The organism is Thiosulfatihalobacter marinus (genome assembly GCF_016019955.1).
Classification (GTDB): domain Bacteria; phylum Pseudomonadota; class Alphaproteobacteria; order Rhodobacterales; family Rhodobacteraceae; genus Shimia; species Shimia marinus_A.
Genome location: NZ_JAECRZ010000014.1, coordinates 1 through 57671, shown reverse-complemented (window position 1 = coordinate 57671; position 57671 = coordinate 1). Strand labels below are relative to the sequence as shown.

The window sequence follows — 57671 nt, the reverse complement described above, 5'->3', positions numbered from 1 at the left end:
AGCGGCATCTTCGATGTCATCCAGCGATATGTTCGGCATCAAGGTTCATCCTTCCTGTGGGGCGGGCGGGCGCGGCAGGTTCATGGCCGTTGCGGCACCCCGGCCCTCAATCATTGTCGCTCAGCCCGGCACCGGCGCCCTTGAGGCGTGATTCTTCGGTTTCGGGGGCATAGGTGCGCTGCGCGAAGCGGTTGAGAAGCGCCCAATCGGCCTGGCTTGGCGCCGCGCGCGCCTTGGTCGGCAAGGGGGGCTCCACCGCGCCCGATATGTGAACGCGCAGCTCGCCCGCCGTCGCCATTGTCATCGCGCGATCATCGCTCACAAGGCCGGTGCTGTGACCGCTGGTCACGGCCCGCACCCCGTCCCATTCCACGCAAACAGGGGTGCCAAGCCGGCGGGCGGCGCTGGCCGCGAAGGGCAGGAGCAGAAGGGGCAGGATGACACCGGCCATGCGTTTTCCGTCATCGGCCCAGAACGGAGCACTGTCGGACAAAGCGGTGCCCGCCGCGATCGGACACAGCGCACCGGACAGTCCCCGCCAGTCGCCCCCAAGGGTGGCGGGCGCCAGCGCTGCGCGGTCCTGCCCGTCCACCCGGGAAAGCAACGCGGCCACAGCGCCAACACCGTCCAGCCCGGCGGCGCACAGCCAGCGCGTGGCCCGGGCGGCGTCATCCGCCATGCCCCAGTGGTATCCCGCGCCACGGGCGGCTTTTCTGACGGCGGTTTCTACCTCGGTCAGGGCATATGTCATGGCCGCACCTCCGGATAGACCCAGAAATCGGCATTCTCCGGTGCCAAATCCTCGGGATAGGGTGCATTGCCGAACATGCAGATGCGCACCCACCGGTCCGAGCGCGGGTCAAAATGCGTGGCACCAAAAAAGGCAAGCTTGACCCGCAAGAGATCTACCGGAAACATATCGGCGGCGATCGTATTGTCCTGGATTTCGCAATAGGGCGCCGTGGCGCTGATCTGGGCGCGCCGGATGGACTGGCGATGTTCGGGGTGGCGCAGCAGGAAAGCGGCAACCGGCTTGCCATCCGCCCAGTCACGCAGGGCAACATGGGCCGCGACCGCATCGCGCGCAGGTGCCAGAGGCGTTTCGTAGGGGGCGATCGGCTCTTCGAAACGCTCGCCGACCCGTGGCTCCAGCTTGGCTTCGGACACATACCAAGCGCGTGCACAGTTTTCCCGCGCGCTCCAGTCAAGCGCCAGCGCCCAGCCAAAGCGCGCCTCGATCAGCGCGCGCACGCGGGACACCGGCATCGCGCCGTCAATGAAGGTCACGTCGAAATCGGTATCGGCCATGGATTGGGCAAGATCGTCCACCAGCGCGGCATGAGGCTCCAGGATCAGCGAGGCCAGCAATTCCTGCCCCTCCTGGCTGAGCGCGGGTTCGCTCCAGCGTATCAGATGGTCCCAGGGGAAAGCCGCACTCAGCCCGTCGCCCGCCAGATGCGCCTGCAAGACATCAAGATCGGCGCGCAGCCGGGCCAGCCTGGCCACCTGGACCGGGTGTTGGGACCGCCAGGTCTCTACCAGGGCGCGGCTGCGGTGCAGGATGTCATTGAAATCCGCGATCTGCCGGGCGGTCGCGGTCTCGATGGCGCGGACGCGCTGAATCGCGGTTTCGCGTGCCATGATCCAGTTGTTGAACAGCCGGGGGTGATTGATGATGAACGGCCCCAGGCCCAGCCCGGTTGAATTGCCGATGCCAAGCCGCCGGGCGATTTCGGGGGCCATGTCCACGGCCATGTTACCGCCACGCGCGCGCGCCATGTGGTTGACCAGATCGCGCACGAAGGTGCGGGTCAGGTATACCGACAGCATTTCGGCCTGAAACGGCACCCGCAGTTCGGGCCGCTCGGAGACCGCCTCGTAATCGGATGCCCCCAGTTTGCCGGATCCATAAACAGCGGTGGTGCGCATCAGATAACCGACAGCGTCGATCATTCCGGGATCCGGCTGGCGGCCCTGTGACAGGGTGTCGACAACATGCTCCCACAGGCGCACGGAACGGTTGGCCCGGCTGACGCTCAGGCTTTTCTCGTTGACGCGGCCCGCCTCCTGAAGGGGGATGTTCTGTGACAGGCGGTCGATGTCGGCCTGTGTGGGGATGCCATCGAACAGGGTGAATGTTGCATCCCATGCGGTGGCAATCACCCGGTCCGAGCGTTGCCCGGGCGGCAGATCATGCGCAAAGGCCACAAGCGAATAGGCCCGCTCCGGCCCCGTGGCGACATAGACAGCATGGCCGACACCCTTGTCGTCGATGTCAAAGACCGGGCGCGAAAACGCCCAGCCTTCGGCGGCCATGCGCCGGGTCAGCACCCGCATGAAACTCAGGCGGCACTGATGCATGGACCCCAGCCGCGACAGCCGCATGACCTGGGATGGCGGGCGCAACGGGGGGACGGTTTGCGGGGAAGTTTTCATCGGTGTTACTCTTCGGGTCCAAAGTTTTCGGCAAAGAACCGGTACCAGTTCTCGCCCATGATGCCGGCAACCTCGTCATCGCTCAGCCCCGTCGCGCGCAATCCGGCTTCGATATTGCCAAAGTCCCGATTGTCCTGAAACCACGGTGGCATCGGCGGAAATCCGGGGGCTGCCGACGACCCCTCGCCATAGTCGATCTCCTTGGTCCAGCGGCCCACGCGCATCCATTCCACGACACTGTCGGGCTGATCCTGGCACAGGTCGGTGCCGATCCCAAGATGGCGCGCGCCATAGGTTTCGGCGGCGCGGGCGATCATGTCGCAGAATTCGGTCAGCGCGCAGTCTGACTTGTTCTTCAGATGGTGAGGATAAACCGAAAACCCCAGCATCCCGCCATTCTCCGTCACCGCGCGGATCACGGGCGCGCGCTTGTTGCGCAATGCCGGGTGCCAGTCATGCGGGTTGGCATGGGTGATCGCAATGGGGCGGTCGGAGAATTCAGCCGCCTCGATTGTCGACCGATCGCCGGAATGGCTCATATCCACCACCAGCCCGACGCGGTTCATTTCCCGGATCACCTGTCGGCCCATGCGGGTCAGGCCGCTGTCGTAATCCTCGTAGCACCCTGTCGCCAGCAGGGACTGGTTGTTGTAGGTCAGCTGCATGAACCGCGCGCCAAGCGTGTGCAGGATTTCGATCAATCCGATATCGTCTTCCATCGGGCTGGGATTCTGGAACCCGAAAAACACCGCCGTCCGCCCGGTTTGGCGGGCGAGGTCGATATCATCTGCGCGAAGCCCTTTGATGATCAGATCCGGGTATTGTTCGAACCACCGGTTCCAGCGTTCGAAATTCAGGACCGTTTCGCGAAATCCCTCGTGATAGGCAATCGTGACGTGAATCGCGTCCACCTGTCCTTCGCGCAATTGCCGGAAAATCTTTTCGGACCAGTTCGCATATTGCAGGCAATCTATGCGCATCACACCGGGCCCGCGCTGATATAGGCGGTCTTGACCGTCGTATAGAACTCGGCCGCGGCCCGGCCCTGTTCGCGCGGTCCGTAAGAGCTTTCGCCGCGTCCGCCGAACGGAACGTGGTAATCCGTGCCCGCTGTCGGCAGGTTCACCGTGACAACGCCGGTGCGTGCATTGCGTCGGAAATGGGTGGCGCGGGCCAGGCTGCGCGTAACGATGCCCGAGGTCAGGCCAAACCTGGTGTCGTTCACCACGCTCAGGGCCTCGTCATAGCTGCCAACCCTGATGACGCCGGTCAGCGGGGCGAACATTTCTTCACGGTTGATACGCATGTCATTCGTGGTGTTCACGAAAACACCCGGCGACATGTAATACCCTTTGTGCGGCATCTCCAGCCGCGCACCGCCACAGGCCAGTTCGGCCCCTTCGGACGTGCCCAGCGTGACATAGGCCAGGTTCTCGTCCAGCTGCTGCTGGCTGACGACCGGCCCCATTTCGGTCCCCTCCGCCAGCGCGTGGCCCACTTTCATCAACCGCGCCCCGGCCACCAGTTTTTCGACAAACGCATCATGCACCGCCTCGTGGACCACAAGCCGCGAGGACGCCGTGCATTTCTGGCCAGAGCCGCCAAAAGCGCCGCCCAGCGCCAGCGTGACCGCCAGATCAAGATCGCAATCCTCCATCACCGCCAGCGCATTCTTGGATCCCATCTCCATCTGCACCTTTGTCAGGTTCGCGATGGCGGCCACGGCAATGGCCTTGCCCACCGGAACAGACCCGGTAAAGGAGATCGCATTCACCTTGGGGCTTTCCACCAGATGCTGGCCGATGCCGCCGCCCGATCCCATCACCAGGCTGAACAACCCTTTTGGAATATCCTGCCGGTTGATAATCTCGGCCAGCGCCACGGCAGAGGCGGGTGTGATATTGGCAGGCTTCCAGACCACCGCGTTGCCATAGCAAAGCGCGGGCGCGATTTTCCAGGACGCGGTGGCGGTGGGGAAGTTCCAGGGCGATATGATCGCAACCGTTCCCACCGGTTCGCGGCGCATGTCGATCTCCACACCGTCACGCACGGAATCGGCATTCTCGCCCAACTGGCGGAGGCACTCTGCCGCGTAGTAGGTAAAGAACTGCCCGGCCCGGTACACTTCGCCCTTGCCTTCGGCCAGCGGCTTGCCTTCTTCGCGGCTCAGAAGCGTGCCCAGCTCTTCGGCGCGGGCCATGAGTTCGGTGCCGATCGCCATCAGAACCGTCTGTTTGCGTTCAACCCCATAGCCGGCCCATGCCCTTTGCGCCCGCTGCGCCATGTCCAGCGTTGCATCCACCTGATCGGCGCCGGCCTGTGCAAACATGCCGATCATGTCGTTCAAATCGGATGGGTTGCGGTTTTCGATCTCCGCAACACCGCCTGCCCACTCTCCTGCGATCAGGTTGCGTCCAAGGTCAGGCATGATGGCTCCTGTGAATACACAATGTCACCAACAGGATAGGTGATCCCGAGGCTTCAAGCACTCGCAATTATCTGACAGTAGTTTCAGAATTTCTGAATTTTAATCGGTCAGCAGCCTGTGGTCCCGTTGCAGCTCCGCAACCGTATCCACAAAAGCCCGCGCGGCGGGCATCAGCAAATGCCGGGGCGCAAACACCATTTCCACCTTCCGGCGCGCGGACAGGTCCGCCAGCGGCAGGAACGCCAGTTCGCGCCGGTGATCTTCGACCGCCATGCGCGGCAGAACCGTGATGCCGACACCCTGCCGCACAAGCGACAACAGCGACGTGGTGTTCGCCACCCGAAGCCGCGACCCGGCAAGGATCGGGGCAAAATCGGGATCGGTGATCATATCGCACAGCCCGTTGGCGATCAGGATGACATCGCCCATATTGCGCCAGGTCAGTTGATCCCAGTTTTCGACCAGCGGATCATCCTTGCGGCACACAACCCCGAACGCATCGCTGAACAGGTTTTGCCGTACCGTCCCTTCGATCTGCGGCACCGACCCGATGCCGATATCGGCCCGTTCCCGGATCAGTTCGTGGGCAATGGCCGTGGACTCCATGTCGCGGATGTCCACCTGAACCCTGGGATGCGCCGCGATAAAGCTGCGGATGACCGTTGGCAGGATCGTGGCGGCGACAGAGGGCGTGACGGCCAGCCGCAGATACCCCAGATCCGCCCGCGCGATGCCCCCGATCACCTGTACGGTGTTTTCGAAATGGCCCACGCCACGTCGCGCCTCTTCGAAAATCAATTCGCCCACCGCCGTCAGCCGGGACTTGCGCGCTGTCTCGAACAGGGGCGATCCAACATGGTCTTCGAACTGTTTGAGCATCATGGATACCGCCGATGGCGTGCGGCCCAGTTCCTCGGCCGCGGCGGACAGGCTTCCCTGTTGCGCCACCGTGGCAAAGCATTTCAGCATTTCAAGCTTGATCGCCAACTTCAGCCCCCCTGAAACCTGCCGCCACGTCTTGAGCCTGCCTTAACCTTGGATCGGAGTCCACAACCCCTCGCACAGCCCGATGCAACCGCGCGCGCCAAAATGCGCCAAATCAAACCATCGCTTCGAAAGATCGCCCCGGCAGCGTTTGAAATTGGCCCCGCCACCACTTAGGTTCGGTATCGCGGTCGCCATTTCGGTCGCTCCCAAACCCACACTCCGAAAACCGACGGTGTCGCGGACGGACAACGTAGCATCAAAAGCCATTCAGGGACCGTCATGAGCCGGAGCACCAGCACCTTTTTATTCATTGTCATCGCCGGGGCGGTCCTGGGGGCGTTCTATGGCGTGATGCTCGACCAGATGGGGGTGCGGATGCGCGCGCATGGAGGCACCCTTGCACAGGCGCTTGTGCGCGGGGGGGCCCGTGGCGTGGCGGTTGCCTCGGTGGCGGGCGTGCTGGAAATCTGGGTCAGTACAGGACCGGTCGGTCAGTGGTTGCGCCGCCTGCCGTTTGCGCCTTCATTGATTGCACGCGTGTTGCTGACCACGGGCATTCTTTTCGTGGCGCTGTCCAGCTCTCACCTGATCCTCATCCTGATTCAAGACCGCCAGCTTTACGAGGACTGGCTGAAATTCGGGATGCCGCGCGACTTTCTGTTTGTGGTCGTCACGGCCATGCTCATTCAGGTTCTGATGACCGCGCGGCGCCTGATCGGCGGGCGCACATTGCGCAATTTCGTCCTCGGTCGCTACAAGCGCCCCACCCATGAAGAACGGATATTCGTGCTGGCCGATATGGTCGGCTCGACCGCGATGGCCGAAAAGCTGGGCGACGAAACCGCGCTAAGCATGATTGCCGAATTCTTTCTGGATATCGACCCGGCAATCCAGCACCATGGTGGGGAAATTCATGCCTATGTGGGCGACGAGGTGGTGATCAGCTGGCCCCGCGAAAGAGCGGCACGAAACGGACGCGCCCTGGCCTGTGTCGCGGAAATACTGGATATCGCACAGTCCAGACGCGCGCATTATCTGGAACAGTATGGGGTCGTGCCCGAGTTGCGCATTGGCATTTCGGGCGGGCATGTAGCGGTAGGCGAATGCGGTTGGGAGAAACCTCAGGTGATCTATATCGGCGATACGATCAACCGCGCCAAGCGGCTACAGGACGCGTGCCGGGGCATGGGAACTCCGGCGCTGATTGACGCGGAAACAGCCGCCATGATGGCCATACCGGACCGTTTGATCGCAACCGCAAGGGGCCGGGTTTTGTTGCGTGGCAGGACCGGAGAAACAGACGTTCTGGCCCTGGAACCACGCGCCGACGCAGCGTGATCTGCAACAGCCCGTGTAATCCGCCGCGACAATGTCTAAGCTGTCCGCGACGCAAACAATATCGACAGGGCGCAACACATGAGTGACACCTACACCCCCCCGCAAGTCTGGACATGGGACCGCGAAAGCGGCGGGCAGTTTGCCAGTATCAACCGGCCCATTGCCGGCCCGACCCATGACAAGGATCTGCCTGTGGGCCAACACCCCTACCAGCTTTATTCACTGGCCACGCCCAACGGCGTCAAGGTGACGGTCCTGTTCGAGGAATTGCTGGCCGCCGGGCATAAGGGGGCCGAATATGACGCATGGCTGATCAATATCGGCGACGGCGATCAGTTTGGCTCGGGCTTTGTGGACGTGAACCCGAATTCCAAGATCCCGGCCCTGATGGACCGGTCCGGCGACGCGCCGGTGCGGGTGTTTGAAAGCGGTGCCATCCTGCTGCACCTGGCCGAAACCTTTGACGCATTCCTTGGCCCCAAAGAGCGCCGGGCCGAAATGCTCAGCTGGCTGTTCTGGCAGATGGGCAGCGCACCCTATCTGGGCGGCGGGTTCGGCCATTTCTATGCCTATGCACCCGAGAAATGGGAATACCCGATCAACCGCTTTGCCATGGAAGCCAAGCGCCAGCTGGATGTGCTGAACCGGCAACTGGCCGATACGCGCTATATCGCGGGCGAGGACTATACCATCGCGGATATGGCGATCTGGGCCTGGTACGGGCAACTGGTTCTGGGCCGGCTTTACAGCGCCGGAGAGTTCCTGGACGTGCAGAGCTATGACCATGTGCTGCGCTGGGCAAATGAGATCGACGCGCGCCCGGCGGTGCAACGTGGCCGCATGGTGAACCGCGCCTTTGGCGAGCCGTCCAGCCAGCTGCGCGAACGCCATGATGCGGCGGATTTCGACACCCGGACCTGGGACAAGATCGGCCCAACGGACGAAGACAACGCCTGAAACCCGCGCCCGGGCCGGTTCCGGGACCGGAAAACATACCCTGTCGCCCCGGATCAGTTTTCGGGGCGCGCTTACTCTTCCAGCATCATTTGCGCGGCTTTTTCGCCGATCATGATGACGGGCGAGTTGGTGTTGCCGCTGGTGATTGCCGGCATGATCGAGGCATCCGCCACGCGCAGCCCGCCCAACCCCTTCATCCGCAGCCGCGCATCCAGCGGCGCCGCCTCATCCGCACCCATGCGCACGGTGCCGACCGGATGAAAGATCGTGGTGCCGATATCGCCGGCCGCGCGGGCCAGTTCGGCATCGGTCTGCGCGCCGATCCCCGGCTTCATCTCTTCGGGGCTGTATTTCGCCATTGGTGCCTGTCCCATGATCGCGCGCGCCTGCCGGATCGCGGCCATAGCAACCGCGCGGTCGCCCTCGGTCGCAAGGTAGTTCGGCGCGATCTCGGGCGGTGTTGCCGGGTCGAGGGATGTGATGCGCACGTGCCCCCGGCTTTCGGGGCGCAGATTGCACACGCTGGCGGTCATGGCGGGAAAATCATGCAGCGGCTGGCCAAACGCCTCCAGCGTAAGGGGCTGAACATGGTATTCCAGATCGGGCGTTTCCAGATCGGGGCGCGACCTGGTGAAGGCCCCCAGCTGACTTGGCGACATGGACATCGGCCCCGTGCGTCTGAGCAGGTATTCCAGACCGATCCGGGCCTTGCCGATCAGCGAGTTTGCCATTGTGTTCAGCGTCCTGGCCCCGTCCAGCTTCCATGCACAGCGCAGTTGCAGGTGGTCTTGCAGATTTTCGCCAATCTGCGCCACCTCATGCTGCACGGCGATGCCATGCTCCTGCAAAAGCGCGCCCGGGCCGATGCCCGACACCTGCAAGATCTGGGGCGAGTTCACCGCCCCCGCGCAAAGCACCACATCACCGCCGCAACGCGCCTGCTTCAGCGTGCCGCCCTGACGATAGGCCACGCCCACGACGCGCCCCGCCTCGATCAGCAGGCGCTCTGTCAGCGCGTGCACCTCGACTTTCAGCGCGCGGTCTTTCATCGGGCGCAAGAACGCCCGGGCGGTGTTCAGCCGCCATCCGCCGGACTGGTTCACCTTGAAATAGCCCACGCCCTCGTTGTTGCCGGTGTTGAAATCATCCGTGCGCGGCACCCCGGCCGCCTGTGCCGCTGCCATCCAGTCGTCCAGAACGTCCCAGTGCAGGCGTTGGTTGTCCACGTGCCACTCGCCGCCCGCACCATGCATCTCGCCGGGGCCATCCACGTAATCCTCGGCCACCTTGAACAACGGCAACACATCGTCCCAGCCCCAGCCGGGATTGCCCATCTGCCGCCATCCGTCATAATCCGCCGCCTGACCGCGCAGATACAGCATTCCGTTGATCGACGAACAGCCGCCCAGAACCTTGCCGCGCGGATAGATCAGCGACCGCCCGTTCAGCCCCTTGTCCGGCGCGGTCTTGTACATCCAGTCAGTGCGCGGATTGCCGATGCAGTACAGATAGCCCATCGGAATGTGGATCCAGTGGTAATTGTCGCGCCCGCCGGCCTCCAGCAAAAGCACCTTGCGGCCTGCGCGCGCCAAACGGTTCGCCACCACACAGCCCGCACTGCCCGCGCCAATGACAATATGATCCCAATCCATGCGTTCCTTGCCCCATAAACCCTGCTGGATAGTGCCGCTGCCGGGATCGCCCCGTCAACGCGAATGTCTGACATATCCGCCATTGCGCGCGCCCCGCGGCTGGTCAGACGGGCAGAGCCGTTGTCTTGAACACGGTGCGCAGCGCAAAGGAGGATTGCATCTGGGCCACGCCCGGCAGGCGGGCCAGCTGCTGGCGGTGGATGCGGGCAAAATCGTCGGTGTCCGCGACCACGACCTTGAGGATATAGTCCGCCGTCCCCGCCATCAGGTGGCATTCCAGCACATGCGGCACGCGCGCCACGGCCTTTTCGAAGGCGTCCAGCACCTCGTCGGCCTGCGCTGACAACGTGATCTCGACAAAAACAGTGGTCGGCAGGTTCATCTTGCGCGGATCCAGCAGCGCCACGTAATCGCGCACATAGCCCGCAGTCTCCAGCCGATGGACACGGCGGTGGCAGGCCGAAGGCGAAAGATTCACCTTCTCCGAAAGCTCGGCGTTTGAAATGCGGCCCTGCTTTTGCAACACCCGAAGAATCCGATGATCCGTTTGATCCAGAGACATATTGTGATCATTCCTTGCGCTTCTTGTCATACTAGTCGAAGATTCTACACTTCACCAGTTTCCAATCCGCCTAAAAAACAAGCAAATTCCCCGCACATCTCCGCATACTGGGGCAAAGCAGACACCCAGGGAGACTCGTGTCATGAAAATTGGTTGCCCAACCGAAATCAAACCTCAGGAATTCCGCGTGGGCATGACCCCGGACGCCGCGCGCGAGGCAGTGGCCCATGGTCATACCGTGCTGATCCAGGCGGGCGCCGGGATGGGCGCGGGTTTTACCGACGATGATTACATCGCCGCAGGGGCCGTCATTCTGGACAGCGCCGAAGAAATCTTTGCCACCGCCGACATGATCGTGAAGGTGAAGGAACCCCAGGCCGTGGAACGCCAGATGCTGCGCGAAGGGCAATTGCTGTTCACTTACCTGCACCTTGCGCCGGACCCGGAGCAAACCCGGGACCTGCTGGCCAGCGGTTGCACCGCGATTGCCTATGAGACCGTCACCGATGCGCGCGGCGGCTTGCCGCTGCTTGCGCCGATGTCCGAGGTTGCCGGGCGTCTGGCGCCGCAGGTCGGCGCGTGGACGCTGCAAAAGGCCAATGGCGGGCGCGGCGTGTTGATGGGCGGCGTGCCGGGCGTGGCCCCGGCCAAAGTGGTGGTAATCGGGGGCGGCGTTGTCGGCACCCACGCCGCCAAGATCGCCGCCGGCATGGGGGCGGATGTAACCGTGCTGGACCGCTCGCTGCCGCGCCTGAAATACCTTGACGATGTTTTTGGCGGCACGTTCAAGAACCTCTATTCCACTGCTGGCGCCACGGCCGAACTGGTGCGCGAGGCCGACATGGTGATCGGCGCGGTGCTGATCCCCGGCGCCGCAGCGCCCAAGCTGATCAGCCGCGACCAGCTTTCCGAGATGAAGCCCGGCGCGGCGCTGGTGGATGTGGCGATTGACCAGGGCGGCTGTTTCGAGACCTCAAAGGCAACCACCCACGCTGATCCGATCTACGAGGTGGACGGGATCATGCATTACTGCGTGGCCAATATGCCAGGCGCCGTGGCCCGCACCTCGACACAGGCCCTGGGCAACGCAACGCTGCCGTTCCTGCTGAACCTGGCCGACAAGGGCTGGCGCCAGGCATGCGAGGATGATCCCCACCTGCTGAACGGGCTGAACATTCATGCCGGCCAGCTGACCTATTACGCGGTGGGCAAGGCGCTGGGCATTGACGTTCTGTCGCCCAGCCTGGCCCTGAAGGCCGCCTGATCAGTCGACGGGCGATCGCGAAGCTGAAATTGCCGGGGCCAGGGCGTTTGGATACGCCCTGGCCCCCTTGGCTTAGCCCGCGCGCTGCACCATGACGGTGTGCGGATAGGGGATCGACACGCCGCCCTTGTCAAAGGCTTCCTTGACGCCCTTGGTCATGTCGAATTTCACGTCCCAGAAATCCGCCGCCTGCACCCAGATGCGCGAGGTGATATCCACCGAGCTACCGCCCAGGTTGGTCACGCGCACCCAGGGTTCGGGATCGCCCATCACACGGGAATCGGCCCTGGCCCAGTCCAGCACGATCTGCATCGCCTTTTCCGCGTCGTCCTCATAATCGATGCCAAAAACAAGATCCACGCGCCGGGTGTCGTGGTGGCTGAAATTGGTGATGATCGAGCCCCAGGCCTGCCCGTTGGGCACGATGATCTGCACGTTGTCCGGGGTCGCCAGTTCGGTCACGAACAGGTTGATATCCTTGACGGTGCCGGCCGTGCCGCCAATATCGACATATTGGCCCAGCTTGTAGGGGCGGAACAGAATCAGCATGAACCCCGCCGCCAGATCCGAAAGCGTGCCCTGCAATGCCAGCCCGATCGCCAGCGTCGCCGCGCCCATCATGGCCACCAGCGAGGTCGCCTCGATCCCGTAAAGCGACAGCACCGCCACCAGCACCATCAACAGGATGATCCATTTCACGATGGAAGCCGCGAAATTGCCCAGCGTCGCGTCGATTTCGGGATTGGCATTCACCCGCTTGCGCACCAGACGGCTGACCGTTCCGGCCACCATCCAGCCCACGACGATCACCAGCAGCGCCTTGGCCGTCGCGATCAACAGGGGCATCACCCACCCGCTTTGTTCCAATATCTGTTCCATGTCCCTCTTTACTCCTTTTGCGCGCCCGGCGTCGCGGCGGGCCTGCCTGCATCACGCCGGTGCTTTCGTCAGCGATCATTTCGCATACATCAAAGATCGTCCAGCACCCCACACCGGAGGTCTGGCCGTTTTAACCGCTCCGGGGCGCCGTGAAATGGGAAAAACCAATCGCATTTCCCTCAATCGCCGCCTCACCTGGCTGTCCGCATCCCGTCGGCGATCTTTTCGGCCATCATGATGACCGGCGCGTTGGTGTTGCCGCCGATCAGTGTTGGCATCAGCGAAGCATCCACCACCCGCAGAGATGTCACCCCATGGACGCGTCCGGCCGTATCGGTGACGGCCATGTCATCCACGCCCATCTTGCAGGTTCCGACCGGGTGATAGATCGTATCGGCCCGGTTGCGGATATCCGCCTCCAGCGCCGTGTCGCTGCCATCATGCGGATAAAGCCGCTTGTGGCGCCACGGGGCAAGCGGCGGCGCCTCCATGATCGCCTCCATCAGGCGGGCGCCGCGCATCAGAACGGGCAGGTCGCGCGGATCGCTCAAATAGGCCGGATCGATGCGGGGCGCATCCGCCGCACGGTCCGAGACCAGCCCGACATGGCCGCGGCTTTGGGGCCGCAGCACGCAGACATGGCAGGAAAACCCGTGCGCCAGATGGATCCTGCGCATGTGTTGGTCGACAATTCCCGCAACCATGTGCAATTGCAGATCGGGCCGCGACAGGCCCGGATCGGATTTGAGGAACCCGCCACTTTCCGCATACGGGGTTGAAAACGCGCCATCCCCGTGGCGCTTCCAGCGCCGCGCGGCCTTGCCAAGATCCCACAGGCCGACCGGGCCAAGCCCCGTCACATCACGCCGTTTGCTGGTATAGCTGATCACATAATCAAGATGGTCCTGAAGGTTCTGTCCGACTCCGGGCAAGTCTTGGCGGGTTTCGATGCCATGGGCGCTCAGTTCGTCACGCGGCCCGATGCCGGACAGCATCAATAGCTGCGGCGAGCCGAACGCCCCACCGCACAGGATCACTTCGCGTCGCGCCTCGGCCAGCTTCACCCGCCCCCGCTGCCGGTACCGCACACCAGCCGCCCGCTTGCCGTCAAAAACCAGCCTCTCGGCCAAGGCGCGGGTCAGGATCGTCAGGTTGGGCCGGTTTCGGACACCGGAAAGATAGGCCGCCGCCGCAGAGCACCGTTCGCCCTTGCGCGGGCCGTCGCAAAATTGTGTGACCTGATACAGGCCAACACCCTCTTGTTCGGCGCCGTTGAAATCCGGATTTCGGCGCAACTGCTGTTGTTCACTGGCGTCGAAAAACGCTTCGTTGATCGGGCGCGGCGCCGATTGATCGCAAACTTGCAGCGGGCCGTCCGCGCCGTGCAGCGCCTCGGCGCCGTTCTGATTGCCCTCGGATTTCAGGAAATAGGGCAGCACCGATTGCCAGTCCCAGCCCGCACAGCCAAGATTGGCCCAATCGTCATAGTCGCCGGGATGGCCACGCACATACAGCATCGCATTGATCGCCGAAGACCCGCCCAAAGCCTTGCCGCGCGGCTGAAACCCGCGCCGCCCGTTCAGACCGGGCTGTGGAACCGTCTGAAAGGCCCAGTTGTTGATTTTCGGCCGTCCCGACACCATCGCCGCCACCAACGCGGGCGCGCGGATGAAGATGTCGTCGCCCGGCCCGCCCGCCTCGATCAGGCAGACGGTGATATCCGGATCCTCGCTCAGCCTTGCCGCCATGGTGCAGCCCGCAGAACCGCCGCCGGCAATCACATAATCATAGGCCATGATCTCTCTCCCACATGCGGGAAAGATTAGGGGGCGCTCTGCGTTTCGGGCAAGGCTGACCCGGCGTCGGGTCAGCCCGGCATTGCACCGGTCAGCACATAGCGCAGAATGTCCACCACCTGTTTGGGGTCTTGCGCGACGGCCAGTGCCGCGGCGTGCACCTCCTTTAGCGCGTGCTGATGCTCGGGCGGGTTCAGCACGATCACCGACTTGCCCAGCGCCGCCGCATAGCCCGCATCGAACGCGGCGTTCCACTGTTTGTATTTCTCGCCAAACCGCACCACGACGATATCGGCATCCGCAATGCCCTTGCGGGTACGGATCGCGTTCACCTTGGCGCCTTTGTGGTCATGCCAGAACTTATCCGGCTCGGCGCCCAGAATGGCCACCCCGCAATCATCGCTGGCACCGTGATCCGTGACCGGGCTGTCAAAACTGACATCCAGCCCCTTTGCGCCGTCAACGATCTGTTCGCGCCAGTCGGTGTGGATCTCGCCGGATAGGTAAATCCTGAGGGTCATACGGTCTCTCCTGTTCGATAGGTCACTGCCTTGCTTACGCAAAACCGGCCCGGGGGGCCACCCCGGCCCGACAAGAAGCCGTTTCAGGCAGACACCGGCAAAGGCTGTCAGTCACGCCGCGCCACAAGGTAGGGGTGGCCCTTTTTGGCCGGAACCGAAACACGTTCGATCAGCCGGAACCCGGCCGCTTCGGTCTTGCGCTCCAGTTCAGGCGTGTCCAGGAACGAAACAAATGGCGCGCGGCGCACAAGCTGCATGGCCGGGATCACCACCCGGAACACACCCCGCATGAAAAGGTTGAAATCGCCCAGGCACGGGGTTTTCGAGATCAACACGCCACCCGGTTTCAGCAATTCATGCGCGCGGGCCAGAACCGCGTCCAGGTCTTCGACCAGATGCAACAGGTTCATCGCCATCACCACGTCGAATGTTTGACCGTCCAGCGCCGGGGCAAAGGCATCGCCATGCAGGAAATGCAGGTTGTCGATCCCCTGTGCCTGTGCGTTGCGCCGACCGACATCCAGCATCCCGCCGGAAATATCCGACGCCAGGATTCGCCGGGCCGAATTGGCCAGCAACAGCGCCGTTGACCCGGTGCCGCACCCCAGTTCAAGAACCGTGTCATCCGGCCCCAGATACGCGCGTGTGCGCTCCAGCGTGAATTCATAGCTGGCCATGTCCTTGATCGGCGAACGGGCGTATTTCTCGGCAATGCCGTCCCAGAACCTTGCGTCACTCATCAATTTGGTCTCCTTTGGGCACAGGATAACCCATGCATTTGGCGTCAAGAATTGCCAATATTTGCAGGATCTTTATACATTTTTGCATGAAACACCCGCAAACACCTTTTGACTGGAACCACATCCGCGCGTTTCTGGCCACCGCCGAAGGCGGCTCGCTTTCGGCCGCCGCGCGCCACCTGGGTCTGACCCAACCCACGCTGGGGCGGCAGGTGGCCGCGCTGGAGCAGGATCTGGGGCTGTTGTTGTTCGAGCGTCCGGGCCGCACCCTGCGATTGACAGCCGCCGGGGCCGAACTGCTTGCGGAGGTCCGCGCCATGGGCGCCGCGGCGGATCGTGTGGCGCTTGCGGCCTCGGCGCAATCCCAATCCATCGAAGGCCGGGTGGCGATCACCGCCAGCGATGTCTATTCGGCCTTTCTGCTGCCCGAAGCCTTGCGCAAGCTACGCCTGCGCGCCCCGAAACTCACGATCGACATCGTCGCCGCCAATGACATCCGCGACCTGATGCGCCGCGAGGCCGATATCGCCATTCGCCATGTGCGCCCGGATCAGCCCGACCTGATCGCGCGTCTGCTGCGCGAGGAAACGGCGCATTTTTATGCCTCAAAATCCTATCTGGAACGCGCCGGGCGCCCCGAAACGCTGGCCGATCTGGCCCGCCACGATTTTGTCAGCTTTGGTGACACCGACCAGATGCTGACCCACCTGAACCCTCTGGGTATCCCGGTGACAGAGACCAATTTCCGCGTCGGCTCGCAAAGCGGGGTGGTGGCGTGGGAAATGGTGCGGCAGGGCCTTGGCATCGCGCCCATGTCCGACACGGTCGCGGCCGGGGCCACCGGGCTGGAACGGGTCTTGCCCGACATGGACCCGATCGTGTTTCCGATCTGGCTGACCACGCATCGCGAATTGCACACCAGCCGCAGGATACGTCTGGTGTTCGATCATCTCGCCGCACATCTGAGCGGCAAACCTTAGGCGCGGGTTCAGGTTTTCAGGGATTTGCGCATCAGAACGCGCGCGCCCTCTCGCCCGGTTTCGCTCCAGCCAAGGTGCTGATACAACGCGATGTTTTCGTGTAAATCTTCATGTGTCGCCAACACGATTCCAGTGCAACCGGCATCTTGCGCGAGCCGCACGGCATGGCGGATCAACGCCCCGCCAATGCCCTGGCCATGTCCCTTCGGGGCCACGGCGACATTCATCAAATGCGCGTCCGGCGGGGTCAGGCGCAGCATCAACACGCCCAGCGGTGGCGCGGCGCCGATCACCCAGGCTTCGCCCGCTGCAATTAAATCGGCCACGCCGCCACTGACATCGGGCAGGGAAACACTCCGGTCGCGATAGGGCTGATAGGCGTTGTCGATCAATTGCGCCAGCGCCTCTGCCTCGTCAGAGTTTGCAAGGCGCGGCGTCATCGTCAGCCCCGCAATGTGCCACCGGTGGCCTTGCCGACCTTTTCGACAATCTTCGCCGCCACCGCCTCGATATCCGCTTCTTTCAGCGTTTTGTCAGTGGGTTGCAGGCGCACGGTCACAGCGATGGATTTCTTGCCCTCGCCCAGCGAGCCGCCGACAAATTCGTCAAACACGCGCACGCCTTCGATCAGCGCCTTGTCGGCCCCGGCGGCGGCATTGACAAGGTTCAGCGCCTCGACTTCCGCATCCACGACAAAGGCAAAATCCCGTTCCACCGCTTGCAGATCGCGCAGTTCCAGCGCCCCCTTGCTGGCGGTTTTCTTGCGGGGCATGGGGATTTCTTCGGGGAAGAGCGTGAACGCCACTGCCGGTCCCTTCACGTCCAGCGCGCTTAGCACCTTGGGATGCAACTCGCCAAATACGCCCAGCACTTTCTTCGGCCCCAGGCAGATACGGCCATGCCGCCCCGGATGCCACCAGGGCGCACCGCCGCGCAAAATCTGCACCTTGTCCGGAGCGCCGATGGCGGCCAGCACCGCCTCGGCATCCGCCTTGGCGTCAAACAGATCCACGCTCCGGCTTTCGCCATGCACGTCCTTTTGCACAGTTTTCCCCACCAGAAGGCCTGTCACCTGCACATGCTGCTCTCCCGGCTCGCCGCCCTGAAACGCAGCGCCGCATTCAAACAGCGCCATATCCATGAAACCCCGCGCCTGATTGCGCGCCGCGGCCCGCAACAGGCCGGGCAGCAGATCGGGCCGCATATGGGACATTTCCGAAGAAATCGGGTTTTCCAGCATCGTCGCGTCGCCGCCACCGCCAAACAGCGTGGCCGCGGCCTTGTCGATGAAGGAATAGGTCACGCATTCATTGTAACCCAGACCTGCCGTTGTGCGCCGCGCAACCTGTTCGCGTTTCTGCATCGGCGACAGGATCATTTCCGGCAAACCGGCCGAAGCACGCGCCAGCGGCCTGCCTTCCAGCCTGGTCAGAGAGGCGACGCGCGCCACCTCTTCCACCAGATCCGCCTCGCCACGCACATCCGGGCGCCAGCTTGGCACCTGCGCCATGTCGCCCTGCATGACAAAGCCCAGAGCGGTCAGTGTTCTGATCTGTTCTTCAGCCGGGATATCCATGCCGACCAGAGATTGCACGCGGTCTGTATCCAGCTTGTAGGCGCGGCCAACATCGGGTACTTCGCCCGCAACCACAACGTCTGTCGGCTCTCCACCGCACAGATCGAGGATCATCTGCGTCGCGTCGTCCACGGCCTGAATGTTGTAGGCCGGATCGATGCCCCGCTCGTTGCGATAACGCGCGTCCGAGTTGATCTTGAGCCCACGCCCCGTATAGGCGATCTGGATATGATCCCACACGGCGGCCTCAAGAAACACGTTGGTGGTGTACTCGGTACAGCCCGTGGCCAGCCCCCCCATGATGCCGCCGATGGATTCGACACCCTCATTGTCTGAAATCACCACCATGCCGGGCGCAAAGCTGTATTCCTTTTCGTCAAGACCAACCAATGTTTCACCGCCCAGCGCCCGGTGTACCCTCAGGTTGCCCTTGACCTTGTCGGCGTCAAAGACATGTAGCGGGCGGTTGCGATCGAAAGTGAAGAAGTTCGTGATATCTACCAGCGCGGAAATCGGACGCAGGCCAATCGCCTTGAGCCGATCCTGAAGCCATTGCGGGCTGGGGCCGTTCTTCACGTCCCTGATCAGACGCCCGGCAAACACGTCGCAACCGCCGGCGCGGGCGTCTTCGTTGATTGTCACCGTGATCGGGCAGGGGCCGGTACCGGTGATCTGCGCGGTCCGCGCCGGTTTCATGGTGCCCAGCCCACGCGCCGCCAGATCCAGCGCGATGCCGCGCACACCCAGCGCATCGGGGCGGTTCGGCGTGATCGCGATTTCGATCACCGGGTCCACCTTGGCCGGGTCGTTTTCGGCCAGCCAGTCGACAAATCTATCGCCCACCTCACCCGACGGCAGCTCGATGATACCATCATGCTCATCGCTCAGCTCCATCTCACGCTCGGAGGCCATCATGCCGAAGCTTTCGATGCCGCGGATCTTGCCCACGCCGATGGTCGTGTCGATACCGGGCACATAGACACCCGGCTTGGCCACAACCACGGTGATGCCGGTCCGTGCATTCGGCGCACCGCAGATGATCTGCAACTCGCCCTCGTCGGTGGCCACCTTGCAGACCCGCAGCTTGTCGGCATCCGGGTGCTTCTCGGCATGAAGCACCTTGCCGATGGTGAAGTCCGACAGGCGATCGGCGGGATTGGAAACCTCTTCCACCTCCAGCCCAAGGTCGGTCAGCGCATAGACGATCTCGTCCACGCTTGCGTCGGTTTCAAGGTGATCTTTCAACCAGGAAAGGGTGAATTTCATTGTGCCGGTCCGCCAGTCAAACAAGGGGTCAGACAGGCGTTTATCGGATATGCGCCAAAGGGGAAAGGGCGCATTGACGCGGACCGGCGGCAAATTGGGGGCGCTGCCCCCGCCGCGGCTGGCCGCGACTCCCCCGGAGTATTTGAGGAACAATGAAAGGGCGGCCGTTTCCCGCTTTCATTGTTCCCAAAATACTCAAAAATGACTGGCGGCAGGCAAGCGAAATCTGTCAGATATCTTGCGCACGGACAAGCGCTCGCCAGATCACCAGTTCGCGCGCGCGGGCGGGCAGAGCCATGTCCGCAACCGAAAGGCACAACCGCTCCGCCGCCGTCGTGTCAGTATCGGCGAGAGCCACGTTCGCGTCCGCCTCACCGGCGCTCCCGCGTCGCAGTCACGGCACGAATTCGTCTGTTGGCACCATGGCGCCTGCCTCAGCGGCTCAACCCACCATGCAAAGTCGGCTGATCCAGCGACGCAAACCCATAGTGGCGCAGCCAGCGCAGATCGCTGTCGAAAAAGGCGCGCAAATCGGGAATGCCGTATTTCAGCATCGCCAGACGGTCGATCCCGATCCCAAAGGCAAAGCCCTGCCACTCGTTCGGGTCAATACCGCCAGCTTCGAGCACCTTGGGATGCACCATGCCCGAGCCAAGCACTTCCAGCCAATCGTCACCTTCGCCCACTTTCACGGTGCCACCTTCCCAGCTGCACTGAATATCCACCTCGGCGGAAGGTTCCGTAAACGGGAAATGCGAGGCGCGGAATCGGGTTTCCACATGGGTTCCGAAAAAGGCCGAAAAGAACTCTTCCAGCACCCATTTCAGGTTCGCCATGGAGATGTCCTTGTCGATGGCCAGGCCCTCGACCTGATGGAACATCGGTGTATGGGTCTGGTCATAGTCGGCACGATACACGCGGCCCGGGCAAATGATGCGGATCGGGGCACCCTGCTTTTCCATCGACCGGATCTGTACCGGCGACGTATGCGTGCGCAGCACATGCGGTGGGCGGTTATCGCCTTCGGCCCGGTGGGTGTAGAACGTATCCATCTCGGCCCGCGCCGGATGGTGTCCGGGAATGTTGAGCGCGTCGAAATTGTACCAGTCGGTCTCGATCTGCGGGCCCTCGGCCACGGCAAAGCCCATATCGGCGAAGATCGCGGTCACTTCCTCTGTCACCTGGCTGATCGGGTGGATCGAACCGGTGCGCCGCGCGCGCGCCGGCAGGGTCACGTCAAGCCATTCGGTTTTCAGCCGCGCGTCCAGCGCCGCATCGGCCAACGCCGCCTTCTTGGCCGCCAGCGCGCTGTTGATCTCGTCCTTGAGCGCGTTCAGGCGCGGCCCCATGATCTGGCGCTCTTCGGGCGTCATCTTGCCCAATTCGCGCATCTTCAGCGCAACTTCGCCCTTCTTGCCCACGGCGGTCACGCGGATCGCTTCCAGCGCGGCCTCGTCGTCGGCCTGAGAAATCTGGCCAAGGAATTTTGCCTTCAGATCGTCCATGACGGCCCCTCAAATTCTGCTTGCGCCCTGCTACCACATGGACGCACGAAAGCAAGAGGCGCTCAGCGGTCTGACTGGCTGGCGCGATAAGCCCGCGCATCCGCCAATAGGCGCGCCACGCCCGCATCTTCGATCCCCATCGTTTCGAAATGCGCCGCCAGATTGGCGACATAATCGAAACTGCTCCCCAGCCAGCCAGCACCTGTGGCGCAACACCGGACCTGCTCTTCGTGGCTCAGTCCGGGCTCGATCAGCTCGGCCTCGGGATTGGCCATGAACGCCAGCGCCTCGACCGTGCTATGATCGGTTTCGACGGGAATGAACTCGGGGGTATAGGCATCGCCCACCCGTTCGCGCCGCCATAACAGCGTGGTTTCCGCATCCAGCGTCTCGCGCGCAATGCGGAACACCAGCCCGTTGCACCCTTCCCCCCATTGCAGCGCCGCCATTACGCCGGGCGCGTCGCGCGTCCCGCGTCCGCCAAACCGGTCGCGCAGGATGAAACGGCGCGCCACGCGAGGGGCGAACCCGCGCCGGACCTCGGCAAAGTGGATTCCGGGGTTCCACATCAGCGACCCATAGGCGAACACCCAGAGATCACCAACACGCCCGCTCAACGCCGCGCGCCGGTCCGCTTCGCGCTCTGCCTCGCTCAGCCGCCAGCTGTCTGGCCCGCCGTTGGCACGCACGATCGGATCAATTGCCGCAGGATCAAAGTGCCGGAAATCAGACTCCTCCGGCGGTGTGATCAGCGCGGCAAGACGCGGGTGATGGCAAAATGGGTCCTGAGACATGCGGCTTCCTCGACAGGTCGCGTATCACCAAGCCATGCAATTTCGCAAAAGGAAAGACCCGGCGCACTGGCCGCCCAAAAGGCGCCCAACGCATCCGACCCGTTGATCTGCGGTTGTCGCGCGCGTTAGGGAGGAAAGGCAGATCAGGAATGTCGCATGAACACCCACGTGTCCCACACTCGTCCCGTCAATCGACCCTGGCTTGTGCTTGCCGGGCTTGCGCTGGGCGTGACCGTGACAAACGGGTTCGCGCGGTTCGCATACGGGCTTCTGCTTCCGGCCATGAAATCGGAGCTGGGCTGGACCTATGCGCAATCCGGCTGGCTGAACACCGCCAACGCGCTGGGCTATGTCATCGGAGCGGTGATCACGATGCTGTTGATCCGCCGGGTGTCGCCGGCGCGGCTTTTCGCGTTTGGCCTCACGACAACAACGCTGTCGCTGTTGGCTACCGGGTTGGAGGGCGCGTTGTGGTGGCAGACGGTGTGGCGCATTCTGGCAGGGCTTTTCGGGGCCATGTCGTTTGCCACGGCTGGCGCGCTTGCGGCGGGACTGTTTCGTGACGATCCGCGCAGCAATGCTTTGGCAATCGCGATTCTGTTTGGCTCGGGCGGCGGATTGGGGATCATGCTGGCAGGCGCCGCGTTGCCCCTGATGCTTGACACCTTTGGCAACGGTGCCTGGCTGTGGGGATGGATCGTGATTGGCGGGATCAGCCTGTCGTTTCTTCCCCTCGGATTATGGAGCGCGTTCCAGATGCGCGCTCCGCCCCTGGGTCGCGTCAGCACCGCGCCCTTGCCGCTTCGCGCCATGTTGCCGGAGATCGGCGGCTATGCCGGGTTCGGGCTTGGATATATCGTTTACCTGACGTTCCTGTCGGCCTGGATGACGGAACAGGCGGCAAGCGCCGGGTTCATTGCCCTGGTCTGGGTTATCCTCGGCCTGAGCATTCTGGTGTCGCCTCTGGTCTGGCGACCGGTTCTGGCGCGTCATGCTTCCGGGTTGCCGCTGGCGTTGATCCTGACCGGAATCGCCACCGGGTCGGCTTTGCCGGTGGTGTTGCCCGGAGGCCCCGTCCTGCTGGTCTCAGCGGTGGTGTTCGGCCTGTCGGTGTTCATGTCACCGGGGGCCGTGACCAATTTCGCGCGCCAGAACCTGCCGCCCGAAAGCTGGGGCAAGGCGATCAGCCTGTTTACCGTGGTCTTTGCCGTGGCGCAGACAATAGGCCCATATGGGGCGGGGCTGTTGGGCGATCTGTTCGGCAATATCGGCATCAGCCTTGCGGCGGCGGCTGGTATCTTGCTGGCCGGGGCTGCGCTGGCGCTGTTGCAAAGGCCCCTCAAGCGTGACGCCTGAGCGGAAAACCCTGGTTGGAGCCCACATTGACCGGCGCGGTGCTCCTTGGGAATATCCTGCTTGTTGCCCCTGCGCAGCGCACGCCACGTCTGCGCCGAGATGTCCCAGGCTATGCGCGTCAAGTTGGCCTGGTCACTTTGGTTGCTACCAGGCGCGCGCCAAGAATGAGTCTTCCCGGCACATCACTGGTCACGAGGCCGCGGCTGGCGATCCGCTCTTCTCGTTCCAGCCGCACTGCCCAGCCATCGCAACACTAAGTCGCCAATTTCCATGCTCCAAAACACATATGTACAGGGCATCGATTTTGGCAATTTCCGCTCCGCTGGAATTCAGGCGTCGCAAGTTTCTGAGCTCCGCCAATGCCGCGTACTCGTTGCAAAAGGTCACAACGACCTCACCGATCTCTGTGTAATCGAAACCTTCGGCTTCCAGTTCGGCAAACTGCCGCCGCAGCTTCGATATAAGCGCGGCTCTGTCAGGTATGTGGAGATTGCCGCCAGGCACAATATACGTGGCGGGCTCTGAAAAGAGCGACGCCATCTTTCCGAAGTCACGAGCGTTCCACGCCAAAAGATAGGTCTCGATCAGATCAGTGATTTCTCTTTCAGACAATGTAGCGACCTCCATTCCGAAAATTTAGTCATATGGAGGCATATCGTGTTTCGACCTTACGGGGTGAAAAAACGATGTTTCAGCCGACAGATTGCCAGGTTCGCTTCGCCCGCGTATCAGACATTGTGGTTGATCTTTGCGGCCTCCCCCCCCCAAAAAAAGAAATCCCCGCCAGCGATGCTGACGGGGGTTTCAATTCTTCAAAGGGTCTGGCTCAGGCAGCCAGCGCGCCCTTGGCCTGATCCACGATCGCGGCAAATGCTTCGGGCTCGTGCACGGCCAGATCGGCCAGAACCTTGCGGTCCACTTCGATGCCAGCCAGGTTCAGGCCGTTGATGAAGCGCGAATAGGTCAGCGCGTCGTCATGCGCGCGCACGGCCGCGTTGATCCGCTGGATCCACAGCGCGCGGAAATTCCGCTTGCGGTTCTTGCGGTCGCGGGTTGCGTACTGATTGGCCTTGTCGACAGCCTGACGCGCCACCTTGAAGGTGTTCTTGCGACGGCCATAATAGCCTTTTGCGGCCTTGACGACTTTCTTGTGACGGGCGTGGGTTACGGTACCACCTTTAACGCGGGACATATCTCAATCTCCTCTTAGCGGTCGTAGGGCATGTAGCCCTTGACGATCTTGGCGTCGGGGGCGGACAGGGTCGTGTTGCCACGGGCGTCACGGATGAATTTCTTGGTGCGTTTGATCATGCCGTGGCGCTTGCCGGCCTGACCGGCCAGTACCTTGCCAGTGGCAGTGACCTTGAAGCGCTTCTTGGCGCTCGACTTGGTCTTCATCTTAGGCATTTCCGTCTCCTTTGTATTCGGTCGGTGACAAACGCGACTCGGCATGCCCTTCAGGCCGGTCGCGCGAATAGACGCGCCATATAGTCGGCATACCCGCGCCGCGCAAGCGCTTATTTCACGACATCCGCGATCACCCGCACCACCACGTTGGGCAGTTCCGCCAGGCTGTAGACCGCCGGGTTCATCGCCCAGGCCAGGGCGATGGTCGCCGCCGACAGGATAAAGGCCGCCATCGGCGCGCGCGGGAACCGTTCATCGGCATAGGCCGAAAGCATTGCGGGTATGGAAAACAGGCCGACCACCAATCCGATCGTGATCAGATAGTCCGTGACCATGTCGTTTTTTCCCCGGCTGCTCCGGGGGCGACATTACTCGTTTTCCATATTGAAAATCAAACGCTCATCGCATGGCGCGACGCGCAGGATATTGGTGGTGCCGGGGACATTGAACGGCAGGCCCGCGGTTACGACGATCTGATCGTCGTGATCGGCATAACCCAGGTCGCGCGCCGCACGGGCCGAGGCAACAACAGCCATCTTGAACCGGCTCACATCGCTGGTCATCACACAGTTCGTGCCCCAGCTCAGCGCAAGCCGGCGCGCGGTGCCGCGCAGCGAAGTCATTGCGATGATCGGAACGCGGGGCCGCTCGCGTGCAATAAGCAGCGCGGTGGTCCCCGATTGCGAGAAACAGCAAATGGCCGCCACCTCGGTGGTTTCGGCCACTTCGCGGGCGGCAGCAACAATCGCGTCGGCCACGCCCGACCGGGGCGCGGTGCGCGACGCTTCGATCACCTCCCGGTAGGTGGGATCGTGTTCCACTTCGATGGCCACATCGTTCATTGTCGAAACGGCCTCGATCGGGTATTGCCCGGCCGCCGATTCCGCCGACAGCATCACCGCATCGGCGCCTTCGTAAATGGCGCCGGACACATCGCTGACTTCGGCGCGCGTCGGCATCGGGCTTTCGATCATGCTTTCAAGCATCTGCGTGGCCACGATCACCGGTTTGGCCGCATGGCGGCACTTGCGCACCAGGCGTTTCTGGATCGGCGGCACCGCCGAAACCGGTAGTTCCACACCCAGATCGCCACGGGCCACCATGATCCCGTCGCTGGCCGACAGGATCTCGTCAAATGCGTCAACCGCCGAAGGCTTTTCGATCTTGGACAGGATCGCGGCACGCCCCTGCGCCAGCGCGCGGGCCTCTTCCACATCGGCGGCGCGCTGCACAAAGCTGAGCGCCAGCCAGTCCACGCCCAGACCGCAGGCAAATTCCAGATCGTCCCGGTCTTTTTCACTTAGCGCGGCCAGCGGCAGTACCACGTCGGGCACGTTCACTCCCTTGCGGTTGGAAATCGTGCCGCCGGTCACCACCACACAATTGGCATGGTCGGCGCCACAGCTTTCCACCTTCAGCCGGATCTTGCCGTCATTCACCAACAGACGCGCGCCCGGTTCCAGTGCCTCGAATATTTCCGGATGGGGCAAACACACGCGGGACTGATCGCCTTCGGCCTTGTCCAGATCAAGCCGGAACAATGCGCCTTCCGTCAGTTCTTCGGAACCGTTGGCAAAGACCCCGACACGCAGCTTTGGCCCCTGGAGATCGGCCAGAATGGCAATCGGGCTTTGCAGGTCTTTCTCGACCTGGCGAATGAAGCGGTGTTTCTCGCGGATCTCGTCATGGGTGCCGTGGCTCATGTTCAGCCGGAACACATCCGCCCCGGCCTCGTGCAAAGCCCGGATCATTTCATATGTTTCAGAAGACGGGCCCAGCGTGGCCACGATCTTTACATTTCTCAAACGTCGCATAGTTTCACCTTTCGCCCGGATATGGCCGGAAACGGCCATGCGTTCCCTTGCGGCAATTTTGCCGTTTTCCTAGATGTTAACGCTAACAAGGTCAAGTTACGGTTTTGTGCACTTCCCTGTCATGACCTGCTTTCCTAATGGATTTGCCAAGGATATGACAGGCATATGACTTACCAACCCTACACCGTTTATGGCGCGGACCGGCCCGCGCGCTGGCTGATCACGTGCGATCATGCCTCGAATTTTGTGCCGCCCGAAATCAATGGCGGCGATCTGGGCATCGGTCCGGCCGACATGAACCGCCATATCGCCTATGATATCGGCGCCCGGGGCACTTCCCTGATCCTTGGCGAATTGTTGAACGCGCCGGTGATCTGCTCGAATTTTTCGCGCCTTGTGATCGATCCCAACCGGGGCACGGATGATCCCACGCTGGTCATGCGGCTTTACGATGGCACGATCATTCCGGCAAACCGCCACGTGGATGCGGCAGAAGTCCAACGCCGCGTCGACACGTATTACCAACCCTATCACGATGCACTTGCACAGCTCGCCGATGCCCGCCCGGACGTGATCCTTGTCGCGATGCACTCTTTCTCGCCAAAGCTCAACGGCCGCTCGCCCCGGCCCTGGGAAATCGGCATTCTGCACGCCCCGCAGGAGGACCGGTTCGGCCTGGCCATGATCGACCGGCTGCGCGAGGAAAGCGATCTGACCGTGGGCGACAACGAACCTTATGCCGGGCACTTGCCGGGCGACAGCGTGGATCAGCACGCGCTGCGACAGAAACGGCTGAACGCCCTGATCGAACTGCGTCAGGACGTGATCGCCACAGAAGAAGGCCAGGCCCATTGGGCCGAACGGCTGGCCAGTGTGCTGACCGATACGCTGAACCGGACCGGGCTGTAGACCTGGCTATTCCTCTGCCGGGTCGCCCTTCATGCGAATCACACGGGCCGGGATTCCGACCACCACCGCGCCGGCCGGTACATCCCGCGTGACCACGGCATTGGCCCCGATCTCGACATCATCCCCGATGGTGATCTGCCCCAGAAGCTTGGCCCCCGCCCCAACGTCCACATGCCCGCCCAGGCGCACCGCGCCGGACAAAGTGACCTGGTGCATCAACATGCAATTCGGTCCGATCACCGCCTGCGGATGCACCACGATGCCTGTCGGATGAGGCAACCGCAGCCCGCCATCGACCTGCATGTTCAGGTGCAGCTCGGATTGCGTGATCACCGACCAGAACCGATGCACCGCAACCCAGTATTTCGCGGTCAACTTGCCCGTAAATCCGCCACGATCCCGCGCCGCCTGATAGCGCCGCAACGCGCGGATCAGCTTGGGACCGGGATCCCAAATCCGGCTTATGGTCTCGCGCGACCAATCCGGCACCTGCGCCGAAACGTCCTGATCCATTCTCACCGGCGGCTCCCTGCCATGATTTCGCCCTGAAATGGTTGTCGCAAAACCTCTGTTGTTTCGCAACTTCGGACTGCACGCGCCCTAGACTTGATGCCATTCCCGCCCCGGTGTTCTCTGGGGCAGACATAAACATCACGAGCGGGCATGACCCAGACACCCCCACCGCCCCACCGGGCCGAAATCGACGGGCTGCGCGCCATCGCCGTGCTGGCGGTGGTGCTTTACCATTTCGGCCTGCCCGGTTTGCCGGGGGGCTTTGTCGGTGTGGATGTCTTCTTTGTCATTTCCGGCTTTCTGATCGGCGGGATCCTGTGGCGTGAAAAAACGGCCACCGGGCGCCTGTCGCTGGGCCGGTTCTATCTGCGCCGCATTCGCCGCCTGGCCCCGGCCTATGGCGCGATGTCGCTGGCGGTACTGGCGGTGGGCTGGCTTGTGCTTTTGCCGTATGATTTTCGAGAAACCGCCAAGGGTGTGATCGCCGCCACGGTCTATCTTTCCAACGTGCTGTTCTTTCGCCAGTCCGGCTATTTCGACAGCGCCGCCGAAGACAAGGTTCTGCTGCACACCTGGTCGCTGTCGGTCGAGGAACAGTTCTACGTCTTCCTGCCGCTGGTGTTCCTGTTGCTGGGCCGGTCCCGGCGCGGCATGATCCTGGCCTTCGTTGCACTGTTCGTTGCCTCGCTGGTTTCGTCCATCCCGATCACCGCCCGCGCGCAGCCGGCTGCGTTTTACCTGTTCCCGTTTCGCGCATGGGAACTGCTGGCCGGAGTGCTGCTTGCCATCTGGCGCCACGAACGTGGCACCGACTGGCGGCTGGGCGCGGCCCCAAGCTGGATCGGTCTGGCGCTGGTGCTGGGCGCAATCACCATGATCCGGCCCGACGCGGGTTTTCCCGGCTGGCAGGCGATCATTCCGGTTGCGGGCACTGTTCTGCTCTTGATCAACGGGCGCGATACAAACATGGCCAACCGCCTGCTGTCGATGCGCGGCCCGGTGTTTTTCGGCCTGATTTCCTATTCGCTCTACCTATGGCACTGGCCCATCGTCACCCTGTCCCGATATGTGCGGGGCGACAGCATGAGCCCGGTTGAAACCGGTCTGTGGCTGGCGCTGTCCGTCGTGGTCAGCTGGTTGTCCTGGCGGTTCATCGAACAACCCGTGCGCCGCGCCCAGGCCCTGTCGGGCAGGGCGCTTCTGGGGGCGGCGGTACTGGTCTCGGTGCTATTGCTTGGTACGTCGGCGGTGATCTTTCGCTCGGATGGCCTGCCCGGGCGCTTTGGGGCGCAAACCCAGGTGCACATCGCCGCGTCCGGCGATTTCCTTCAGGATTTCTCGCGTTGCAATGTCCCCGCTGACGGCCCCCTGAAAGGCATCGAGATCTGCCCGATCGGCCCTGCCGGCCAAACCCCGACGCTGCTGATCTGGGGCGACAGCCACCTGCGCGCCTTTTACGAGGGCCTTGCCCTGGCAGCGATGGAAAAGAACCGGGCCGCGCTGGTGATCTGGCGCGCCGGGTGCCCGCCGCTTTTCGGCATCGGCAAAACGGAAAACAGCGCCACCGCCGCACAGAATGCCGCCTGCCGCAGCGCCAACGACCAAATTCGCGACGCGCTTGACCAGATGCCCGATATCCGCGACGTGCTGCTGATCGGGCGCTGGGCCTATTATGCCACCGGCACCGGCTCCGGCATCGACGCGCAAAACACCATCACCCTGACCCGCGACGGCCCCCAGGCGCCGCAGGCCACAATCCTGGCCGACGCGCTCCGGTCCACCGTTGACACGCTGTCCGCGCGGGACAGGAACGTGTTCCTCCTGCGTCAGCCCCCCGAAATCCCGCAATATGCCGCCCCGGAAATCGCTCGCGATCTCGCCCATCGCCGCCTGACACCCGACGCCGCCCGCCGCCTTGGGCAGGTGCCCACCGCCCAGGCCAAGCGCCGCGCCGCTTCGGCGCAGGCGGCGGTGGCGGCCAGCGGCGCGCAGGTACTCGATCCATGGCCCCTCCTGTGCGATGCGTTCCTGTGCGAGGCGATCCAGGGCGGTCAGGGACAGTATTTCGACAACAACCACATCACCAACACCGCCGCGCGCCGGTTGCGCACGATATTCGCCCCGGTCTTTGGAAAGGCGCCGTCATGACCGCGCCTCAGGACAAGATATGGGACGTGATCGTGATCGGCACGGGCATGGGCGGTGGCACCATCGGGCGGCGGCTGGCAGAGCGCGGCCTGTCGGTGCTGTTTGTCGAGCGTGGTCCGGCCGGCTTTCGCCGCGAGGCGCAGGAGCTGAACGGCGATATCTGGAACCCGCAGGCCCGGCTGGTGCGCGGCTACTGGCCCGAACCGCTGCACGCCCGCGTTGACGGGGTCGACGCCGTCTTCAATGCGCCGCTGGGCGCGGGTGTCGGCGGCTCGTCGGTGTTCTATGCCGCCACGCTTGAACGGCCCGAACCCCATGATCTTGATGACAGCCCCGACATGCCGCACCCCACCGGCGGCTGGCCGGTCAGCTATGCCGCGATGCAGCCCTTTCTTGAAGAGGCCGGGCGCCTGTTTCACGTCAGCGGCACACCGGACCCGCTGGGCGAACCGGTGAATTTGGCCACCGCGCCACAGATGCCCGCCGCCGACAAGGCCCTGTTCGACGCGATGCAGCGCGCCGGGTTGCACCCCTATCAGGGCCACACCGCCCTGCGTCATCTGGAAGGCTGCGCAAGCTGCCTTGGCCGCAAATGCCCGCGCGCCTGCAAGATGGACGGGCGCTCTGCCGGGGTAGAACCGGCGCTGGCCACCGGCAATGCACAGCTTCTAGACCTGTGCGAGGTTACGCGGCTGCGGGCAGAGCGCGGCACAATCCACGCCATCGAGGCCCGGCATGGCGGCCGCGACCTGACGCTGCGGGCGCGTGCCTATGTCCTGGCCGCCGGTGCGCTTGCCTCGCCGCGCCTGCTGATGGCGTCTGACGATCTTGCCAACGATTCCGGCCTGGTGGGGCGCAACCTGATGTTCCACCTGTCCGAGATGTTTGCCCTGTGGCCGGGAAGAACGCACCGGGGCAGCGGCCCCACCAAGGCGCTGGCCTTTCGCGACCTATATCGGCAGGGCAACATACGCTATGGTATGGTGCAGGCCATGGGCATCACCGCCCGCTATGGCGAAATCGTGCATTACCTGAACCTGGCCTATGACCGTTCGTTGCTGCGCCGGGTCCGGGTACTGCGCCCGTTCACCCGGCTGCCCGCGCTGGTGGCGGCCCGGCTGTTTGGCGAGGCCAAGATATTCGTCGGTATCCTCGAAGACCTGCCGCGCGCCGAAAACCGCGTGCTTTTTGATCCCGGCGACCCCCGCAAGCTGGCCATCACGTATGACATCCCGCCAGAGCTGCGCGCACGCCGCAAACAGTTTCGCCGTGCCATTCACAGATCCCTCAAGGGGTTGCGCCGCGTCTTTTTGGGGGTCGGCCCGGATCTGAACTACGGCCATCCCTGTGGCACGCTGCGCTTTGGGCATGACCCGAAATCCAGCGTTCTGAATGCGGACTGCCGCGCCCATGCGCTTGACAACCTGTGGGTCGCCGATGCCAGCTTCATGCCTACGTCGATGGGGGTGAATCCCAGCCTGACCATTGCCGCCAACGCGCTGCGCGTGGGCGACAGGCTGGCCGATCTTCTGCAAGGGAAGGAGACCCGCGATGCCTGATACCATTCGCACCCGTATGGCAGTGATCACCGGCGCCGGCTCGGGCCTGGGCCGCGCGCTGGCGATCGAGCTGTGCAGGCGCGGCGTGCCAGTGGCAGGGCTGGGCCGGCGCGCCGACGCTCTGGACGAAACCGCGGCATTGGCCGGGGACGACTTTTTTCCAATCCCGTGCGATGTGTCCGATCCGGCATCGGTTGCGGCAGCCTTTGATGCCATCGGCAAGCACGGCACGGTTTCGATCCTGATCAACAATGCAGGCGTGTATCCGCACCGGGATATCATGGACGAAAGCCCGGACAGCTTTATGCAGACGCTTGCCATCAACCTTGGCGGCACCGTGGCCTGTACCCGCGCCGCGCTGAACGACATGGCGGAAATCGGGACCGGGCGCATCCTCAATGTTTCGAGCTTTTCCGACATCGCACCGCCGCCATGCAGCGCCGCCTATTCCGTGTCCAAGGGCGCCTGCACGATCTTTTCCCGCGCGCTTGTGGCCGATCTGGGAGACCGCTTCCCCGGCATCGTCGTGTCCACCTGGATGCCCGGAATGCTGGCCACCGACATGGGGGTGCCCGATGGGCTTGATCCCGCCCTGGCCGCGACATGGGGCGCCGCGCTGGCGTTGTGGCAGGACCCGTCGCTGAATGGTGCGGTATTCGAGATGGATCGCGAAATTCTGCCGCCGCGCGGGATGAAATCCCGGCTCAGGGATGCGCTTTTGCTGCGTCGCCGTCAGCCCCGGCGCATCGCCCCCTGATCACGCCGCAGGCGCAGCGCCTCCCGCGTCAGCCGTGGCAAGGCCAGGGCGCAGCGCGCATAGCGCCCGGCCAGCCGCGCCGGATTACTCGCCACGCGCCACAGCCATTCCAGCGCCAGTTTTCGTACCCATTGCGGCGCCCGTGTCTGTGTGCCGGCCAGAAAATCCAGCCCCGCCCCGATCGAGGCAAACCCCATGCCCGGCGTTACCACGCGCCCCCGTGCGGCCAGCGCCTCCTGCCTGGGGGCGCCCAGCGCCAGAAACGCCAGCCCCGCCCCGGTTTCGGCGGCCTGTTTCAGAACCGTGTTGGCCGCCGCGCTGTCCGGGTCAAAACCCATCGGCGGTGCGATCCGGGCTGTTATGCGCAGGCCCGGAACCCGGCTTTGCAATGCTGCTGCAGCCGCCTCCAGCGCATCCTGAGTAGAGCCGATCAACGCCACCGCGACACCCTCTGCCGCGGCCCATTCGGCCAGCGGCACCACCAGGTTTGCCCCCGGCAACAGGTCCACGGGCCGCCCCGCCAGCCGCGACAGCCATACCACCGGGTTGCCGTCGGCAACCACGAACTCCTGCGCGCGATAGGCGGCAGCAAATGCCGGATCGCGGTGCAGCTTGACCAGATGATCCAGGTTCAGCGTCGCCAGCGCGAACCCTTCGCCGGCGCGCCAGCGCGCCACCACCGCGGCTTTCAACGCACCGGCATCTGCGATATTCACCGTCACCGGCCCGTCCACCGACAGAAACTGCACCTGTCCGCCCCTCTGTTCGGCCGCTTTTCGCGGCCCCTTCACCCGCAACCCTAGCACCTGTGCCCCGCCGGGCCATCGGCTCTGCGCAATTGTACGCCAAAGTGAAACACACAGGCCACAAATCCACCACCGTCCCTGCCAGACGCTGGCCTCTTTCCCGGCTTCGCCTATACTCGCCAGCACATATTCGGGCAAAGGGCATTTGGCATGGGCGGCAGCACAAAAAGGGCTGTGTCGATTATCGGTTGCGGCTTCGTGGCCGATCTTTACATGCGGTCCTTCGCGGCCCATCCCGATATTGCCGTAACGCAGGTGCACGATCACGATCCCGCCCGGTTGGCGGCATTCTGCAAGCATTGGAATCTGCAAGGCGCGCAAACGCTGGATCGGTTTCTCGGCAACCTGCCTGCCGGTTCGCTGATTCTCAACCTCACCAATCCTGCCGCTCATTACCCGATCACCCGCGCCTGCCTGACGGCGGGGCACCATGTCTATTCCGAAAAACCGCTGGCCCTGCAAATGGATCACGCCCGCGACCTGCATGATCTGGCCCGCGAAAAGGGGGTGTTGCTGGCATCCGCCCCCTGTTCGGTTCTGGGCGAATCCGCACAGACCCTGGCCCGGGCGATCCGCGACGACGTATGCGGCCCGGTTCGCCTGATCTATGCCGAACTGGACGACGGTTTTATCCCGCAGGCGCCCTATCAGGACTGGCGCAGCACCTCGGGCGCGGTGTGGCCGGCCGAGGATGAATTTACCGTCGGGTGCACGCTGGAACATGCCGGGTATTACCTCACCTGGCTGATCGGCATGTTCGGGCCGGTTCGGCGCGTGGTGGCGGCCTCGGCCGAAACCTTGCCGCAGAAACCCGCCTCCGGCGCGCCCGATTTCTCTACCGCGATCCTGTTCTTTGAAAGCGGCCTTACGGCGCGGCTGACTTGCTCAATCGTCGCCTCCCACGATCACCGCATCCGGGTTTTTGGCGACAATGGCGTGCTCGAGGTGAAAAAGGCGTGGGACAACGCCGCGCCGGTACGGTTCTTTCGCCGTTTCGTGCTGCGCCGCCGCCTGATGGAACACCCGATCGGCAAACGCATCCGCCTGCCCGGCCCCAGCCATCCAAAGGTAGAGCGCTGGGGCGCGGCGGCGATGAATTTTGCGCTGGGACCGGTCGAGATGCTGGATGCGCTTGCCGAAAACCGCCCCTGCCGTCTGTCTGCGGATTTCGCGCTGCACCTCAACGAGGTGACACTGGCGATCCAGAACGCCCGCGACAGCACCGGCGCGCAAGAAATGACCACCCGCTGCGACCCGGTTCACCCGATGCCGTGGGCCTCATGAGCGCGCCCGTCGTCATCACCGGAGCCGGCGGTTTTGTCGGCCGACATACGGTTGCGTATGCACGTCAGTCCGGCCTTGATGTCCGCGCCCTCGTGCGTCCCGGTTCCACCGTTCCTTCGGACTGGCCGAACGATCCCGGCATCACCGTGTACAAGGCCGATCTCGCCGGGGACACCCCCCTTGCCGACATGCTCGAACACGCGGGCGCGGTCATCCATGCCGCCGCCGCAATGACAGGAAATCACGACCGCGATACAATCCGGGCCAGCCGCAACCTGATTGCGCAGATCGCCGCATCCGGCGTGGGGCATGTCGTGCTGGTCAGTTCGCTCTCTGTCTGTGACGTGAGCACCCTCGCGGATCACGAAACCCTGTGCGAGGATTGCCCGTCCTGCGCCAGGGGGCGGGATGCCTATGCCCAGGCCAAGCTGGAACAGGAACACTTGTTTCGCGACGGCGCGGCACAGCACGGCTTTACCCTGACCATTCTGCGCCCCGGCGCCGTCTATGGCCCGGGGCGCGCCTTCAACGCCCATATCGGCCCGTCCCTTGGCGCCGTCATGGTGATGGTCGACGGCGGCGGCACGGTGCCGCTGTGCCAGGTCGGTTTGCTGGCTCAGTGCCTGGTCCACGCGGCCCGGCGCCCGAACGGTATTGAAACCATCAATATTTTTGACGATGCCCTGCCCGACCGGGATCATTTCCTGTCCGCTTTTCGGCAATGCGGCTGGCCCAGGCTGGCGCTGTTCATGCCCCTTGGGCTGATGCGGCTGCTGGCGCGGATCACCCCCGATAGCACCGCCATGCCCGGCCTGTTGCGCTCGGACGTTCTGGAAGCGCGGCACAAGCCGCTGCGCTACAGCAACGCATTGATGCACGAACGCCTTGGGCCGGTCACAATGATGCCCTTTGAGCAGGCTATGCAGCAGGCCATCCAGATCGAGCAGGATCAGACCCCGTGAGCGACACCAACGATCAGCCCATCGCCTATCTGACGGGCGAATACCCCCGTGCCACCGACACGTTCATCCAGCGCGAGGTGGCCGAGCTGCGCAGCCATGGCAAAACCGTGCTCACCTGCTCGGTACGCCGCACCGGCGCCGAGCATCTGGTGGGCGAGGAACAAAAGACCGAGGCCGCCAACACCTTTTACATCCTGTCCGCCGCCCGCCCGCTGCACCTGATTGCCTGCCATGCCGGCACGTTCCTGCGCGCGCCCCTGCGCTATCTGCGGGCGCTTGGGCTGGCCATCCGCACCGCGCCGGGGGGCCTGCGCGCGCTGCTGTTTCAACTGTTCTACTTTGCCGAGGCCGGGGTGCTTGCCGCACATCTGCACAGGAACAACGTGCGCCACCTGCACAACCATATCGCCAAATCCTCGTGTACCGTGGCGATGCTTGCCTCTGAACTGACAGGCATCCCCTTCAGCTTTACGCTGCACGGGCCGGACATCTTCTTTGCACCTGCCCAGTGGCGGCTTGACACAAAAATCGCCCGTGCCAGCTTTGTCGCCTGCATCAGCCATTTCTGCCGGTCGCAGGCGATGACGTTTTCCGATCCGGCCCATTGGCACAAGCTACACATCATCCATTGCGGCGTGCATCCGCGCCGCTATCACAGCGACGAAGACCCGATGGGCCACAACCTGCTGTTTGTCGGGCGGCTGGCACCGGTCAAGGGCCTGCCGATCCTGTTCCGGGCGCTTGAAACGCTGGTGCCGGATTACCCTGACCTGCACCTGACCGTGATCGGCGACGGCCCCAGCCGCGCCGCGCTGGAACATCAGGTCGCGGGCGCGGGACTGGCCGGGCACGTCACGTTTGCAGGTTACAAATCCCAATCCGAAGTGGCCGACGCGCTGATAGCCGCCGATCTCTTTGTGTTGCCCAGCTTTGCCGAAGGCGTGCCCGTCGTCCTGATGGAGGCCATGGCCGCCGCCCGCCCGGTGGTGGCAACCCATGTCGCGGGCATCCCCGAACTTGTCACCGATGGGGCGTCTGGCCTTCTGGTGCCCGCCGGCGATCCCAAGTCGCTGGCCGCCGCCATCGCCAAGGTAATCGGCAACCCGTCCCGCGCCACCGCCATGGGCATCGTCGGGCGCACTACCGTACAAAGCGCCTTTGACATCTCAAACGAGGCGCTCCGGCTGGGCCGGCTGATCGACAAGGCATCGTCATGACCACCGCCATCGTCATTGGCCGCAACGAGGGCAAACGCCTGATCGCCTGCCTGAAATCCCTGACCGGGCAGGGGGTGGAAATCGTCTATGTCGACAGCGGCAGCTGGGACAATTCCGTGGCCGAGGCCCGCGCCGCCGGGGCGCTGGTGGTCGAACTGGATGCCAGCCTGCCTTTCACCGCCGCCCGCGCCCGGCAGGCCGGATTCGACGCGCTCAACGCCACCGGCGACCTGCCGGAATTCATGCAATTCGTCGACGGCGATTGCATTGTCGTTCCCGGCTGGATCGCCGCCGCCGAGACCGCGCTGCGCGACGATCCGACGCTTGGCCTTGTCACCGGCTGGCGTGTCGAGCTTTACCCCGAACGCTCGATCTACAACGCGCTTTGTGATTTCGAATGGCATCGCCCGGCCGGCGACATCGCCACCTGTGGCGGCGACATGCTGGTGCGCAGCGCCGCATTCGAGGCAGCTGGCGGTTTCGATGGTTCAGTTATCGCCGCCGAGGATGACGAATTCTGCGTGCGTCTGGCCAGGGCGGGCTGGAAACTGCGCCGCCTGCCGCTGGAAATGACCCGGCACGACGCCGCCATGCTGCATTTCGGCCAGTGGTGGCAACGCGCCGTGCGCTCGGGCCATGGCTTTGCCCAGGTTGGCTGGATGCACCCGCCCTATTTCCGGCGCGAACAGCTGCGCGTGCTGGCCTATGGCCTGATCCTGCCGCTGCTGGCCATTCTTGGCCTCTTCGCCTCGGGCTGGCTGTTTCTTGCGGTGCTCGCGGCCTATCTGATGTCCTATATCCGCACCAAGCGCGGCCTGGTGGCCCAGGGGCTGCCCTATTGGGAATCCCGCCGCCACGCCCGCCTGCTGACCCTGTCCAAAATTCCCAACATGATCGGCATGGCCCTGTTCCACTGGCGCCGCCTGCGCGGCCGCGCCATGCGCATTATCGAGTACAAGTAGATGATCACAGACCTCAACACCGACCGTCCGATCCGCGCCGCGTTGCTGGGCGCGGGCTATATCGCCGACTGGCATGCCGGGGCCATTCAGGCCACACACGGCGTGGAACTCGTCGCCGTTTGCGACAGCTCGCAATCCGCCGCCGCGGCACTGGCCGAAACCTATGGCATTGCGCCCTATACGGATCTGGAGACCATGTTGGCGGCTGGCATATGTGACGCCGTTCACATCGTCACCCCGCCCCAAACCCATCGCGCGCTGGCCGAAACCTGCCTGAACGCGGGCCTGCATGTTCTGGTGGAAAAGCCCGTCGCCCTGTCCGGCCACGACACCCGGGCAATCCATGATACGGCCCTGGCGAATGACCGCGTCTTTGCCGCCGGGCATAATTTCATGGGCACGCCGGGGTATTTGCGGCTCAAGGATGCGGTGGAAACCGGGCGCATTGGCCGTATCGCCGCTGCCGAAATCAACTGGCATTTTCCGCTGGCGCCGCTGCGCTCCGGGCCTTTCGGCCTGTGGCTGTTGCAAGAACCGCAGAACCTGCTGCTGGAGCTTGGCCCGCATCTGTTTGCCTTTGGCGTCGATCTGTTCGGCCCGCTGGACATTGACCATGTCAGCCTGTCCAAACCCATCGCCCTGCCCGGCGACACGACGCGCCCGCAAAGCTGGCGCATCATTGCCACGGCAGGCGACGTGGCGATCACCATCAACCTGTCCCTTGTCGAAACGATGGACGACCGGTCGCTCACGCTGCATGGCTCGGCCGCAACGGCGCGCTATGATTATGCCAGCGACGTTCTTGTCATCGACGCCGAAAACGCCACCGATATCGTGGCCAACCCTCTGCTGCGTCAGCTTTCCCTGTCGGCCCAGCACCTGCGCGAAGGCGTGGTGAACGGGGCGCGGCAACTGGTGTCGCTGAACCGGAAATCCCCCTATGGGCTAAGTTTTGGCGGCCTTGCAAACGCATTCTACACCGCCATTCGCACTGGCCGACCGCTGGATGCACGGTTTTCGGGCGACAGCGCCATTCAGGTCATGACAGCCATCGACGCCGCCCTGACCCACTTGCCGAAACCGGAAAAGAAACCCAAACCCGCCTCCCGCAAGACGCCCAAACCAACCATTCTGATAATTGGCGGCACCGGGTTCATCGGGCGCGACCTGACCCGCGCCTGGGTCACGCGGGGGCAGGATGTGCGCGTCCTGAGCCGGGGGCAGTCCGGCCCGTTTGACGATATTGCCGATCACGTCGAACTGTTTCCCGCCTCGCCGTCCAACCCGGATCAGCTCGCCGCCGCCATGAACGGGATCGAAATTGTCTATCACCTTGGCAAATCCACGGACGCCACCTGGGACGCGGCGCTGAAAAACGATGTCGGCGTGACCGAAACCATCGCCCGCGCCGCCAATGCCGCCGGCGTGCGGCGCTTCATCTATACCGGCACCATCGCCAGCTATGACATGTCCGACCCCAAGGTGACGATCACCGAGCAAACCGGCTTTGCCGACGACATGACCGACCGCAATATCTATGCCCGCTCCAAGGCCGAATGCGAAGCCCGGCTTCTGGAGATGCACCGCAGATATTCGCTTCCGCTGACCATCGCCCGCCCCGGCATCGTGGTGGGCAAGGGCGGGCCGCTGCAACATTGGGGCATTGGCCGTTGGCACGGCGCGGGGGCGGTGCGCCTCTGGGGCAACGGCAAACATACGCTGCCGTTTGTTCTGAACGAGGACGTGGCCGAGGCGCTGATCCTGATGGCCGAAAACGACGCGGCGATCGGGCAAAGCTTCAACCTTGTCGGGGATCCGATGCTGTCGGCGCGCGACTATTTCGATGCGATCCATGCCCGGCTGGGCGCACGGATCAGGGTCAGGCCGGGCAATCTGGCGGGCTTTTACCTCTCGGCGTCGGTCAAATACGCGCTCAAGAAAAACGTGCTGCGCCGGGGCGGCTTTTCCAACCCGTCGCTGGCGGATTGGAAAAGCCGCGCGCATTTCTCGCCCTTCGACAACAGCCACCCCAGGCGCGTGCTTGGCTGGGCGCCCGAACCGCGCCGCGACATATTCCTTCTAAAAGCCATCGACGCAGCGGATCTGTTAGGATTCTGAGAGGCGCAAAGACCCGATTCACGCCATTCTTTTGTCCGCTTTTCCCTGCTAGACTACCCCTCAAGAGCAGCTCGAAAGACACCCCATGACCGAGGATCATCAACAGGACGACAAGATCGTCGCCGACGCGCCCGTAGAAAGGCTCCCGGCGGTGCACGATCCCGATGTCTATTGGGAAAGCCTGTTGCTGACCACGCCGGACCCGGAGGTTCTGGCCCGCCAACACGTGATCACGGCGGCGCGGACCGATCCCGCTCACGCCGCCTTTGACATGCTGCGCACAAGGCTTTTGCAGGCACTGGCGGAACAGGGCTGGTCCCGTGTCGCCATCACCGCGCCCACGCGCGGCTGCGGCAGCAGCTTTGTCACCGCCAACCTTGCCTTTTCCGTGGCCCGGCTTGAGGCGACCCGCAGCGTGGTGCTGGATCTTGACCTGCGCACCCCGTCCCTGCACGAGGTTTTGGGGATTCGGCCGCCGCACAGCATGGCCGATTACCTTCAGGGTGCCTTTGCCCCCGAGGAATTTCTGCTGCGCACCCATCCCAACCTGGCGTTCGGTCTGAATGCCACTCCGCAGAACAACGCCGCCGAACTGTTCCAGGATACGATGACGGCCGACGTGCTTGACGAATTGTCGGATCTGCTTTGTCCCGATCTGATGCTGTTCGATCTGCCCCCGGCACTGGAACATGACGATGTTCTTGCGGTGTTGCCCAATGTCGATGGCGTGCTGGTCGTGGCCGGTGGCGGGGTTTCCACGGCAGAGGATGTCGCCAAGGTCGAGCAGATGCTGAGCGAGGTCACACCGCTTTTGGGGGTCATGCTGAACCGCGCAGACGGCAAACTTTCCTTCTGAAAGGCCCGGCTTTTTGCGCCGACGTGATGCGGACGTAATACCGACGTGATACCGATGCGGATTTTTCCGGTCCGAAACCCGGTCGGGGTCGGGATGGGACAGACCTAAATCAGGGGTAATTTCAACGCCCCGCAACCTCGCGACTCATCGGGAGAGGGCAGCTATCAGGCCCCCGTCAGGGCATCAGCCGGTGTCACCTGATCCAGGCCCGCGGAAATCACGATCATCTCGTCAATCGGATAACCGCTGCCTTCCGCCAGACCATTCCACCGCCCGATCAAAGAGGCGGGCACGCGTGTCGCGGCGGCAAGAGCATCCGCCGTTCGCGCCCCGGCTTGCTCCACCAGCACCCGCACCGCTGTCGTCAGGTCCAGATCCGCGCCCGCCAGCGTCCCGTCTCTCAGGGTCAAACGCCCGTTTTTTCTCTGGATCACCCGCTCCCCAAGCCGGAATTCCGTCTCGTCACTTCCGGCCACGGCCATCGCGTCGCTGACCAGGTAAATCCGGCCCGGTCCGGCTTTCGCCCGCCAGGCCGCCCGCATGGTGGCGGGATGAACATGCACGCCATCCGCGATCAAGCCCGCTGAAAGGGCGCCGTTTTCCAACGTCGCGCCGACAACGCCGGGTTCGCGGTTGCCCATCTGGCTCATCGCATTGAAAAGATGCGTCACACATGTCGCGCCAGCCCCGGCATAGCGTTGGCACGTGGCAAAATCCGCGTCCGTGTGCCCCAATGAAACAAGCACCCCGGCGCTGGCCAGCTGCGATACCTGCGCCTCGCTCACATTCTCCGGCGCCACCGTCACCTTGAGCAGGGGCAATGACCGGGCGGCGGCCAGAAGCAGATTCAAATCCTCATTTGTCATTGCGCGGATCAGGGCGGCATCATGCGCCCCCTTGCGCGCAACCGACAGATGCGGCCCCTCCAGATGCAATCCCGCGATGCCGGGCACACCAAGCCGAATGGCCTCCTGAACCGCGCCAATCGCGGCGCGGGTTTTGTCCGGCGTATCCGTGATCAGGGTCGGCAAGAACGCGGCCACACCCAGGCCCCGATGTGCCCGCGCGATCCGCCGCAAGACATCCGGGCAAGGATCGTCGTTCAGCATGACCCCACCGCCGCCATTGACCTGCAAGTCGACATAGCCGGGGCTCAGAATATCGCCGGCAAGATCGATCACGTCCCCATGCGCGCCGATGTCCCGTTCCGGGCCGATCCGGGCCAGCCGCCCCTGAACAAACTGAACGGCGACACGCTTGTGCAATTGATGGCCGTCAAACACCTGCCCGTTCCGGAATGTCGTAATGGTTCGCGTCATACCGTTTCCGTCACCTTGCGCAGATGCCGGGGGGCGTCGGGATTGATCCCGCGCGCCACGGCCACGTTTTCAACCATACCGTAGAAAGAAACGATAGCTGCCACCGGGTCGGTCAGCCAGTGGCCGGTGCGCACATGTGGCAACCGCGACGCGGCGCTGACCCGGTCCGTCGTGGCGAAGACGCGCGCGCCCTTGCCCGCCAATGCATCCGCGGTGCCGGCCAGGCTGTCCTCTGCCGCATCGCCTGCGGCGAATGCGATCACCGGAAAGCCCTGTTCCACGATCGACACCGGTCCGTGCAGCACCTCGGCGGAACTGTAGCTTTCCGCGTGGATCAGGCAGGTTTCCTTGAATTTCAGGGCCGCTTCGTTCGAGATCGCCCAGGACGGGCCACGGCCCAATGTAAACAGCGAACGCCCATCCATCACGCCCGCCGCCTCGGACCAGTCACAACGCGTCGCACCGTCCAAATGGCCCGGCAGCGCGCGGATAGCGGTCAAAAGCGCAGTATCCTGCCGGATTTCGGCCACCAGCCAAAGCCCCGCGACAAGCGATGTCACGAAAGTCTTCGTGGCCGCGACACTCAGTTCCGGACCGGCATGGATCGGCAACGTCGCGTCGGAAACCGCTGCCAGGCGCGAACCTTCGTCATTTGTGATTGCAACGGTCAGGGCGCCGGAACCACGCAGCGATTCTGTCATCGACACGATGTCCGGGCTCTGGCCGGATTGCGAGACAGAAAGACACATGGCCCCATTGGCGGCCAGCTGCGCCCCGTATACCGAATTCACCGATGGCCCGACCGAGGCCATGGCGCGCCCCAGGACAAGCTCGCTGGCGTATTTCAAATAGGTACAGGCATGATCCGAAGAGCCGCGCGCCACCGAAAGCAAAAACGGCGGATCCAGATCGCGCGCGCGGCTGGCCGTGGTCTGGATCGCTGCCGCACCTCTGGTCAAAAGCCGCTCCACAGCGTCCGGGATTTCCCGGATTTCGCGATGCATTTGGGTTGTTTCAGATACCATGATTCAGCCTTCTCAGATTACAGGCGCAGTTCGGCTACGAAATCGTAGGCGTCGCCGCGATACAGGGAGCGGGTCAGTTCGGCCACCCGGCCATCCGCCAGAAAGGACGTACGTTCGATTGACAAACCGGCATCTCCTTCTGCAACACCCAACAGGTCGGCCTCGCGCGCTTGCAGATTGACGGCGGAAATCTTCTGAACCGCCCGCACCGGGCGGTGCCCGAGCCGATCCAGCACTTCGTACAGCGAGGTTGTCACCTCGATCGGGTTGGGCAGCAAATCCAGCGGCAGCGCGGCCCGTTCCAGCGCCATCGGGCGTCCGCCTGCCTCGCGCAGCCGGTAAATACGTGCCACCTGTTCGCCCTCGGCGATTCCCAATGCGGCAACCTCGGCAGCGGTGGGCATGAACAGGCCACGTTCCAGCCATTTGGACGTGGTTTCCATGCCCCGGCTCAGCATGTCCTCGGTAAAGGATGTCAGGTGAGAGAGCGATTGCTCCACCCGGGTCAGCGGCTCGCGCACGAACGACCCAGAGCCCTGGCGCTGCTCCACCAGCCCGTTCTGCACCAGTTCATGAATGGCCTTGCGCACGGTCACGCGGGACAATTCGGTGATATCGGCAATCTCGCGTTCCGGTGGCAAAGAGGAATTCGGCGGAAGGATTCCTGTCTCGATTCCCTCTTCCAGACGGCGGCGCAATTGAACATAGCGCGGGCCGCTGCCCTGTCCCAACCAACCTTCCGGGCGCAGAAATTCAGTTGCATTCATTGGCAAGCTCCTCTGCGAATTCCCGCGCCAGCGCCAGGGCGCCCGCCAATGGCGCGCCATCCGGCGCCACCACGCTCGCCCGCAGGTCATGCGGCAGGAAAGGGGCAAAATGCGGCGCGATTCCACCTGTCAGACACAGCGCCATGCCCGGCCTCCAGCCCAACACCGGCACCAGGTGCGCGATCTCTTCCGCCCCGAGGCGCATCACGGCCATAGCCAGATCGTCGCCCGCATCCGCAAACTGTGTGACCAGCGGGGCCAGGCCCCCAAGCGCGGCGGGCGATGCCGTTCCGGCAAACCGGACAATTCCCGCCGCACCCCCATGATCGGCCAACAGGCGGTCCGACAGGGGCGTCGGCGCGCGCAGATCATCCACACAATCCAGAACGGCCCGCAATGCATGCCGGCCGATCCACTGGGCCGATGCCTCATCCCCCAAAACCGGTCCCCAGCCGCCGACGAACCGCATATGTCCATCAATCTGGGCCGCGAAAAACGATCCGGTACCGCAGTGGGCCACTACTCCGTCGCGCAGGCCAAGCGCGCCGCGCAAGGCCGCCGGCCTGTCATCCGCGATACGCGAAAATTCAAAAGGCAATGCGTGCTGCAAACGCAGGGCCATCTCTGCGCCGGTGACGCCGGCAAGCCCCAGGAAACACGGCGCGCGCATCAGGTCTGTAACCGGGCACCCGACCTTCTGCGCCAATGCGCTTAACCCGTCCTTGATCTGCCGGATGGCGCCGTCGAAATCCGTCGACACATTTGCGGACCCAGCCTCGACCGAAATCACGCCGGCCCCGGAATGATACGCCAGGCGACAGCGGGTTCCACCCCCATCAAGCGCCAGGACGGCAGTATTTGACGATTCACTCATAGTGATACCTTTATAATACCTATGAGGGGATTGAAAGACCAAAGTGGGGCCGCATGTGCGTGACTCGGCAGTTACCTCAGCAATATCAACGCATTTTTGGCGAAAAAGCTCAGGGCTGGACAAAAGGTATTAAAAAGGTATTGTATTGACATCCATGAGGGGGAATCACTTGGAACACCGCGCGACCGAACAGTTGCATCCGAACGCCAGGGGGCTGGACCAGCGCCCGCTGGCCGAGTCTGCCGCACTGCTGGTCGAGGGGCAGATCGCCGCCGCATCCAGCGTACGGCGCGCCGCCACGGCAATTTCGCGCGCCGCCCCGTCCATGGCAAACAGCATACGGACCGGCGGCGTACTGCATTATGTGGCCGCTGGATCCTCTGGCCTGATGGCCGCGGCCGATGCACAGGAATTGGGCGGTACCTTCTCCATCCCGCCAAGAAACATCCGCATTCACATGGCGGGCGGCTTGCCCAGCGGCGTCGAAATGCCCGGAGACACCGAGGACGACGCGGCCGGGCTGGCAGGTGCGCTGAAGGATGTCGCCGCGCGCGACACCGTCATCGCCATCTCGGCAAGCGGGTCCACGCCCTTCACCGTGACCGCCGTCCGGATCGCCAGGGCGCAGGGTGCAACAGTCATCGGCATCGCCAACAATGCGGATACGCCACTCCTGGAAATCGCCGATCATCCGATCCTGCTGGACACGCCGCCGGAACTTTTGTCCGGTTCCACACGCATGGGAGCGGGCACGGCGCAAAAGATTGCCCTCAACATGCTTTCCACACTCATGGCGGTGGAGCTGGGGCACGTTCATGATGGCATGATGGTCAACCTGCGCGCCGACAATATCAAGCTGCGCGCCCGCGCGGCCGGAATCGTGCGCCGCATCGCCGGCGTGAGCGAAGTCGCCGCACAAGCGGCGCTTGAGGCAACTGGCGGCGCGGTCAAACCGGCCATTCTTGTCGCCGCCGCGAATCTTTCACCGTCCGAGGCAGAAGACCTGCTTTTTGACACCCAAGGCAACCTGCGCGCCGCCCTGGCGCGTGCAACCTGACACTTTGATCCAACTGGGAGGACAACCATGTCACAAAAATCACTGATCCTGGCGCTGATGGGCTCGACCCTGATCGCCACCGGCGCGCTGGCGCAGGACGCAACACTGACCATCGAAAGCTGGCGCAACGACGACCTGACGCTCTGGCAGGACAAGATCATCCCCGCTTTCGAGGCCAAGAACCCCGGCATCAAGGTGAAATTCACCCCCTCTGCTCCGGCGGAATATAACGCGGTGCTGAACTCCAAGCTCGACGCGGGATCTGCGGGCGACCTGATCACCTGCCGCCCCTTCGACGCATCGCTGGCGCTTTATGATTCGGGCCGCCTGGCCGGCCTGAACGATCTTGAAGCCATGAACAACTTTTCGGACGTTGCGAAATCCGCCTGGACGACCGATGACGGCTCGGTGACATTCTGCGTTCCCATGGCGTCCGTGATCCATGGATTCATCTATAACAAGGATGCCTTCGACGAACTGGGCCTGTCCGTGCCACAAACCGAGGACGAATTCTTTGCGGCTTTGGACGCGATCAAGGAAGATGGCAGCTATATCCCGATGGCGATGGGCACCAACGACCAGTGGGAAGCCGCGACCATGGGCTACAACAATATCGGCCCGAATTACTGGAAGGGCGAGGAAGGCCGCAATGCGCTGATCAGTGGCGAACAAAAACTGACCGATCCGCAATGGGTTGCCCCCTATGCCACGCTGGCACGCTGGGCCGACTATCTGGGCGACGGATACGAGGCACAGACCTATCCCGACAGCCAGAACATCTTTACCCTGGGTCGCGCGGCAATCTATCCGGCGGGTTCGTGGGAAATCTCGGGCTTCAACGCCCAGGCTGATTTTGAAATGGGCGCCTTCAAGCCGCCGGTGCAGAAGGCCGGCGACACGTGCTATATTTCGGACCACACCGATATCGGCATCGGCATGAATGCCGCCACCGACAATCCCGAAGCGGCCAAAACCTTCCTGTCCTGGGTTGCAAGCCCGGAATTCGCCGAGATCTTCGGCAACGCGCTGCCCGGCTTTTTCCCGTTGTCCAAGGCACCTGTCGAATTGCAGGATCCGCTGGCCAGAGAGTTTGCTTCATGGCGCGGCGAATGTGAATCGACCATCCGCTCTACCTATCAGATCCTGTCACGCGGCACGCCCAACCTCGAAAACGAGACCTGGGGCGCTTCCGTCGCGGCCATCAAGGGTACCGCAACACCCGAGGAACTGGGCCAGAAGCTGCAAGACGGCCTGGCAAGCTGGTACGCGCCTCAGCAGTAACTCTCCCCTACTGCATCTCTCCGGGCGGGCCTGTCCGCCCGGGGAACCCTGAACCGGAGGCCTCCCCATGCATCGCGCCCGTATCCGCTGGCATATTGCCGTATTCCTCGCGCCCGCCGTCCTGATCTATTCGGCGGTGATGATCTTTCCGCTATTCAACACGCTGCGACTGGCGCTTTATTCCAAGGTCGATCAGGAACGTGTCTTTGTCGGATTGCAGAATTTCCAGACCCTGTTCTTTGATCCGATCTGGTCCGAACAGTTCTGGAACGCGCTGGGCAACAATTTCTGGTTCTTCATTGTTCACATGCTGGTGCAGAACCCGATCGGCATCGCGCTGGCCGCGATCCTCAGCCATCCGCGCCTGCGGTTCGCCGCCCTGTACCGTTCGGCCATCTTCATTCCCACGATCATGTCCTTTGTGATTGTCGGCTTTGCATGGAAACTGATCCTGTCGCCAATCTGGGGGATAGCCCCGTCGATGCTGGATGCGGTTGGCCTGAAATCCCTGTTCGCGCCCTGGCTGGGCAAAGAGGAATACGCCCTGACCACGCTGGCTCTGATTTCGGTCTGGCAGTTTGTCGGCATTCCGATGATGCTGATCTATGCCGCGCTCCTGTCGATCCCCGAAGAGATCCTGGAGGCCGGCGAGGTGGACGGCATCACGGGGGCCTCGGCCTTCTGGAAAATCAAACTGCCGCTGATCCTGCCGTCGATCGGGATCATTTCGATCCTGACATTCGTTGGCAATTTCAACGCGTTCGATCTGATCTATGCCGCGCAGGGCGCCTTGGCCGGGCCGGATTTCTCAACCGACATCCTGGGCACGTTCATGTATCGGACATTCTTTGGTTTCCAGCTGCAACTGGGCGATCCGCATATGGGCTCGGCGATTGCAGGCGCCATGTTCGCGATCATCCTGATTGGTGTCTGCATCTACCTGTTCGGCATCCAGACCCGGATGCGCCGGTACCAGCTGTAAGGACTCGACCATGAACAAGGCCCGTACAAACCCGTTCAACACACTCGCCATGCACGGCGCGCTGATTTTCTATACGCTGATCGCGCTGTTCCCCGTGTTCGTCATCCTGATCAACAGCTTCAAGACCCGCAAGGCGATCTTTCGCGAGCCTCTGGCCCTGCCCGATGCCGACAGTTTTTCCATGGTCGGCTATCAGACGGTGATGAAGCAGGGGGACTTCTTTCTCTACTTCCAGAACTCGATGATTGTCACCGTCGGATCGCTGTTCCTTGTCTTGTTGTTCGGAGCAATGGCGGCCTATGCGCTTAGCGAATATCGCTTTCGCGGCAACATGATCATGGGGCTTTACCTGGCGCTGGGGATCATGATTCCGATCCGCATCGGCACCGTCGCCATTCTGGAAATGATGGTCGCCACCGGATTGGTGAACACGCTTTGGGCGCTGATCCTGGTCTATACCGCTCAGGGCCTGCCGCTGGCTGTCTTCATCCTGTCTGAATTCATGCGCCAGGTATCGGACGATCTCAAGAACGCCGGGCGCATCGACGGGCTTAGCGAATACACGATCTTTTTCCGCCTTGTCCTGCCACTGGTCCGCCCGGCCATGGCCACGGTGGCGGTGTTCAACATGATCCCGATCTGGAACGACCTGTGGTTCCCGCTCATCCTGGCCCCGGCCGAAGAAGTCAAAACCCTGACATTGGGCAGCCAGGTCTTTATCGGGCAGTTCGTGACCGATTGGAACGCCGTGCTTTCCGCGCTGTCCATGGCGATCCTGCCGGTGCTGATCCTGTATGTCATCTTCTCGCGGCAACTGATCCGCGGCATCACATCGGGAGCCGTCAAATGACCCGCGTTCTGATCGCCGGGCTGGGCAATATGGGCCTGTCCCATGCCCTGGCTCATCATCGCCACCCCGGCGCCGAAATAGTTGGGCTAGTGAACCGCTCTGGCGTGGTTGACCACCCCGAGCTTGGCCACTATCCGGCCTTTGACGATTTCCACACGGCGCTGGCGGAAACGCGCCCGGATCTTGTGGTCGTGGCCACTTATTCCGACAGCCACGCGGACTTTGCCATAGCCGCGATGCGGGCCGGGGCGCATGTCTTTGTGGAAAAACCGCTGGCCACCACCGTGTCCGACGCGCGCCAGGTTGTTACCGTGGCGCGGGAAACAAGGCGCAAGCTCGTGATCGGCTATATCCTGCGCCACCACCCGTCCTGGCAGCGCCTGATCGCCGAGGCACGCGGGCTTGGCGGGCCATACGTGTTCCGTCTGAACCTCAATCAGCAGTCCAGCGGACCGGAATGGGACACCCATAAATCGCTCATGCAAACCACGTCACCCATCGTCGATTGTGGTGTGCATTATGTCGACGTGATGTGTCAGATCACCGACGCCGCGCCGGTGCGCGTGCATGGCATCGGCCTGCGCCTGAGCGACGAAATCGCCGAGGACATGTACAATTACGGCCAGTTCCAGGTGACGTTTTCCGACGGTTCGGTCGGCTGGTACGAGGCAGGTTGGGGGCCGATGATGTCCGAGACCGCGTTTTTCGTGAAGGATATCATCAGCCCGAACGGTTCTGTCTCGATCAGCGATGCCGACAAGGGCGCCTCGGCCGATGTGGACGGGCATACACGTGTCGGTGGTATTCTGGTTCATCGACCGGCCGGCGACACCCTGATCGACATGCCCGGCGAACCGGGCCATCAGGAATTATGCGATGCCGAGCAGGATTTCATGTTGCGTGCCATCGCCGAAGACATCGACCTGACCCGCCATATGAGCGACGCCGTGCAATCGCTGGCCATCTGCCTGGCAGCCGATGAAAGCATCCGCACCGGCTGCATCGTGACCCTTGAGGAGACTCCGCAATGACCGCGCTGACCCTGACCAACGTAAACAAGACCTTTGGCAAGGTGCATGTCCTCAAGGACATCAGCCTTGAGGTGGAAGACGGCGAATTTGTCGTTTTTGTCGGCCCGTCGGGCTGTGGCAAGTCCACCTTGCTGCGCGTGATCGCCGGGCTGGAAGATGCCAGTTCCGGCGAGGTGCGGATCGGCGGCGACCTCGTCAACACCACACCCCCGTCAAAACGTGGCATCGCGATGGTGTTCCAAAGCTACGCGCTTTATCCCCATCTGACCGTGCGGGGCAACATGACGCTGGCCCTGAAACAGGAACGCCAGCCCAAATCCGTCATCGAAGACCGCGTGGCCAAAGCCAGCCGGATGCTTGATCTAACCTCCTATCTGGATCGCTACCCGTCCGAGCTTTCGGGCGGACAGCGCCAGCGGGTGGCCATCGGGCGCGCCATCGTGCGCGAACCGAAACTGTTTCTGTTTGACGAACCGCTCTCGAATCTCGATGCCGCGCTGCGCATGAACACCCGTATCGAGATCGCCAACCTGCACCGCCAACTTGCCGCTTCGATGATCTACGTGACCCACGATCAGACCGAAGCGATGACACTGGCCGACAAGATCGTCGTGCTGCGTGACGGCCGGGTCGAACAGATCGGCTCGCCCATGGAGCTTTACAACAACCCCGCCAACCAGTTTGTGGCCGGTTTTCTGGGGTCGCCCTCTATGAACTTCCTGCCCGGCGACCTTCTGCAAGGGGGCGATGAACGCACGATCGGCATTCGCCCCGAGGACCTGTTCCTGAGCGACACCGGCGCGCTGACCGCACAGGTCAGCCATGTCGAACAGCTTGGCGGCGACACCAACGTCATCGCGCATGTCCAGGATCATCAGATCACCGCACGCCTTTTCGGCCAGCACGCAATCGAAGCGGGGGACACTGTTCGCCTGGGCTTTGATCCCGCAAAGACCTATGCCTTTGATCGGGACGGTCAGCGTGTTTCACCGACATAGACATGGCGCTGCCTCCTGAGGCTGTCTGCTCAGGAGGCGAATCTTCGCCTTGATTCACGGTTCCGCGCGGACACGGAAAACAGGGTGCGGCGTTGCGGCCCCGCGAAACACGATTGCCACAGGGCGCAAAAGTGCGCCGGGCGCTCGCTGAACGTGACCGGAGATCGGCACTGCCCGTGGAACGAGTTGCCGGACGAAAAAACCTGCGATTTCTCACCAGGGCGGCTTGGCAGACGGCTTGCTGTGCCGGGTTGCCGCACTCCACAATTTGCATTCCAGGCTTTTGCAATGCATCCGGAGTATGTCTCATCAGGCCCATCAATGGGGCTTGTGATGCATGCGCATTCCCGATTTCGACAAGCCGGAAACCATTTCATTTTACATGCAATTATACTTCGGCATTACGGCGGGAATGCTTGCGACCCAGAGCGCTGCCATGTATCACCGCGTTCGGATGCGGGTGTGGCGGAATTGGTAGACGCACTTGGTTTAGGTCCAAGCGCCGCGAGGCGTGGGGGTTCGAGTCCCTTCACCCGCACCACACTCTCCTTTTGAAATCAGAAAAACCGTGCAAGCAAGGGGTTGGGCGGTTTGAGGGTGCCCAAGGACTTTCGAGGACTCGTCGGTTCGACCGAATTGCGCTCCTGAGCTGGCCCAGTTCCCGTTGAATAGCGTTTGAGGGTTTCTCGTTCTTGGCATGAAGAATACGCCTCTTCATCAAGTGAAAAGTATCCACCAAACCGGGGGATCTCCAACCCCATTCTGATTGGGCAGGTCTGCTACGTGGTCCCTATCCAACAGGTCACTGGTCAATTCCGGTCTCGGCAATGGCGAGTAGCTTGCTGTGCCGCCTTTGGAAAACCTTTTGTCAATCGCCAGTTACTGCCGAAGCAGCACGGTTTCGTTGACATCAAGGCCGCTTAAAACTTCGATCCGGTTGTTGGCCTCCGGCTCTCCCAGCGTGACAAAGCGTCGGCTTAGACGGCGTTCGGGACCGACAGTGGTGGCAAAATCGAGCTGGCCAACCTGACTGATCGCGGAAATCGGGACCAACAGCTTGGTGCGTTGCCCCGCCGGTATCGCGACCCGCGCGAACAGGCCGGCATAAAGCTGTGGATCGCCCGGAAGCCCGACCTTGACCAACAACGTCCGCGCGCCGGGCTCTGCAAAGGGCACGATTTCCTCAATGATGCCTTCGAAGGTCATACCGCGCGCCGGTACGTCGATTTCGAGGCTCTGACCAATGGACAGATGGACGGCCAGGGTTTCCCGCACCGGAACTTCGACCCGCAGTGCAGACGGATCGTAAATCCGCAGAAGCGGACGGCCAGGCGATGCCATCTCGCCCGGTTCTGCCAGCCGATCCACGACAATGCCCGCCATTGGGGCGCGGATTTCCGTATAAGCAAGCGCCGCCTCGGCCGCGTCCAGCGCCCTTTCCAGACGATCGACATCCGCCTTGGCGCCATTAAACTCGGCGGTGGCCTGGTCAAGGCGCTGGCGGGCGATAACGTTGCGGGTAAACAACTCCTGGAAGCGATCCAATTCGCTCTTGGCCAGGTCGAGCCGGGCCTTGGCCGCAGACATTGCCTGACGCGCCTGGGCCGCCCGTGCCAACGGCTCCTTCCGGTCCAGTTCGACCAGGATCTGGCCTGCAAGCACGGCTTCGCCCGCTGATGCCCGCACGTCGTCGATCCGTGCCAGGATTTGCGACGAAACCTCGGTTTCCAGGGCGGATGCGACAGCGCCACTTGTCCATTCGGTAATGTCAGTCACCGTCCGTTCAACCTGTGCGATCCGGGCGTCTTCGGGCGCACGTGGGCTCGCTATTTCTGCCGGGGTGGGCGCGATCCGTTTGTCGAACCCACCTGACAGCCACAGAACTGCGCCCACGATGACAACCAAGCCGACCACCAGCTCGATCGTTCTCCTGATGATCATCTTCATTGAGACGCCTCCTTCATCCGCGCGGGCAGCCCGTGGCCCGGCCGGTTTCGATACACCCAGAAATATGTCATTGGCACCACAAGCAGGGTGAAGGCCGTGGACACGAAAAGCCCGAAAATCAAGGCCCAGGCAAGGCCCGAGAATACAGGATCAAGCGTGATCGGGATTGCGGCCAGAACCGAAGGACCGGCCGTCAAGAGAATTGGGCGCATCCGCACGGCACCGGCTTCGAACAACGCATCGCGCAGTGTTTGCCCCCGTGCCAGGCCCACATGCAGGAATTCGATCAACAGAATGGCATTGCGCACCGCGATACCGGACAACGCGATCATTCCTATCATTGCTGTTGCTGTAAAAAACACCGGGTTCCCATAGCCCGCGATTGGCGCCCCGGTAAGCAGGTTCAGCACCCAAAAGCCGGGCATGATACCGATCATCGTCAGCGGGATCGAGATCATGAGAATAAGCGGCATCGCGTAGCTGGCCGTCTGATACACCAGGATCAGGTAAATGCCGATCAGAGCGACGCCAAAAGCGATGCCGAGATCGCGGAACACGTCGCGCGTGATATTCAGTTCGCCTTCGCCGAACCACGCGACCGAAATCCCCTCTGGCAGGGCCCAGGCAAGGCCGCCACCATTGTCCAGGAAGCTGCGGTCGGACACCGGACGTGGATTTCCCTGATCTCCGGGTTTGGCCTGTACGACGCGGTCTGCCGCAATATCGGCGACAACGTCGGCAGGTGCCCGCCCCACCGGTTCGGCATAGACATAGGCGACACGGCGCAAATTCTTGTGATAGATTGCCTTTTCCGCGGGACGACGCTCAAACGTGCCCAATTCACCCAGCCGAACCACCGGAACCGGCGCTTCGGCGATGCCACCGCTTGTCCGGGTCTTGACCACTCCGGGCCGCCCTTTCACCGCCATGCCGTCAAGCGCCTCGGTACCCGACCGTTCGGCCCGATCCAGTTGCAGGCGGATCGGCAGCGGGGACACCTCGCGCGGCTGCTGAAGCCGCGCCACGTCTAACCCTGACAGCGCCATCGTGACAGTCTGCACAATATCGTCGGTCGCGACGCCCGACAGGGCGGCCTTTTCCTTGTCGGTCACAAATACCAGCCGCGTGCTGTCATCCTCGACCGTTGAATCAACATCGCTGACCCCCGGTTCGGCGATCAACCGCGCCTCGAGCGCGCGGGCGGCGCCGCGGATACGTTCATAGGGTAGATCGGGCTCTCCATAGACCTCGGCAGTGATGGTCGCCAGCACGGGTGGGCCCGGCGGCACTTCGACGATGGCGATTCGTGCCCCGGCGGCATGTGCCACGGCTTCCAGTTCGTCGCGCAGTCGCAGGGCGATCTCGTGCGATTGCATTTCGCGTTCGCCCTTGTCCACCAGGTTCACCCGTATCTCGGCGACGTTGGGACCTTCACGCAGGGCGTAATGCCGGACCATGCCATTGAAATCCATCGGCGATGCAAGGCCGGAATATATCTGGAAATCGCGTACTTCGGGGGCGCGGCGCAGAACCTCGGCCAGATCGCGTGCAATGGCGTCCGTCCGTTCAAGGGTTGTACCTTCCGGCGGGTTGATAACGATCTGGAATTCGTTCTTGTTGTCGAAAGGCAGAAGCTTGAGCGGCACGTCGCGCAGTGCCATCAGCATTGCCGCGACCCCGAACAGAATCACAAGCAGCCCCCCGAAACTCCACGCATAAGCAGGACGCCGAACCAAAGGGCCCAGAACCCCGGCATAGGCGCGGTAAAGCATGGATTGCTGGATCGGCGCGACCGCCGTTTCGTCACCGCCGCCGGCTTTTCTGGCGAGCACATGATAGGATATCCAGGGCGTTATCGTGAACGCAACGACCATCGACATCAGCATGGCGACGGGAACATTCAGGGCCATCGGGCTCATGTATGGCCCCATCATGCCGGTGATCAGATACATCGGCAGGAAGGACACGATCACAGCCAGCGTGGCCAACAGGATCGGTGGTCGGACCTCGTTGACAGCCGTGCGCACGGCATCGAGCGCAGATTCCCGACCCATCTTCAAATGGCGGTGGATGTTTTCCACGTCGACAACCGGGTCATCCACGACCATTCCCAGCGACAAAATCAGCGCGAAAAGAGTGACTCGGTTGATCGTATAGCCCGCCCAGTAGTTGACCGTGAGCGTCAGAGCGAAGGTGATCGGCACAGCTGTCGCCACGATCAATCCCTCGCGCCAGCCCAGGGAATAGGCCAACAGCGCAATGACGATGATAACCGCGACAAGCAGTGCCTCAAGCAGTTCATTCACCTTGTCGTTGGCCGTCTCGCCGTAGTTGCGGGTAATCCGGGCCTGAACGCCTTCGGGAAACAGAACCGGTGCCAGTTCATCGACCCGTTCGATCACCCGGTCGGCGACCTCGACCGCGTTGGTGCCTTTTTGCTTGGCAACGGCGACATGGACAACGGGATAATAGGTGCCTTGCTCCAGTCTGGTAGCTCCGTCATCGGCGGGGCCAAATCCGATCGAGGTATAGCTTGTGCGCTCACCCGGACCGTCGATAACCTGCGCAACATCGCCAAGCAGGACTGGATTGCCGTCGACCACGTTCACTACGGCCCGTGTCAGATCTTCGGCGCTATCAAAGAAGCCGCCCACCTCTACCGGGAATGACCGCTCGGCACGGTCGAACGACCCGGCCACCTGCTGAACGTTCGACACGCGAAGGGCCCAGGCGACATCCAGCGCAGAGGTCTGACGCGCCGCCAGCCTGGCGGGATCAAGTTCAACCCGGATCACCCGCGGCCGCCCCCCGTATATCGAAGTCTTGTTGGTATCGTGCAAAGCCTTGAGTTCGATCTCAAGCTCTTCGGCAATGCGCCTCAATTCAAAATCCCCGACCGCCTCGGGCCGGTCGCTCCACAGGCTGACATTGACGATCGGCACGTCGTCGATCTCGATCGGCTTGACCACCCAGGACGTAACATCGGGCGGGACGATATCCGTGTTGGAGTAGAGCTTGTTGTAGATCTTGACCAGGCTGTCCTCGCGATCCTCACCGACAAAAAACCGAACCGTGACAACGGCACGCCCGGCGTAGGATGCGGAATAGACATGCTCGACACCATCGATCTGGTTCAGGAGCTTTTCAAGCGGCGTGACGATCTGACGTTCGACCGCTTCCACCGACAGGCCCGGCGCCCGGATGAAGACATCCGCCATTGGCACGACGATCTGCGGCTCCTCTTCGCGCGGGGTAAGCGCGATGGCTCCGATGCCCAGAACGAGCGAGACAATCATGATGAAAGGCGCCATGCTGCCACGCAGGAAGATGTCGATTAGTCGGCTTAGCACGTCAATGTTCCCGTTTTCCCAAACGTCAGTGTCTGTCGGAGGCCGGGTGCCTCCAGGCGGCGCCAATCGTGAAGTTCTCGAGTCGGCAGACCAGACCTTGACAGGTTATTTAGATATTCCTAATTTACATTTCATGTATATAGCAACCCTAAAATCACGTGCAACCGAAGTTGCGGATCTGATGAAGATGCTGTCCAACCCGCATCGGCTGATGATCCTGTGCGAACTGCTCGAGGGCGAACGCAGCGTGGGCTTGTTGCAGAAAGCCGTAGGAATCGGGCAGTCTTCTCTGTCTCAGCACCTAGCAAAGCTGCGTCATCATGGCCTGGTCACGGTGCGGCGTGAAGCCCAGACAATCCATTATTCGCTCGCCGATCCCTACGTGCGTGAGGTGATCTCGCTGCTCTATCGGCTTTACTGCGAACCCTTCGAGGCCAGACTATCAGATGCCTGAAGCGCTCACCAAACCGATCTCGCCTTCTGCGACTGGGCGCGCACCGTGCTCAAAACCCGCGACAAAGTCTACTATTCGTGCTGGTGGTAGCCCCGCCGCTTTTCTTTTTCACCCGCGTTTTTCATGTCCACCCGAGCCACCATCACCATCGCCGATGAACAAGCCAGCTTCGACATCTACCAACACCATGACGGCTGCGGATTTCGAGATGCTGCGTTACAAACGGTGATGCTGTGTTGGGCAACCAGTTCTGGCAATGACGAATTTCCAGCTCGATGTCCCGCCACATCGTCTTGTGTTCTTGGTACTCCGCCAGCCGATCACGTCCCGTGTTTTCCATCGCTACAAGCGTATCGGTAACGAAATGAGCGGCCAGCTTTGCACATAGCGGACCTCCGTCCCTCTGACGCGCTCTCGGATCGCGGCATGGTTCCGATATGACGTTGCTGACACCCCAAGAATTCGCGCAGATGGAGCGCCTGCTGGCCGATCTGCTGCCGCACACGCGGTCTGAGGAAGAGGCCGCGCTTTTGCAGTTGCACGCGCGTCTGCAAGTGATCTACGAGGCACAGTCCGGTTTGAATGCGTCGCGTGACGTGATCGCGTTATCGCGTTGGGATCGCAAAATCGGCGATGATGTCACGCAACTCTGCCAGATCCTTGCCATAGCCGCATTTGGGGCGCTGGAATTTATTCCCCATCAACTGCGCTTGCGCTCGGTCCACCACATCACGCTTGGTCAGCTGATCCTGAAACCAGTGGCGCAAGGAATAGAGGCTCTGCCGCTTATCGGTCACGATGCCACTATCCCGCAGGTTTCTGTTGATGATGCTGGTTGCATACATGTTCTTGCGCCGATGTCTCAATCGCTTTCAGCGGCGGCTCTTCTTGGTGCTGTTCTCCTTACAAATTGAGTCCAGCACCACGGAAATCGCGGCAGGCATTGGGCTAGGGTAAGCAGGGTATGGCGAACGGATTTGACAAATATTTCGAGGCGGTTTTCAAGACAAAGTTCCTTGAGGCCAAGGGCAATGCATTTCAAGATTTTTTCACCGACACAATGTCGAGGGCGCACCCAGAAGACTTTGTTCCGTGCCGTCCGTGGGGTATGACCTGCCACTGAACTTTCATCCAGCCGCGACCGGAGCCCGGTTTGTGTTTACGCCGATTGGCGCAGGTTGAGCAATCGCCCGACGCGTGGAGCTTTCATCTCGCGTAGCGGGGCGGGCGATTGCGGTGGTCGGGGTCCGCGCATAGTCAGCCGGGGTTTGGTAGTCCAAGGCTGAATGGGGTCGTTCGGTGTTGTAGTCTGAAGTGGTCCCGGAAATCCGGACAGTTAGCTAAGGTGTATCCCGAACTTTTTGGAGGGATACGAGATGGCGAAACG

General features: G+C 62.6%; 54 protein-coding genes and 1 tRNA gene (1 of these 55 running past the window's edge). 24 read left to right on the top strand and 31 right to left on the bottom strand.

Annotation, left to right across the window (positions count from 1 at the left end):
* The 6 genes from I3253_RS16760 to I3253_RS16735 all read right to left on the bottom strand — a co-directional run.
* Nucleotides 1–39, bottom strand: the start of a protein-coding gene (locus tag I3253_RS16760) for an Ldh family oxidoreductase (RefSeq protein WP_197918968.1). The gene continues 948 nt to the left of window position 1, outside the view; the window shows 39 of its 987 coding nt (coding positions 1–39); the start codon lies at nt 37–39; the stop codon falls past the left edge of the window.
* Between the two features lie 67 nt (nt 40–106).
* Nucleotides 107–751, bottom strand: a complete 645-nt coding sequence (locus I3253_RS16755) for a DUF3726 domain-containing protein (protein WP_197918967.1) — start codon at nt 749–751, stop codon at nt 107–109.
* On the bottom strand, nt 748–2436 hold the full coding sequence (locus tag I3253_RS16750; protein WP_197918966.1) for a hypothetical protein: 1689 nt from the start codon (nt 2434–2436) through the stop codon (nt 748–750). The genes I3253_RS16755 and I3253_RS16750 overlap by 4 nt, the downstream gene beginning before the upstream one ends.
* A 5-nt stretch (nt 2437–2441) precedes the next feature.
* Entirely contained in the window at nt 2442–3416 is a 975-nt protein-coding gene (locus I3253_RS16745; protein WP_197918965.1) for a membrane dipeptidase, read from the bottom strand.
* Nucleotides 3416–4864, bottom strand: a complete 1449-nt coding sequence (locus I3253_RS16740) for an aldehyde dehydrogenase family protein (protein ID WP_197918964.1) — start codon at nt 4862–4864, stop codon at nt 3416–3418. The genes I3253_RS16745 and I3253_RS16740 overlap by 1 nt, the downstream gene beginning before the upstream one ends.
* 99 nt (nt 4865–4963) lie before the next feature.
* Nucleotides 4964–5851, bottom strand: a complete 888-nt coding sequence (locus I3253_RS16735) for a LysR family transcriptional regulator (protein ID WP_197918963.1) — start codon at nt 5849–5851, stop codon at nt 4964–4966.
* 279 nt (nt 5852–6130) lie between these two features.
* Here I3253_RS16735 and I3253_RS16730 point away from each other — a divergent pair, with 279 nt between their 5' ends.
* A complete protein-coding gene (locus tag I3253_RS16730; protein ID WP_197918962.1) occupies nt 6131–7189 on the top strand; it encodes an adenylate/guanylate cyclase domain-containing protein in 1059 nt (352 codons plus the stop codon).
* Nucleotides 7190–7267: 78 nt separating this feature from the next.
* Nucleotides 7268–8146 (top strand): glutathione-dependent disulfide-bond oxidoreductase, encoded by an 879-nt coding sequence (gene yghU, locus I3253_RS16725; protein WP_197918961.1) that lies wholly within the window; start codon nt 7268–7270, stop codon nt 8144–8146.
* 71 nt (nt 8147–8217) lie between these two features.
* Here the strand turns inward: yghU and I3253_RS16720 are convergent, their stop codons facing one another.
* Together I3253_RS16720 and I3253_RS16715 are read right to left on the bottom strand one after the other, a co-directional pair.
* A complete protein-coding gene (locus I3253_RS16720) occupies nt 8218–9798 on the bottom strand; it encodes a GMC family oxidoreductase (RefSeq protein ID WP_197918960.1) in 1581 nt (526 codons plus the stop codon).
* 103 nt (nt 9799–9901) lie between these two features.
* Entirely contained in the window at nt 9902–10360 is a 459-nt protein-coding gene (locus I3253_RS16715) for an Lrp/AsnC family transcriptional regulator (protein WP_197918959.1), read from the bottom strand.
* 142 nt (nt 10361–10502) lie between these two features.
* Here I3253_RS16715 and ald point away from each other — a divergent pair, with 142 nt between their 5' ends.
* Nucleotides 10503–11624 (top strand): alanine dehydrogenase, encoded by a 1122-nt coding sequence (ald, locus tag I3253_RS16710; RefSeq protein WP_197918958.1) that lies wholly within the window; start codon nt 10503–10505, stop codon nt 11622–11624.
* A 72-nt stretch (nt 11625–11696) separates the two neighbouring features.
* Here the strand turns inward: ald and I3253_RS16705 are convergent, their stop codons facing one another.
* The 4 genes from I3253_RS16705 to I3253_RS16690 all read right to left on the bottom strand — a co-directional run bounded on the left by I3253_RS16705 (nt 11697) and on the right by I3253_RS16690 (nt 15560).
* Entirely contained in the window at nt 11697–12503 is an 807-nt protein-coding gene (locus I3253_RS16705) for a mechanosensitive ion channel family protein (protein WP_197918957.1), read from the bottom strand.
* Between the two features lie 191 nt (nt 12504–12694).
* Entirely contained in the window at nt 12695–14299 is a 1605-nt protein-coding gene (locus I3253_RS16700) for a GMC family oxidoreductase (RefSeq protein WP_197918956.1), read from the bottom strand.
* A 71-nt stretch (nt 14300–14370) separates the two neighbouring features.
* Entirely contained in the window at nt 14371–14820 is a 450-nt protein-coding gene (locus tag I3253_RS16695; protein ID WP_197918955.1) for a YtoQ family protein, read from the bottom strand.
* A 107-nt stretch (nt 14821–14927) separates the two neighbouring features.
* On the bottom strand, nt 14928–15560 hold the full coding sequence (locus tag I3253_RS16690) for a class I SAM-dependent methyltransferase (RefSeq protein WP_332255723.1): 633 nt from the start codon (nt 15558–15560) through the stop codon (nt 14928–14930).
* Between the two features lie 86 nt (nt 15561–15646).
* Between I3253_RS16690 and I3253_RS16685 the strand changes: the two genes are divergently transcribed.
* Entirely contained in the window at nt 15647–16540 is an 894-nt protein-coding gene (locus tag I3253_RS16685; protein WP_197918953.1) for a LysR family transcriptional regulator, read from the top strand.
* 8 nt (nt 16541–16548) lie between these two features.
* Here I3253_RS16685 and I3253_RS16680 read toward each other — a convergent pair whose 3' ends face one another.
* From I3253_RS16680 to I3253_RS16665, 5 genes are all read right to left on the bottom strand, one after another.
* The gene (locus I3253_RS16680; protein ID WP_197918952.1) at nt 16549–16980 is read right to left on the bottom strand and encodes a GNAT family N-acetyltransferase; all 432 of its coding nucleotides are present in this window, start codon (nt 16978–16980) and stop codon (nt 16549–16551) included.
* Nucleotides 16981–16982: 2 nt separating this feature from the next.
* Entirely contained in the window at nt 16983–19382 is a 2400-nt protein-coding gene (gene pheT / locus I3253_RS16675) for a phenylalanine--tRNA ligase subunit beta (protein WP_197918951.1), read from the bottom strand.
* Between the two features lie 229 nt (nt 19383–19611).
* Complete coding sequence (locus I3253_RS20655) at nt 19612–19740, bottom strand: hypothetical protein (protein ID WP_269649197.1); 129 nt, start codon at nt 19738–19740, stop codon at nt 19612–19614.
* Nucleotides 19741–19816: 76 nt separating this feature from the next.
* A complete protein-coding gene (gene pheS, locus I3253_RS16670) occupies nt 19817–20887 on the bottom strand; it encodes a phenylalanine--tRNA ligase subunit alpha (protein WP_197918950.1) in 1071 nt (356 codons plus the stop codon).
* A gap of 62 nt (nt 20888–20949) precedes the next feature.
* On the bottom strand, nt 20950–21681 hold the full coding sequence (locus tag I3253_RS16665) for a gamma-glutamylcyclotransferase (RefSeq protein WP_197918949.1): 732 nt from the start codon (nt 21679–21681) through the stop codon (nt 20950–20952).
* A 156-nt stretch (nt 21682–21837) separates the two neighbouring features.
* Between I3253_RS16665 and I3253_RS16660 the strand changes: the two genes are divergently transcribed.
* The gene (locus I3253_RS16660) at nt 21838–23037 is read left to right on the top strand and encodes a YbfB/YjiJ family MFS transporter (RefSeq protein ID WP_197918948.1); all 1200 of its coding nucleotides are present in this window, start codon (nt 21838–21840) and stop codon (nt 23035–23037) included.
* Between the two features lie 189 nt (nt 23038–23226).
* On the opposite strand, the gene I3253_RS16655 is transcribed toward I3253_RS16660, so the two are convergent.
* The 5 genes from I3253_RS16655 to pyk all read right to left on the bottom strand — a co-directional run bounded on the left by I3253_RS16655 (nt 23227) and on the right by pyk (nt 26258).
* Nucleotides 23227–23649: a YybH family protein gene (locus tag I3253_RS16655; protein ID WP_197918947.1), complete on the bottom strand. Its 423-nt coding sequence runs from the start codon at nt 23647–23649 to the stop codon at nt 23227–23229.
* A gap of 214 nt (nt 23650–23863) precedes the next feature.
* The gene (gene rplT, locus I3253_RS16650) at nt 23864–24229 is read right to left on the bottom strand and encodes a 50S ribosomal protein L20 (protein WP_197918946.1); all 366 of its coding nucleotides are present in this window, start codon (nt 24227–24229) and stop codon (nt 23864–23866) included.
* 14 nt (nt 24230–24243) lie between these two features.
* Nucleotides 24244–24444: a 50S ribosomal protein L35 gene (rpmI, locus tag I3253_RS16645; protein WP_010443552.1), complete on the bottom strand. Its 201-nt coding sequence runs from the start codon at nt 24442–24444 to the stop codon at nt 24244–24246.
* Nucleotides 24445–24554: 110 nt separating this feature from the next.
* The gene (locus tag I3253_RS16640; RefSeq protein ID WP_197918945.1) at nt 24555–24779 is read right to left on the bottom strand and encodes a hypothetical protein; all 225 of its coding nucleotides are present in this window, start codon (nt 24777–24779) and stop codon (nt 24555–24557) included.
* Nucleotides 24780–24812: 33 nt separating this feature from the next.
* Complete coding sequence (pyk, locus tag I3253_RS16635) at nt 24813–26258, bottom strand: pyruvate kinase (protein ID WP_197918944.1); 1446 nt, start codon at nt 26256–26258, stop codon at nt 24813–24815.
* A 165-nt stretch (nt 26259–26423) separates the two neighbouring features.
* Between pyk and I3253_RS16630 the strand changes: the two genes are divergently transcribed.
* Complete coding sequence (locus tag I3253_RS16630) at nt 26424–27167, top strand: N-formylglutamate amidohydrolase (protein WP_197918943.1); 744 nt, start codon at nt 26424–26426, stop codon at nt 27165–27167.
* A gap of 6 nt (nt 27168–27173) precedes the next feature.
* Here I3253_RS16630 and I3253_RS16625 read toward each other — a convergent pair whose 3' ends face one another.
* On the bottom strand, nt 27174–27680 hold the full coding sequence (locus I3253_RS16625; RefSeq protein ID WP_197918989.1) for a serine O-acetyltransferase: 507 nt from the start codon (nt 27678–27680) through the stop codon (nt 27174–27176).
* 150 nt (nt 27681–27830) lie between these two features.
* Here I3253_RS16625 and I3253_RS16620 point away from each other — a divergent pair, with 150 nt between their 5' ends.
* From I3253_RS16620 to I3253_RS16610, 3 genes are read left to right on the top strand one after another with little or no spacing between them, the layout of a single operon-like run.
* A complete protein-coding gene (locus I3253_RS16620) occupies nt 27831–29828 on the top strand; it encodes an acyltransferase family protein (protein WP_197918942.1) in 1998 nt (665 codons plus the stop codon).
* A complete protein-coding gene (locus I3253_RS16615) occupies nt 29825–31387 on the top strand; it encodes a GMC oxidoreductase (protein ID WP_197918941.1) in 1563 nt (520 codons plus the stop codon). Before I3253_RS16620 ends, I3253_RS16615 begins: the two co-directional genes overlap by 4 nt.
* The gene (locus tag I3253_RS16610; RefSeq protein ID WP_197918940.1) at nt 31380–32144 is read left to right on the top strand and encodes an SDR family oxidoreductase; all 765 of its coding nucleotides are present in this window, start codon (nt 31380–31382) and stop codon (nt 32142–32144) included. The genes I3253_RS16615 and I3253_RS16610 overlap by 8 nt, the downstream gene beginning before the upstream one ends.
* Here the strand turns inward: I3253_RS16610 and I3253_RS16605 are convergent.
* Nucleotides 32120–32893: a WecB/TagA/CpsF family glycosyltransferase gene (locus tag I3253_RS16605; protein ID WP_332255722.1), complete on the bottom strand. Its 774-nt coding sequence runs from the start codon at nt 32891–32893 to the stop codon at nt 32120–32122. The genes I3253_RS16610 and I3253_RS16605 overlap by 25 nt on opposite strands.
* A gap of 207 nt (nt 32894–33100) precedes the next feature.
* Between I3253_RS16605 and I3253_RS16600 the strand changes: the two genes are divergently transcribed.
* The 6 genes from I3253_RS16600 to I3253_RS16575 all read left to right on the top strand — a co-directional run bounded on the left by I3253_RS16600 (nt 33101) and on the right by I3253_RS16575 (nt 40349).
* Nucleotides 33101–34234 (top strand): Gfo/Idh/MocA family protein, encoded by a 1134-nt coding sequence (locus tag I3253_RS16600; RefSeq protein ID WP_197918938.1) that lies wholly within the window; start codon nt 33101–33103, stop codon nt 34232–34234.
* Nucleotides 34231–35196, top strand: a complete 966-nt coding sequence (locus I3253_RS16595; RefSeq protein ID WP_197918937.1) for an NAD-dependent epimerase/dehydratase family protein — start codon at nt 34231–34233, stop codon at nt 35194–35196. Before I3253_RS16600 ends, I3253_RS16595 begins: the two co-directional genes overlap by 4 nt.
* Nucleotides 35193–36413 (top strand): glycosyltransferase family 4 protein, encoded by a 1221-nt coding sequence (locus tag I3253_RS16590; RefSeq protein ID WP_197918936.1) that lies wholly within the window; start codon nt 35193–35195, stop codon nt 36411–36413. Before I3253_RS16595 ends, I3253_RS16590 begins: the two co-directional genes overlap by 4 nt.
* The gene (locus I3253_RS16585) at nt 36410–37375 is read left to right on the top strand and encodes a glycosyltransferase (RefSeq protein ID WP_197918935.1); all 966 of its coding nucleotides are present in this window, start codon (nt 36410–36412) and stop codon (nt 37373–37375) included. Before I3253_RS16590 ends, I3253_RS16585 begins: the two co-directional genes overlap by 4 nt.
* Complete coding sequence (locus tag I3253_RS16580; RefSeq protein WP_197918934.1) at nt 37376–39493, top strand: NAD-dependent epimerase/dehydratase family protein; 2118 nt, start codon at nt 37376–37378, stop codon at nt 39491–39493.
* 85 nt (nt 39494–39578) lie between these two features.
* On the top strand, nt 39579–40349 hold the full coding sequence (locus tag I3253_RS16575) for a P-loop NTPase (protein ID WP_197918933.1): 771 nt from the start codon (nt 39579–39581) through the stop codon (nt 40347–40349).
* Nucleotides 40350–40513: 164 nt separating this feature from the next.
* Here I3253_RS16575 and nagA read toward each other — a convergent pair whose 3' ends face one another.
* From nagA to I3253_RS16555, 4 genes are read right to left on the bottom strand one after another with little or no spacing between them, the layout of a single operon-like run.
* Complete coding sequence (nagA, locus tag I3253_RS16570; protein WP_197918932.1) at nt 40514–41668, bottom strand: N-acetylglucosamine-6-phosphate deacetylase; 1155 nt, start codon at nt 41666–41668, stop codon at nt 40514–40516.
* The gene (locus I3253_RS16565; protein WP_197918931.1) at nt 41665–42693 is read right to left on the bottom strand and encodes an SIS domain-containing protein; all 1029 of its coding nucleotides are present in this window, start codon (nt 42691–42693) and stop codon (nt 41665–41667) included. Before I3253_RS16565 ends, nagA begins: the two co-directional genes overlap by 4 nt.
* A gap of 17 nt (nt 42694–42710) precedes the next feature.
* Complete coding sequence (locus I3253_RS16560; protein ID WP_197918930.1) at nt 42711–43460, bottom strand: GntR family transcriptional regulator; 750 nt, start codon at nt 43458–43460, stop codon at nt 42711–42713.
* Nucleotides 43447–44334, bottom strand: a complete 888-nt coding sequence (locus I3253_RS16555; protein WP_197918929.1) for a BadF/BadG/BcrA/BcrD ATPase family protein — start codon at nt 44332–44334, stop codon at nt 43447–43449. Before I3253_RS16555 ends, I3253_RS16560 begins: the two co-directional genes overlap by 14 nt.
* A gap of 169 nt (nt 44335–44503) precedes the next feature.
* On the opposite strand from I3253_RS16555, the gene I3253_RS16550 reads away from it, so the two are divergent.
* From I3253_RS16550 to I3253_RS16520, 7 genes are all read left to right on the top strand, one after another.
* Nucleotides 44504–45391, top strand: coding sequence for an N-acetylmuramic acid 6-phosphate etherase (locus tag I3253_RS16550; protein WP_232237166.1), 888 nt, complete (start codon nt 44504–44506; stop codon nt 45389–45391).
* 27 nt (nt 45392–45418) lie between these two features.
* Nucleotides 45419–46672 carry an ABC transporter substrate-binding protein gene (locus tag I3253_RS16545; RefSeq protein ID WP_197918927.1) on the top strand — a complete coding sequence of 418 codons (1254 nt, stop codon included), beginning with the start codon at nt 45419–45421 and terminating at the stop codon, nt 46670–46672.
* A 67-nt stretch (nt 46673–46739) separates the two neighbouring features.
* Nucleotides 46740–47654, top strand: coding sequence for a carbohydrate ABC transporter permease (locus I3253_RS16540; RefSeq protein WP_197918926.1), 915 nt, complete (start codon nt 46740–46742; stop codon nt 47652–47654).
* A gap of 10 nt (nt 47655–47664) precedes the next feature.
* A complete protein-coding gene (locus I3253_RS16535) occupies nt 47665–48504 on the top strand; it encodes a carbohydrate ABC transporter permease (RefSeq protein ID WP_197918925.1) in 840 nt (279 codons plus the stop codon).
* Complete coding sequence (locus I3253_RS16530) at nt 48501–49535, top strand: Gfo/Idh/MocA family protein (protein ID WP_197918924.1); 1035 nt, start codon at nt 48501–48503, stop codon at nt 49533–49535. The genes I3253_RS16535 and I3253_RS16530 overlap by 4 nt, the downstream gene beginning before the upstream one ends.
* On the top strand, nt 49532–50533 hold the full coding sequence (locus I3253_RS16525) for an ABC transporter ATP-binding protein (RefSeq protein WP_197918923.1): 1002 nt from the start codon (nt 49532–49534) through the stop codon (nt 50531–50533). The genes I3253_RS16530 and I3253_RS16525 overlap by 4 nt, the downstream gene beginning before the upstream one ends.
* Nucleotides 50534–50989: 456 nt before the next feature.
* Nucleotides 50990–51074, top strand: a tRNA-Leu gene (locus I3253_RS16520).
* A gap of 338 nt (nt 51075–51412) precedes the next feature.
* On the opposite strand, the gene I3253_RS16515 is transcribed toward I3253_RS16520, so the two are convergent.
* Nucleotides 51413–52480, bottom strand: coding sequence for an efflux RND transporter periplasmic adaptor subunit (locus I3253_RS16515; RefSeq protein WP_197918922.1), 1068 nt, complete (start codon nt 52478–52480; stop codon nt 51413–51415).
* Nucleotides 52477–55830 (bottom strand): efflux RND transporter permease subunit, encoded by a 3354-nt coding sequence (locus tag I3253_RS16510; RefSeq protein ID WP_197918921.1) that lies wholly within the window; start codon nt 55828–55830, stop codon nt 52477–52479. The genes I3253_RS16515 and I3253_RS16510 overlap by 4 nt, the downstream gene beginning before the upstream one ends.
* Before the next feature lie 97 nt (nt 55831–55927).
* Here I3253_RS16510 and I3253_RS16505 point away from each other — a divergent pair, with 97 nt between their 5' ends.
* Nucleotides 55928–56284 carry an ArsR/SmtB family transcription factor gene (locus tag I3253_RS16505; RefSeq protein ID WP_232272182.1) on the top strand — a complete coding sequence of 119 codons (357 nt, stop codon included), beginning with the start codon at nt 55928–55930 and terminating at the stop codon, nt 56282–56284.
* Between the two features lie 437 nt (nt 56285–56721).
* A complete protein-coding gene (locus I3253_RS16500; protein ID WP_197918920.1) occupies nt 56722–57198 on the top strand; it encodes a hypothetical protein in 477 nt (158 codons plus the stop codon).
* Nucleotides 57199–57411: 213 nt separating this feature from the next.
* Here I3253_RS16500 and I3253_RS16495 read toward each other — a convergent pair whose 3' ends face one another.
* On the bottom strand, nt 57412–57612 hold the full coding sequence (locus I3253_RS16495; protein WP_408647846.1) for a hypothetical protein: 201 nt from the start codon (nt 57610–57612) through the stop codon (nt 57412–57414).
* Between the last annotated feature and the right edge of the window lie 59 nt (nt 57613–57671).

Bases quoted from the DNA above. Each gene is read 5' to 3' on its own strand.
- I3253_RS16600 (WP_197918938.1), top strand. From the start codon at position 33,101: ATGGGCGGCAGCACAAAAAGGGCTGTGTCGATTATCGGTTGCGGCTTC.
- I3253_RS16555 (WP_197918929.1), bottom strand. From the start codon at position 44,334: ATGAGTGAATCGTCAAATACTGCCGTCCTGGCGCTTGATGGGGGTGGA.
- nagA (WP_197918932.1), bottom strand. From the start codon at position 41,668: ATGACGCGAACCATTACGACATTCCGGAACGGGCAGGTGTTTGACGGC.
- I3253_RS16685 (WP_197918953.1), top strand. From the start codon at position 15,647: ATGAAACACCCGCAAACACCTTTTGACTGGAACCACATCCGCGCGTTT.
- rpmI (WP_010443552.1), bottom strand. From the start codon at position 24,444: ATGCCTAAGATGAAGACCAAGTCGAGCGCCAAGAAGCGCTTCAAGGTC.
- I3253_RS16680 (WP_197918952.1), bottom strand. From the start codon at position 16,980: ATGACGCCGCGCCTTGCAAACTCTGACGAGGCAGAGGCGCTGGCGCAA.
- I3253_RS16545 (WP_197918927.1), top strand. From the start codon at position 45,419: ATGTCACAAAAATCACTGATCCTGGCGCTGATGGGCTCGACCCTGATC.
- I3253_RS16625 (WP_197918989.1), bottom strand. From the start codon at position 27,680: ATGGATCAGGACGTTTCGGCGCAGGTGCCGGATTGGTCGCGCGAGACC.
- I3253_RS16585 (WP_197918935.1), top strand. From the start codon at position 36,410: ATGACCACCGCCATCGTCATTGGCCGCAACGAGGGCAAACGCCTGATC.
- I3253_RS16660 (WP_197918948.1), top strand. From the start codon at position 21,838: ATGAACACCCACGTGTCCCACACTCGTCCCGTCAATCGACCCTGGCTT.
- I3253_RS16515 (WP_197918922.1), bottom strand. From the start codon at position 52,480: ATGAAGATGATCATCAGGAGAACGATCGAGCTGGTGGTCGGCTTGGTT.
- pheT (WP_197918951.1), bottom strand. From the start codon at position 19,382: ATGAAATTCACCCTTTCCTGGTTGAAAGATCACCTTGAAACCGACGCA.
- I3253_RS16665 (WP_197918949.1), bottom strand. From the start codon at position 21,681: ATGTCTCAGGACCCATTTTGCCATCACCCGCGTCTTGCCGCGCTGATC.
- I3253_RS16755 (WP_197918967.1), bottom strand. From the start codon at position 751: ATGACATATGCCCTGACCGAGGTAGAAACCGCCGTCAGAAAAGCCGCC.
- I3253_RS16565 (WP_197918931.1), bottom strand. From the start codon at position 42,693: ATGGTATCTGAAACAACCCAAATGCATCGCGAAATCCGGGAAATCCCG.
- I3253_RS16595 (WP_197918937.1), top strand. From the start codon at position 34,231: ATGAGCGCGCCCGTCGTCATCACCGGAGCCGGCGGTTTTGTCGGCCGA.
- ald (WP_197918958.1), top strand. From the start codon at position 10,503: ATGAAAATTGGTTGCCCAACCGAAATCAAACCTCAGGAATTCCGCGTG.
- I3253_RS16695 (WP_197918955.1), bottom strand. From the start codon at position 14,820: ATGACCCTCAGGATTTACCTATCCGGCGAGATCCACACCGACTGGCGC.
- I3253_RS16705 (WP_197918957.1), bottom strand. From the start codon at position 12,503: ATGGAACAGATATTGGAACAAAGCGGGTGGGTGATGCCCCTGTTGATC.
- I3253_RS16740 (WP_197918964.1), bottom strand. From the start codon at position 4,864: ATGCCTGACCTTGGACGCAACCTGATCGCAGGAGAGTGGGCAGGCGGT.
- I3253_RS16745 (WP_197918965.1), bottom strand. From the start codon at position 3,416: ATGCGCATAGATTGCCTGCAATATGCGAACTGGTCCGAAAAGATTTTC.
- I3253_RS16720 (WP_197918960.1), bottom strand. From the start codon at position 9,798: ATGGATTGGGATCATATTGTCATTGGCGCGGGCAGTGCGGGCTGTGTG.
- I3253_RS16610 (WP_197918940.1), top strand. From the start codon at position 31,380: ATGCCTGATACCATTCGCACCCGTATGGCAGTGATCACCGGCGCCGGC.
- I3253_RS16750 (WP_197918966.1), bottom strand. From the start codon at position 2,436: ATGAAAACTTCCCCGCAAACCGTCCCCCCGTTGCGCCCGCCATCCCAG.
- I3253_RS16700 (WP_197918956.1), bottom strand. From the start codon at position 14,299: ATGGCCTATGATTATGTGATTGCCGGCGGCGGTTCTGCGGGCTGCACC.
- yghU (WP_197918961.1), top strand. From the start codon at position 7,268: ATGAGTGACACCTACACCCCCCCGCAAGTCTGGACATGGGACCGCGAA.
- I3253_RS16530 (WP_197918924.1), top strand. From the start codon at position 48,501: ATGACCCGCGTTCTGATCGCCGGGCTGGGCAATATGGGCCTGTCCCAT.
- I3253_RS16715 (WP_197918959.1), bottom strand. From the start codon at position 10,360: ATGTCTCTGGATCAAACGGATCATCGGATTCTTCGGGTGTTGCAAAAG.
- I3253_RS16500 (WP_197918920.1), top strand. From the start codon at position 56,722: ATGACGTTGCTGACACCCCAAGAATTCGCGCAGATGGAGCGCCTGCTG.
- I3253_RS16540 (WP_197918926.1), top strand. From the start codon at position 46,740: ATGCATCGCGCCCGTATCCGCTGGCATATTGCCGTATTCCTCGCGCCC.
- I3253_RS16630 (WP_197918943.1), top strand. From the start codon at position 26,424: ATGACTTACCAACCCTACACCGTTTATGGCGCGGACCGGCCCGCGCGC.
- I3253_RS16640 (WP_197918945.1), bottom strand. From the start codon at position 24,779: ATGGTCACGGACTATCTGATCACGATCGGATTGGTGGTCGGCCTGTTT.
- I3253_RS16690 (WP_332255723.1), bottom strand. From the start codon at position 15,560: ATGAGTGACGCAAGGTTCTGGGACGGCATTGCCGAGAAATACGCCCGT.
- I3253_RS16575 (WP_197918933.1), top strand. From the start codon at position 39,579: ATGACCGAGGATCATCAACAGGACGACAAGATCGTCGCCGACGCGCCC.
- I3253_RS16730 (WP_197918962.1), top strand. From the start codon at position 6,131: ATGAGCCGGAGCACCAGCACCTTTTTATTCATTGTCATCGCCGGGGCG.
- I3253_RS16620 (WP_197918942.1), top strand. From the start codon at position 27,831: ATGACCCAGACACCCCCACCGCCCCACCGGGCCGAAATCGACGGGCTG.
- pyk (WP_197918944.1), bottom strand. From the start codon at position 26,258: ATGCGACGTTTGAGAAATGTAAAGATCGTGGCCACGCTGGGCCCGTCT.
- pheS (WP_197918950.1), bottom strand. From the start codon at position 20,887: ATGGACGATCTGAAGGCAAAATTCCTTGGCCAGATTTCTCAGGCCGAC.
- I3253_RS16560 (WP_197918930.1), bottom strand. From the start codon at position 43,460: ATGAATGCAACTGAATTTCTGCGCCCGGAAGGTTGGTTGGGACAGGGC.
- I3253_RS16535 (WP_197918925.1), top strand. From the start codon at position 47,665: ATGAACAAGGCCCGTACAAACCCGTTCAACACACTCGCCATGCACGGC.
- I3253_RS16525 (WP_197918923.1), top strand. From the start codon at position 49,532: ATGACCGCGCTGACCCTGACCAACGTAAACAAGACCTTTGGCAAGGTG.
- I3253_RS16615 (WP_197918941.1), top strand. From the start codon at position 29,825: ATGACCGCGCCTCAGGACAAGATATGGGACGTGATCGTGATCGGCACG.
- rplT (WP_197918946.1), bottom strand. From the start codon at position 24,229: ATGTCCCGCGTTAAAGGTGGTACCGTAACCCACGCCCGTCACAAGAAA.
- I3253_RS16580 (WP_197918934.1), top strand. From the start codon at position 37,376: ATGATCACAGACCTCAACACCGACCGTCCGATCCGCGCCGCGTTGCTG.